Below are 57,671 nucleotides of genomic sequence, written 5' to 3'. Positions count from 1 at the left end.
CCTGCGGATTGATGGAGGTCGACATCGCCAGGTCGTCGGTCCACACCGCCCGTACCAGCCCCTGCGCCAGGGTCGTCGGCGTACCGCCCGCCGGGTCGGGGACGATCAGCGAGACCCGGGCGGCCAGCATCTCCTGCCCGATCGCGGCCTGCGGGACCCGCACGGACACGTGGTAGTCACGGGACTCGTCGCCCCAGGAACCGGTCGGGTAGTCCCCGGCGCGGGGCCCCGCCTCGGTGCGCCGGCCCGTCAGGTCCTCGACGGTCGGGGCGACCTGCTTCACGAAGCCGATCTCCACGCCGACCGGGGTCCACAGGCGCAGCGCGACGTCCGCGACCTCCTTGCCCATGGCCTTCTCCATCATCGTGGTGAAGTCCTCGGCGAGACCGGCCGGGTCGGCGACGATGTCGGCCGTGCCGAGCAGCGCCGAGGCGATGCCCCGCACCTCGTCGACCTCCCAGTCGGTGCCCACCCCGCGCGCGTCGCAGGTGAACCGGCCGGAACAGTGGTCCAGGGCGGCCCGCAGCGCCTCGGGCGTCTCGTGCTCGTTGCGGCCGTCGGTGAGCAGGATGCCGTGCCGGATGGCGGCGTCGGCGGAGGACAGCAGCCGGTCGGCCAGGCGCAGCCAGGTCCCGATGGCGGTGCCGCCCCCCGCGCTCAGGCGGCGCAGCGCGGTCTTCGCCTCGGCGCGGGTGCGCGCGTCGGCGACGGCGAGACGGCCGTCACCGGGGTAGACCTCCTTCGCCACGTGGGTGCCGGCCACGACCGCGAAGGAGGTGCCGTCGCGCAGCACGTCGATGGCGGCGGCCGTCGCGTCGCGCGCGCCGCGCATCTTGGACGAGGGGTAGTCCATCGACCCGGAGCAGTCGAGCATCAGGACCACCGCGGCGGAGCCGGCGGCGGCCGGCAGGGCCGTACCGGCGGTGCCGCCGCCGGTGGAGGTCACGGTGACGATCGCGCTGACGTCCCGACCGCCCTCCGGCAGGTACTCGTTCTGGTACACGTCCACCGAGAACTGCGGCCCGGTCGGCTTGGAGAAGTTGGCCATGGGTGATTCGGCTCCTCGGCTCACGAGGGAAGGGAAGATCGGGGGCGGGGCGTCCGTCCGTGGGCGGCGACAGCGACGGTGACAGCGACGGCGACGGACGGACGGCGGGGCGCGGGCTAGGCGGATCCTGCCCCGGGGGACGGGACGGCGAACGGCAGCAGCGCGACCGTGATGTTGTCGTGGCCTCCGCCGTCGAGGGCGTGGCCCACCAGGACCTGGGCGCCGTGCAGCGGACGGGCGGACGCGTCCGGCGGCACGACCCGGGCCATGTCCTCCGCGCCCTCCGCGTAGTTCCACAGACCGTCGGTGCAGACCACGACCACGCCCGCCCGGTCCGGCTTGAACGCGGCGGTGTGCGGCTCCAGTTCGTACGAGTCGGCGCCCAGCCAGCCGGTGATGGCGTGGGCGCGCTCGTCCGCGTACGCCTGTGCCTCGTTCATCAGGCCCGCGGCGACCATCTGCGCGGCCCACGAGTCGTCCTCGGTGAGCCGGGCGGGCGGCGAGGTGCGGTCGTCCGGCACCCAGTAGGCCCGGCTGTCGCCGACCCAGCCGACGACGAGCAGCCCGCCGGCCACGATCGAGCCGACGATGGTGCAGGCCGGGGCGTTCTGGTGCTCACGGTCGGCGGTGGTCGGCTCCGCGAGGGCGTTGACCGCCTCGGCGGCGGCGACGATCGCCTCGTGCATGGCCTGCTGCGGGTGGGTCCCGCGGGGCAGCGCCGCCACCAGCGCGGCGCTCGCGGCGGAGGCGGCGGCGCTGGACGCCTCGTCGGGACGGGTCGCCGAGGAGACGCCGTCACAGACGACGGCGAGCGCGGCGGGGGAGCCGTCGGGCAGCGACGCCGACGCCACGGCGAACGAGTCCTCGTTACGGTGGTGGCGCAGCCCGCGGTCGCTCACGGCGGCCACGGAGGACAGCTCCTCCTCCATGTGGTCACGCTCGCGCGGCTGCGCGTGCCCGCAGTGCTCGCAGTACCCGTCCCGGTCCACCCGCCCGGCCCGGCACGCCACGCACACCTTCCGCGCGTCCCCGGGCGCGGCGGCGGGGCCGGCCGCCGGGGCCTGGCCCCCGGCCCGGAGCGCGGCGCGCGGATCGGGCGCCGGCAGGGTGAAGTCCCCGTCCCCTTCCTCGGCGGAGACACCCGCCTCCGCCGAGGGGCCGGGCCCGGTCGGGACACCCGCCTCCGCCGCGGCGTCCGTCCCCGCCGAGGCACCGGGCCCCTCCGCAGCACCCGCCTCGGCCGACGCACCCGGCCCCGCCGGGACCTCGTCCGTGCGGACCGGGATCGTCGGGAGGTCGCGGCCGCCCGAGTCGGTGCCGGGGAGTTCGCCGGGGTGCTGGGTGGCGGTCGTGAGGGAGGCCGGGTCGCGGGGCGGGGGTTCCGGCCAGTCGACGGGGAGGGGGATCGGGACCGTCGGGCGGTCCGGGACCGGCGACGCGGCCGACAGGTCGTATCCGCACGCCCCGCAGAAGCGGTCGCCGGACTCCAGCGGCTCCGCGCATTCGGGGCAGGTCCCGAGGGGATGCGGGGCCTTGGGCTTCAGGGACATACTCACACCCACGTCCTGGGGCGGAAGCGGTTGGCCCGCTCCACCAGTTCGATCCTCTCCTCGCCGCGCTGGGCGAGCCGGGCGAGCACCCGGTACGAGCGCTCCAGGCCGAAGCGCAGTCCGCGCTCGTCCAGCGCGCTGCCCAGCAGCACCGTGCCGGCCGGGTCACCGCCGGGGCTTCCGGACAGCACCCAGTCGAGCGCCGTGCCGAGCACCTCCGTGGACAACTGCTCACGGCGCACCGCGTCCAGGCCGAAGCCCTGCAGCGCGGAGACCTGCGCCGCGGCGGCGGTCAGGTCGTCGCCCAGCGGCTCGTTCGCGGGCCGGCGGCGCAGCCGGGCCCGTACGGCGGCGACCCGGGCCGCCGTGTAGTGGATGGACGACTCCGGCACGGACTCCAGCGTGCGCACCGCGCCCGCCCGGTCGCCCGCCGCCAGCTGCACCCGCGCGAGACCGAAGGCCGCGCTGACGTAGCTCGGGTCGGTCGCCCACACCAGGCGGTAGTACTCCGCCGCGTTGTCCAGCTGCCCGAGCACCTCGGCGCACACGCCGAGCGCCAGCTTGGGCGCCGGCTCGCCGGGAAAGGCGTCGTAGATCGCGTCGAAGGAGAGCGCCGCGCTCTCCCGGTCGCCACCGATCAGGGAGGTGACGCCCCGGTACCAGACCACCCGCCAGTCGTCGCCGTACCCCTGCTCCAGGGTGGCGAGCGCCTGCCCGGCGGCGCCCAGATCGCCCATCTCCAGGCGGGCCCGCAGCTCGCGCAGCCGCAGTTCGAGCGAGGCGACCGGCGCCGCGTGCAGGGCGGTGATCAGCTCGGCCGGAGCCGCCGCCAGCAGACCGGCGAGGAAACCGGCGTTGGGGTCGCCCGGGTCGACCCTCGGCACCGGCAGCGCGAGCGCGGTGGCGGGCACGTCGAGCATCCGCAGGAAGCTGCCGGCCCGCCCGCTCACCGACGCGGGCAGCGCCGTGCGCCGCCCGCGGCGGACCTCGCGCGCCCCCAGGACCGACACGTCGTCGCTGAGCTCCGCGAACAGCTCCGTGTCCGTGACCCGCACCTCGGCGCCGAAGAGCGTCGACAGGGCGGGGCGCGGGCGGCCCGACTGGAGCGCCACGACCTCCCGCAGCACACCCGTCAGCTGCTCGGCCATCTCCTGCGCGGAGGCGAACCGGCGCGCCGGGTCCGGGTCGGTGGCCCGCACCAGGAAGCGGTAGAACGACTCGTACGTACGGAAGACCTCGATGCCGTCCGGCGCCGGCAGCGAGTCCACGAACACGTTCGTGTAGCCCTGGAAGTCGAAGGTCAGCACGGCCAGGGTGCGCGCCACCGTGTACAGGTCGCTCGCCACCGAGGGACCGACCTCGGCCACCTCCGGCGCCTGGTAGCCGACCGTGCCGTAGATCGCCGACTCGTCGTCGTCCATGCGCCGGACCGCGCCCATGTCGATCAGCTTCAGCTGGTCCTCGGTCTGGATGGCGTTGTCGACCTTGAAGTCGCAGTACAGCAGGTTGCGGCTGTGCAGATGGGCCAGCGCCTCCAGGGCCTCGATGCCGTACGCGCAGGCCTGCTCGACCGGCAGCGGATCGCGCCGGCCGTCCGGGGTGCGGCGCTCGTTGGCGATCTCCTTGAGGGACTTGCCGCCCACGTACTCCATGACGATGTAGCCGTCCAGGGAGCCGGTGCGCTGGTCCAGGTGCTCGACGAAGTTGTAGATGCGGACGATGTTGGCGTGCTCGATCTCCGCGAGGAAGCGGCGCTCGGAGATCGCCGCGGCCATGGCGTCCTGGTCACCGGTGTCGAGCAGGCCCTTGAGGACCACCCAGCGGTCCGAGACCGCCTTGTCGACGGCGAGGTAGATCCAGCCGAGACCGCCGTGGGCGAGACAGCCCACCACCTCGTACTGGCCGTGCACCACGTCCCCGCCGCGCAGCTTGGGCACGAACGAGTACGGGTGGCCGCACTTGGTGCAGAAGCCCTCCGTGCGGCCCGGCCGGTCGTCGCGCGAACGGCCCACCGGGGCGCCGCAGTCGGAACGCGAGCAGAATCGCTTCCTCTCGGGCACCTCCGGGTTCGCCATCACCGCCGCCCGCGGGTCCGGCCGCGGTACCTCCGGCACCGTCACCAGACCCGCGCCGAGCCGGCCCCGCCCCGACTGGCCACTGCTCGAACCCGAGCTGCGCACCGACACCGAACGGGCCGTGCTCTGCCCCGACAGCGCGCGCGAGAGCCGCCCCGAGACGGAACGCCGGGACGCCGAGGACCGCGCCGAGCGCGAGGACGTACGCGACGAGGCGGCCGAGCCGGCCGAGACGGAACGGGCCGACTCCGACCCGCCCCCGGCCGCGCCGGTGCCGGGCACCGCCACCCCCGTACGCGTCGACCGCAGCATGCCGCCGGGCGCCACCACCGGGGCGAGCCCGCAGGTGTCGCAGTACAGCTCGCCGCCTCCCATGTCCTCGTACGAGCCCTCGCACGACGGACGCTGACAGCTGCCCACTCGGGACTCCCCGCTCACCACTGACTCCCCCTGCCGTCCCTCGGCCCGGACAGCGTCTCCGCCGCCGCCTGCTGGTAGCGCAGCACCGCCTGCTCGGCGGCCCGCAGATCGCACGGGGCGCTCCACAGCATCCGGCGGGCCGTGTCGTACCGCTCGATCAGCAGCGGGTCCTCCGCCGCGCCGAGCCGGGCCACCTTCGCCTTGTACGCGTCGAGCCGGCCGCGCAGCTCGGCGCGGACCGCCAGCGGCGCGGTCACCGCCGTCAACGACTCGCGGGCCCGCAGCAGTTCGTCCTCCGCCTCCCGCTCCAGGGCGTCCAGGAGCGGCGAGAGCCGGTGCCACTGGGCGTGCCTGCGGTACTCCGCGGCCGTCGCGAGCCGTTCATGGAGCGCCGTCGGCGGTCCGCTGACGGCCGGCACCTCGGAGGCGGCGATCTTCGCGAGGACCTCGCCCCGGGCCGCCCGCGCCTCGGCGAGCGTGCGGTCCGCCCGCGACAGCACGTCCCGCAGCCGCAGCAGCCGGTCCTCCGCGTCCTGCCGGACCTGGAGCACCGCCTCGATCTCCCGCCGGACGTCCTCCAGGGCGCGGGCCGCCGTGTCGTAGCGCGTGGTGTCCGGGCGGCCGCCACCGGGGGCCGAACTGCCCTCGGCGGGCCGCCAGAAGGCCAGCGGATCGGACACGACCTGGGCGCGCAGCGCGGCCAGCTCGGCCGTGATGGCCTCCAGCTCGTCCCCGGCCGGATGCTCCCCGGGCCGCACGCCGACCGAGTGCGCGAGCGACCGCGTCCGGCCCAGCTCGGCGGCGAGCAGGTCTATCCGCGCGGGCAGCGCCGACCACACGGCGTCGGCGGTGACGACCACGTCGAGCGAGGCCGCGTACAGCTCGTTCATCCGCCGCACGAGCCCGTCCAGGGTGAACCGCTCGGCGAGCCGGGCCTGCTCGCTCGCCCCGCCCGACACGTGCACGCTCTCGCCGCGCAGCCGGTCGGTCAGCTCCGCCAGCTCCTCGCGGCCCGGCCAGCGCCGCCGGGACCGCACCTCACGGGCGTCGTGCAGCGCGGCCGTGTAGGCGTCGAAGTACGTCCACAGCAGGGTGATCGTCCGCTCGGTGGCCTGCCAGCGGTCCCGGGTCGTGCCGGTCAGCTCGGCGCCTTCGAGCAGCCTTCGGCCCGCGTGGTCCTGGAGCGCGAGGAGCGAGTCCTCGACCGCCTTGTGCTCCGCGCCGAGCCGCGCCAGCGCACGGTCCACCTCGTCCCGGTCCATCACCGGCCCGGGGGGTCCCGCGACGCCCATCGATCACCTCTTTCGTCACTGCTTGTACTTGGGGGCGGGCGGCCCGGCGATGCCGGGCAGGTCCGCCTTCAGCCACTTCGCGTACGCCGCCTGCCAGGGGCCCTGCCGGTACTGCACGAGGACCTGGTTGACCCGGCGCACCAGGTCCTCGTTGCCGAGCTTCACCGCCACGCCGTAGTACTCGGTGGTGAACCGGCTGCCCTTGAGCTCGACGGCCGGGTCCTGGGCGGCCTGCCCGGCGGCCAGCGCGTTGTCGGTGACGACCGCGTCGACCTCGCCCATCTGGAGCCGGGCCAGACAGTCCAGCTGGTTGGGCACGGTCAGCAGGTCCGGGTCGTCCTTGGTGCCGTCGCCCGCCTCCTTGAAGACGGCGCCGAAGGACTTCTCCTCCAGGGCCTCGTACGCCGTCGAGCCCTCGGCCGTGCACACCCGCTTGCCGCTCAGCGAGGCGTCGTAGCCGGTGACGGGCGAGGACTTGGGGGCGAGGACCTGCTGCCCGACCTCGAAGTAGGCGGTGGAGAAGGCGACCTGCTGGATGCGCTTGCAGTTGATCGTCATCGTCCGCACGACGAGGTCGACCTTGCCGCTCTCCAGCGCGGCGATGCGCTGGTTGGTCGGGATCGTGCGGAAGATGACGGCGTCCTCCGAGCCCAGGATCGCCTTGGCGATGGCCTTCGCCAGGTCGATGTCGAAGCCCTCCAGACGTCCCGGCTCCTCCTTCACCGTGCCGTCGGGCAGCCGGGTGACGGTGGGCGGGGTGCGAAAGCCCCACTTGTAGCTGGACTGGTCCACGCCCACCACGAGCTTGCCGCGGTTCTTGATCCGGGTCACCGCGGGGCCGTCGGCGCTCGACGGGCGCAGCGAGGCCTCGGGGTCGCGGCAGGTCTCGGCGCTGTCCGCGCTGATCTGCACGCCCCGGCCCACACCGGGGCCCGAGCCGCCGCTCCCGCCCTCGTCGGCGGCGGTGCGCGGCAGCGCGACCAGGGCGAGCGAGGCCGTCAGGGCGCAGGCCACGGCCATGGCGCCCACACCGCCCCAGCCCCGCAGCCGTCCGGCGAGCCGCCGGGTGCGGGGCCCGCCGGGCGTCACAGGGTCTGGCACCGGGCCCGGCATCCGGCCCGTACCGTTCGTCCGCTCGACGCCGTCCGGCATCCCGCCCCCTCTCACCGGTACTCCGACAGTCTGCGGTTGATGCCCGTCACGGCGCCCGCCGCGGCGAGCACGCCCAGCGCGGCCGCTCCGAGCGGCAGGCCGGACAGCGCGTCCCGGCCCTTCTCGGCGGCGCGGGTGAACTCGTCCTGCTCGTGGTCCAGGGCCCGGCCGAGGGCCGCGTCGACCTGGTCGAAGGACTGGCCGGTCGACTGCGAGCTGCCGATGATCCGGTTCATGGCGCCGGTGAAGTCGCCCGCGTCGTCCAGCTCCCGGGCCTGCCGGTGGCGCTGGCGCCATTCGCCGGTGCGGGCCGCGGCCTCGGTGAGCGGGGCGCGCCCCGCCTCGTCGTCGGCGAGCCGCCGTGCCTTGTCGAGGGCGGCGGTCAGGGCGGCCGCGCTGCTCGCGTAGTCGGCCTCGTACTTGTCCTGCTTGCCGTCCTCGGTGAGGACGGCGCCACGCGCGACCACGGTCAAGTTCTCGTTGGCGCGGGCCTTCAGGGAGCTGATCCGGGCCTCGTTGAGCACCTGGAGGGACTCCTGGCCGTGCGCCCTGGCGTCGTTCAGACCGGCCCTGGCCAGGCCGTGTCCGGCGAGCAGCCACAGCAGGGCGGTCGCACAGGCCGCGGTCGCGGCGAGCAGTCCGCGGTTGAACACCCGGTTGGTCATCGCGTAGTTGCGGCGCTGGGCCCACACCAGGACGGCCAGGGCCAGCACTCCGAGGGCGAGCGACAGGAACGGCCAGGCGCGGGCCTCGTCCTCGTCCTGGCGCAGCCGCTCGGTCTCCGCCGCGTACAGCCGCTCGGCGGCCGGCAGCAGCGCCTGCGTCATCGTCTGGTTCGCGTAGCGCAGGTAGGCGCCACCGAGCGGCAGGCCCTGCCGGTTGGCGGCGCGGGCCCGCTCGATCAGGCCCGTGTAGCGCGGCAGGTGCTCGCTCAGCGTGGCGATCTCGCGGGCCGACTCGCCGTCGGCGTCCGTGCTGGCGGCGGCCCTGACGAGCAGTCGGGAGGCGGTGGTGATGTCGTCCGTGTACCGCTTGCGGATCTGAGCGGACTCCTGCGGCCCGGCGAGGAAGCCGCTCGCGGCGGTGGCGTCCGCGTCGGCGAGGGAGCGGTAGATGTCGGCGGCGTCGGCGCTCAGCGGCTGGCTGCGGCCCACCACGTCGTCCGCGAACGCGGCACGGTCGGCGACCTCGAAGGCCGTGACGGCCCCGAAGGCGACCACGAGGAGGGCCAGGACGGCCCCCAGGATCCGCAGCCGGCCGGGCTCGGTCGTGGCGGCGCGGCGCAGGATCTCCCGGCCCTCCGCCCAGGCGCCGGGCGCCGCGGGCGGTGGAACGGCCCCGGGCGCCGACGGCTGCGCGGGCACGCCGGAAACCGGCCGCGCGGGCGCGCCGGTGGTGCCCTGCGCCGCCGAGGCGGCGGGCGCGTTCGGCGGGTATGTCACGTGACCTCCCCCTCGGTCTGAGACGTCGACCCGTCCTCGCGGTGGGACGGCGGACGACTACCCGGCCAGCAGTATGGCCGCAGTGCCCGTCCCGTACACCGGAAATGACGCGATCTTGTTCCTATCGTGCCCCATGCCTCCGTCGCTTCCGCAGGCGAACCCCCCATCAACCCCTTCACTCTGAATACGTCGCGCGGCCGAAATCGGTTCCACCTTCGAACCTCCTCGATCGGGTGAACATGCGTGCGGGGCGCCCCGTGAGGGACGCCCCGCACCCAGCCCGTCCGACGACTCAGGCCGCCTCGTAGTGCTCCCGCAGCCGGGCCGCCGCCTCCGGGCCGGGCTCGCCCCACGCGTCGAGCGCGAGCAGCCCGGCGCCCAGCACCGGCGGCGCGGTCACCACCCGGACCTGCGCCTTCGGCGCCTTCACGGCGAGCAGTTCGGCGATCTTGCCGTCGAGAAGCGGGTGCCGCGCGGCCAGCACGCTGCCGCCGAGGACCACCGGCGCCGCCTCGTCGAGCAGCCCGAGCCGCCCGAGGGCGACCGAGGCCATCGCCACGACCTCCTCGGCCTGCCGGTCGACCAGCGCCCGGGCCACCGGGTCACCCTCCGCGGCCGTACGGAACAGCACCGGCGCCAGTTCGTGCCTGCGCACCGCCGGGATCCGCCCCAGGTGCAGCGCCTCGATCAGCGCGTACATGGTGGGAAGGCCGAAGTGTCCGGGCAGGGTGCGGGCGAGCGCGGTCGGCTCGCCCCGGCCGTCCTCGGCGCGCGCGGCCCACCACAGCGCCTCCTCGGCCAGGCCCCCGCCGCCGCCCCAGTCGCCGGAGATCTTCCCGATCGCCGGGAAACGCGCGGTCCGCCCGTCCGGCGTCATGCCGACGCAGTTGATCCCGGCCCCGCACACCACGGCCACACCCCGCGGCTCGTCGATCCCGGCCCGCAGGAGGGCGAAGGTGTCGTTGCGGACCTGCACCGAACGGCTCCAGGCGCGCGCCTCCAGGGCGGCCTTCAACCTCTCCTCCTCCACGGCCAGATCGGCGTTGGCGAGACAGGCCACGACATAGGCGAACCGGGGCGGCAGCCCGCCGCCGCCGGCCGCCTCCCACGCCCGGCCGACGATCTCCGCGAGCCGGTCGACCGCCGTCTCCACCCCCACCACCGGCGGCTGGAACCCGCCGCCGCGCGCCTCGCCCAGGACACGGCCGTCCCGGGCGAGGACCGCGACGTCGGTCTTGCTGTTCCCCGCGTCGACCGCCAGCAGCGCTCCGTTCACGCCCACGCCAGGTGCTCCCGGTTGTGCGCGATCAGCCGGTCGGTGAGCCCGTCCGCGTACCCGTACTGCCCCACCAGCGGGTGCGCGAGCAGCGCCTTGAACACCCGGTCGCGCCCGCCGCGCAGCGCCGCCTCCAGGGCCAGGTCCTCGTACGCGGTGACATTGGCGATCAGCCCGGCGTACAGCGGGTCGAGCGGCGCGACCGGCAGTGGCGAGGCACCGCCGCGGCCGACCGCCGCCTGCACCTCGATCACGGCGTCGTCGGGGAGGAACGGCAGCGTGCCGTTGTTGTACGTGTTCACCACCTGGTACGGCGAGCCGCCCCCGCCGAGCAGCGAGGCCGCCAGGTCCACGGCCGCCTCCGAGTAGAAGGCGCCGCCGCGCTTCGCGAGCAGCGCCGGCTTCTCGTCGAGCGCCGGATCCCCGTACATCTCCAGGAGCTCCTTCTCCATCGCGGCGACCTCGGCCGCCCGCGACGGCTTGGTGCGCAGCTCGTCCACGACGGCGTCGTGGACGTAGAAGTAGCGCAGGTAGTACGAGGGGACGACACCGAGCCGGTCCACCAGGGAGCGCGGCAGGCGCAGGTCGTCGGCGAGGGCGTCGCCGTGCTCGGCGAGCAGCCGCGGCAGCACGTTCTCGCCCTCCGGGCCGCCGAGCCGTACGCCCGTCTCCCACGTCAGGTGGTTGAGCCCGACGTGGTCGAGGTGGACGTCGGCCGGGGCCACGCCGAGCAGGGCGGCGAACTTCCGCTGGAAGCCGATGGCCACGTTGCACAGGCCGACGGCCTTGTGGCCGGCCTGGAGCAGCGCCCGGGTGACGATGCCGACGGGGTTGGTGAAGTCGATGATCCAGGCGTCCGGGTTGGCGCGGCGGACCCGCTCGGCGATGTCGAGGACCACCGGGACCGTGCGCAGCGCCTTGGCGAGGCCGCCCGCGCCGGTGGTCTCCTGGCCGACGCAGCCGCACTCCAGCGGCCAGGTCTCGTCCCGCTCGCGGGCGGCCTGACCGCCGACGCGCAGCTGGAGCAGGACGGCGTCGGCGCCGTCGACGGCCGCGTCGAGGTCGGAGGTGGTGACGATCCTTCCGTCGTGGCCCTGCTTGGCGAAGATCCGCCGGGCGAGGCCGCCGACCAGGTCGAGCCGTTCGGCGGCCGGGTCGACGAGGACGAGTTCGGTGAGGGGCAGGGTCGCGCGCAGCCGCGCGAATCCGTCGATCAGTTCGGGGGTGTAGGTGGAGCCGCCCCCCACGACAGCGAGCTTCATACGATCAGTCAGCCCTTCACTCCGGTCAGTGTGACGCCCTCGACGAATGCCTTCTGGGCGAAGAAGAAGACGAGGATCACGGGGGCCATGACCAGGACGGTCGCGGCCATGGTCAGATTCCAGTCGGTGTGGTGCGCGCCCTTGAAGGACTCCAGGCCGTAGCTCAGGGTCCAGGCGGCCGGGTTCTCGGAGGCGTAGATCTGCGGCCCGAAGTAGTCGTTCCACGCGGCGAAGAACTGGAAGAGCGCGACGGCCGCGATGCCCGGCTTCGCCATCGGCAGGACGACCCTGACGAGGGTGCGCAGTTCGCCGCAGCCGTCGACGCGGGCCGCGTCGAGGTACTCGTTCGGGATGGTCAGCAGGAACTGGCGCAGCAGGAAGATGGAGAACGCGTCGCCGAAGGCCATCGGGACGATCAGCGGCCACAGCGTGCCGGACAGGTCCAGCTGCTTGGCCCAGAACAGGTACATCGGGATGATCACGACCTGCGGCGGCAGCATCATCATGGAGACGACCAGCATCAGCGCGAGCCGGCTGCCGCGGAAGCGGAACCTGGCCAGCGCGTACGCCACCGGTATCGAGGACAGCACGGTCAGGACCGTGCCGAGCCCCGCGTACAGCAGGGTGTTGCGCCACCAGGTGAGGAAGCCCGGCGTCTCGAAGACGCGGACGTAGTTGCCCCACTCCCAGGTGTCCGGGGTGAGGTCGCGGGTGAGGGCCTGCTGGTCGCTCATCAGCGAGGTGAGCAGCACGAAGACGAACGGCAGCACGAAGAACAGCGCGGCGGCGACGCCGAGCGAGTGCACCGCGATCCAGTGCAGGACCGCCTTGCGGCGGGCGGTCCGGGCGGCCGGCGTACCCCCGGGGGCGGGGGCGGCGGCCGGGACCTTCGGGGTGTCGAGGAGCTGGCTCAAGGTCGGTCACCCGCCTGGACGAGACCGCCGCGGCGGCGCATGAGCAGCCCGGTGAAGAGCATGGCCAGGGCGAAGAGGACGAGGGCGGTGGCGCAGGCCGCGCCGTAGTCGAAGCGCTGGAAGCCGAGGTTGTAGACGAGCTGCGGCAGGGTCAGCGTGGACTTGTCCGGGTATCCGGGCTCGAACTGCTGCCCCGAGCCGCCGATCACACCGGAGGCGACCTTTCCGGCCACCAGCGGCTGCGTGTAGTACTGCATGGCCTGGATGACGCCGGTGACCACGGCGAACAGCACGATCGGCGAGATGTTCGGCAGGGTCACGTAGCGAAAGCGCTGGAGTGCCGAGGCCCCGTCCAGCTCGGCGGCCTCGTACTGCTCCTTCGGCACGTCGAGCAGCGCGGCCATGAAGATGACCATGAGGTCGCCGACGCCCCACACCGCGAGCATGGTGAGCGCGGGCTTGGACCAGGCGGCGTCGGTGAACCAGGCGGGGGCGGGGACGCCGAGCCCTTCGAGGACCGAGTTGACCGGGCCGGTGCCGGGGTTGAGCAGGAAGACGAAGGCGAGGGTCGCCGCCACCGGCGGCGCCAGGTAGGGCAGGTAGAACAGCGTGCGGAAGATTCCCGCGCCCGTCTTGATCTTCGTGATGAGCAGGCCGACGCCGAGTCCGAAGACGACCCGGCAGGTCACCATCACGACCACCAGCCACAGGGTGTTGCGCAGCGCGGGCCAGAACATGGGGTAGTCGGAGAAGACGTACGTCCAGTTGTCCAGGCCGTTGAAGGAGGGGGCGCCGAAGCCGTCGTAGTGCGTGAAGGAGAAGTAGACGGTCGAGGCCATCGGGTAGGCGAAGAAGACGCCGAAGCCGATCAGCCACGGCGACAGGAAGGCCGCCGTCCGCAGCGCCGCGCGGCGGCGCTTCGACCGGAGGGTGATCGCGCCCATGCCGTCACTTCGCCTTGGCGATGTCGGTGTCGATCTGCCGAGCGGTCTTCTCCAGACCGGCCTTGAGGTCGGTGACCGCGCCCTTCTCGTACTGGAGGGCGAAGTCCTGGATCGTGTTGAGGTAGGCCGCGCCGTTGACCGCGCCGGCCGGGGTGTTGGACTTCGGGTGCTGGGCGATGTCGAGGAAGGTCTTGAAGCGGGGGTCGACCTTCAGGTCCGGCGACTTCAGCGCCTCGAAGGTGGAGGGCACGTTGCGGATGCCGTTGGCGAAGGCGACGACGGCCTCGGTGTCCGTGGTCATGAACTTGACCAGTTCCCAGGCGGCGTTCTGCTTCCGGCTCTGCGGGGCGATGCCCATGATCGTGCCGGACAGGAAGCCCTTGCCGTACTCGGCGGCCCGGCCGTCCGGTACGGGCATCGGGGCGACGCCGATCTCGAAGGGCACCTTGGCGTCGGTGGCCATGCCGAGCCGCCACTCGCCGTCCAGCTGCATGGCGACCTGGCCGGTGTGGAAGGGATGCTTGGCGCCCCACTCGTCGCCGAAGGTGGTGCGGTACTTCTCCAGCTTCGCGTAGCCGCCGAGCTCGTCGACCATCTTCTTCTGGACGGTCATCATCTCGGCGAACGCCGGGTCGGAGGCGACGGCGGACTTCCCGTTCGCGTCGAAGTACGTGGGGCCCCAACTGCCCAGGTAGTGCTCGGTGGTGGTCTCGTAGCCGTGGTAGTTCGGCATGAAACCGAGCTGCTCGTAGCCGTCGCCCTTGGCCCGGGTGAGCTTCTTGGCGGTGGCGAGGAGCTCGGAGTAGGTCCTCGGGGGCTTCTCGGGGTCGAGTCCGGCCTTCTTGAAGGCGTCCTTGTTGTAGTAGAGGCCGTAGGCGTCGGTGAGCAGCGGCATCGCGCACCGCTTGCCCTCGAACTGGGTGTAGTCGAGCAGGGTCTTCGGGATGATCTTTCCGAGGTCCAGCTTCGACTTCTCGATGAACGGGCCGAGGTCGGCGAAGGCGCCCGAGGAGCAGAACTTGCCGACGTTGGACGTGGTGAAGGACGACACCACGTCGGGGCCCTTGGAACCGCCGGTGCGCAGCGCCTGGTTGAGTTTGTCGTCGTTGATGTTGCCGACGACGTCGACCTTGATGTTGGGGTGCGCCTTCTCGAAGCGTTTGACGCTGTCGTTGATGGCCTTCACCTCGGAGGGGGCGGACCAGCCGTGCCAGAAGGTGATCCGGGTGTCGGCCTTGGGGTCGTCGGTCGCGCCGTTGTTGGCGGAGCCGGTACAGGCGGAGGTGAACAGGGCGAGGGAGGCGGTCGCGGCGACGGCGGCGGCGAGCCTGCGGTGGCGTGCGGACATGACGGGTTCTCCCTGGGACGGGTGGGGTGGGGGAGGAAGACGGGGTGGGGGAGGAAGACGGGGCGGGGCGGGGCGGGTGGGTTCCGGCTTATCGGGAGGTGTCGAAGACCTCGTCGCGGGTGGCGGCGAGGGCGGATTCGAGCGCGCCGCGCAGCACGGGGTGCCGGTCGACGGCGGCGAGCACGAGCCGGGGCCGGGAGGCGGCGAGATCGGCGAGCTGGGCCTGGACGCGGGCGCGCAGCGGCTCCCCGCCGGAGGTGATCGCGGAGCCGGACAGCACGATCAGTTCCGGATCGAGTACGGCGACGAGGGCCGCGAGCCCGGTGGCGAGCCGTTCCGCGTAGACGTCGAGGAGGCGGGCGTGGCGCTCGTCCTCGGCGTGGCGTTCGGCGGCCTCGGTGAGCAGCCGGGCCGCGACCTCCACGTACGGCTGCTCGGCCGTGCGGATCCCGACGGCCTTGGCGATCCGGGGGACGGACTGCACCCCGGCGAGCTCCTGGAAGCCGCCGGAGTTGGCCTTGGCGACCTGCCGGACGAGCGGGGTGCCGGGCACGGGCAGGAAGCCGACCTCGCCGGCGCCGCCGGTGAAACCGCGGTGCAGCCGGCCGCCGAGGACGAGGGCGGCGCCGAGGCCGGACTCGTTCCACAGCAGGACGAAGTCCTCGTGGCCGCTCGCGGCGCCGAGGCGCTGTTCGGCGAGGGCGACGAGGTTGACGTCGTTCTCGTACTCGAACGGCATGGGCAGGGCGAAGGCCAGCTCCTCCAGGAGGGTGGGGGAGTGCCAGCCGGGCAGGTGGGAGGCGTAGCGCAGCCGCCCGGTCGCCGGGTCGAAGGCGCCGGGGGTGCCGATGACGAGGCGGTGTACGTCTCCGAGGGCGAGCCCGGCGTCCTTGACGGCCCCGTCGAGGGCGTCGACCACCTGCCGCACCACGTCGTCGGCGCCCCGCCCGGGCGTCGGCAGCCGGAACTCGCCGACCACCTCGCCGGTGATGTCGGCGACGGCCGCGTGGATCCGCTCGGGGCTGACGTCGAGCCCGGCGGCGTGGGCGGCCCGGGGATTCACCCCGTACAACTGCGCGTTGGGCCCCGGCCGCCCCTCGGTGGTGCCGGTGGCGACGACGAGCCCGGCCGCCTCCAACCGGGCGAGCAGCTGCGAGGCGGTCGGCTTGGAGAGCCCGGTGAGCTTCCCGATCCGGGTCCGCGACAGCGGCCCGTGCGCCAGCAGCAGATCGAGCGCGGCCCGGTCGTTCATGGCCCGCAGCACGCGGGGGGTACCGGGGGTCGCCGGAGTTCCAGGGGTCCCGGGGGTTCCCGGGGTCGTACCGGCCATGGACGCGCCACCTGCCTCGCTGCCGAGCTGCACTGTTAGGAAAGTTTCCTATTGGGCTGGGAGGAAGGTAAGACGGAGGTCAGCGGGCCGTCAATACCCAGGAGGGCGGCGGCTACGCGGCTCACGTCCCCGCGCGGCGCCCGGGTCCCGGACTCGCGGGGCCGTCGCGCGTGACGAGCAGGTCCGCCGGGCCCGTGCCCGTGCCCGCGCAGCGGTCAGGCGTGCCGGGCCACCTTCGCCGCCGAGGCCAGGAGAATCAGGGCCAGGGCCGGGACCAGCACCGCGTCCGGGACGGCGCCGACGAGGAGGCCGCCCAGCAGCGCGCCGGTGATCGAGCCGGCCGTCAGCACGGCGGCGAAGCGGCGGTGGGCGGACAGGACCGCGAAGCTGCCGTCGCGGCTGTAGCGGGCGAAGGCCACCAGCATGGTCGGCAGGGAGACCAGCAGGGAGAGGCTGCCCGCCGTCTTCACGTCGACCGCGAACAGCAGCACGATCGTGGGGATCAGCAGTTCGCCCCCGGCCACGCCCATGATCGCCGCGACCACCCCGATGCCGAAGCCGGCCGTGACCCCGCACGTCACCTGCGCCCACGCGGGCAGCGCGAGCGCCGCCACCGTCGTGCTGTGCGTGAAGACCAGGGCGCCCGCCATCAGCACCATCAGCGCGGCCAGCACCTTGTACAGGGTCGCGCCCCGCATCCGTACCGCCCAGGAGGCCCCCGCCCAGGCGCCCGCCAGGCTGCCCGCGAGCAGGTTGACCGCGACGGGCCAGTGCGCGGCGAGCTCGGAGGCGGGCACCGCCGCCATGCGGGCGGGCAGCGCGACCAGGACCACGACCAGGCTCATCGCCTTGTTGAGGATCACGGCGGACAGGGCGGCGAAGCCGAAGACGCCGATCAGCAGCGGGAGGCGGAACTCCGCCCCGCCGAGGCCGATCATCCCGCCGAGCACGCCGACGGCCGCCCCCGCGCAGAAGGCCCGCGGGCCCGCCTGCGCGGCACGTGCGGGAAGAAGGTCCTTGTCGACGGCCATGACCGGCATCCTCCCGGCCGGGCACCCCCGGCCGCCACGATCCCGGCCCCTCTTCGGCCGAAGACACCGGGACGCCGCCCCCGATTCGGCGGCCCGTACGACGAAGGGACGGCGGCCGTACGACGAAGGGCGCCCCGCCGCTCACCGGCGGGGCGCCCCTCACACGTAACGGGAGGACCTACTTGTTCAGGTCCGGCTTCGGCAGCGGCGTGGCCGCCGCCGACTGCGGGGAGGCCGGAGAGGCGAAGGCCGACGGTGCGGCCATGCCGGCCGTCGGGTCGGCGGACGAGGCGTCCTCCGTCTGCGGCGGGACGCCGCCGACGATACGGATGCCCGCCGCGTCCAGGGCGCGCTTGATCCGCCAGCGCAGCTCGCGCTCCACACCCAGCTTCTTGCCCGGCATCGTCTTCGCCGAGACCCGGACCGTCATCGAGTCGAGCAGCACCTCGGTCAGGCCCAGGACCTCCACCGGGCCCCACAACCGCTCGTTCCACGGCTCTTCCTTGGACATCGCCTCGGCCGCCTCGAGGATGACCTCGCGCACCCGGTCCAGGTCCTCCGTCGGGCGGACCGTCACGTCCACCGCAGCCGTCGCCCAGCCCTGGCTGAGGTTGCCGATCCGCTTGATCTCGCCGTTGCGGACGTACCAGATCTCGCCGTCGACCCCGCGCAGCTTCGTCACCCGCAGACCGACCTCGATCACCTCGCCGGACGCCACGCCCGCGTCGACCGAGTCACCCACGCCGTACTGGTCCTCAAGGATCATGAAGACGCCCGAGAGGAAGTCCGTGACGAGGTTGCGCGCGCCGAAACCGATCGCCACGCCCGCCACACCGGCGGAGGCGAGCAGCGGCGCCAGGTCGATCTTGAAGGCGCCCAGGATCATCAGCCCGGCCGTGCCCAGGATCAGGAACGAGGCCACCGAGCGCAGCACCGAGCCGATCGCCTCCGAGCGCTGCCGGCGCCGCTCGGCGTTGACCAGCAGACCGCCCAGGGCGGTGCCCTCCACCGCCTGCGCCGACCGGTTCATCCGGTCGATCAGCTTGGTCAGCGCCTTCCTGACCAGCATCCGCAGGGTGAAGGCCACGACCAGGATGAGCAGGATCTTCAGACCGGTGTTCAGCCAGGTGGACCAGTTCTGTTCCACCCAGCCGGCCGCGTTCGTGGCCTTCTCGGCCGCCTCGTCGAGCGTCACCGGTACTTGCGTCGGGTCGTCGGCTGCGCGCGGGGCGGCGGACCAGGACACGGGGAGCACGGGGGACCTCCAGGAAGGCGTTCGCAATTCATCCACACTAACGGGGGACGGGCGGTCCCCCGGACGACGTGTGCAGAGGGGAAGACGGAGCGCGGCCGGGGAAGACTCCCGGTTGCGTGCCGATGTGGTCGAGAACACCCCGGGGCCATGACCCTCACGTGGTGGCGCAGCGGCCAGGCATGAGGAGAGACTGAGAGCAGTTTCGTCCCGGCGCGAGCCACGCGCCGCCGGCGTCATAGGAGGCATCCGTGCCGCACGTCCTGGTCCTCAACGCGTCGTACGAGCCGCTCGGCGTCGTACCGCTCCGCCGCGCGCTCGTCCTCGTCCTGGAGAACAAGGCCCTGTGCCTCGAGGAGTCCGGCGCCTTCCTGCACAGCGAGAGCCGTGTCATCGCCGCGCCCAGTGTGGTGCGGCTCAAACGGTTCGTGCGGGTCCCCTACCGGGGGCCCGTTCCTCTGACCCGCAGAGCCCTGTTCGCCCGTGACGGCGGACGCTGCGTGTACTGCGGTGGCGTCGCAACCAGCGTCGACCACGTCATTCCGCGCAGCCGCGGGGGGACGCACGCCTGGGAGAACGTGGTGGCGGCCTGCCGCCGCTGCAACCACGTCAAGGCCGACCGGCACCTGCGCGAGCTGGGCTGGCGGCTGCGGCACCAACCCGCCCCGCCGACCGGTCTGGCCTGGCGGATCATCGGAACCGGCCACCGCGACCCGCGGTGGCTGCCCTACCTCCAGCCGTACGGCGCGGACGACGTCCTGGCCCGGATCGACTCGGTCGCCACCGCCCCCCACCCGCAGGGGGCCGTGACGACGGGGTGAGCCGGGCCTTTCGCGTTGGGGCCTTCGCCGTTCCCGGACGCGCTACGGGGAGTCGGGCGCCGTCCCGCCCGGCTCCCCCTCGGGCGCGGCGCCGTGCGCGTCCCGGGGCTCGTCCCCGGGGTCGTCCTGCGACCGCTCCCGGGGTGACTCCGGCGGCGGCTCCGCCACCGCGTACGTCTCCACCGACCACAGCGAGTAGCCGTACTCCGTCGCCCGCTCCTCGCCCTGCACCCGCAGGAAGCGGGTGTCCGGCGCGTCCATGCGGACCGTCTCGCGCCCGCCCCGGCCGTCCCGGACCGTGGCGGCCGTGCGCCAGACGCGGCCGTCGGCGGAGACCTGGACGCGGTAGCGGGAGGCGTAGGCGTCCTGCCAGTGCAGGACCACGCGCCCTATCCGGGCCGGCTCGGCCAGCTCCATCTGCCACCAGGCGCCGTCCTCCAGCGGCGAGGACCAGCGGGTCTCCGGGTCGCCGTCGAGGGCGTGGGCGGCCGGGAAGTCGGGCGTCTCGTCGCCGGAGGACGAGGCCGTGGCCGTACGGGCCAGGTCGGGGCCCGCGGTGCGCGGGAAGGCCCGCACCGTCAGGACCCGCTCCTCGCCCGCGAACGACACCGGGACCGCGTACGAGCCGGCCGGCGCGTCCGCCGCCACCGACACCTCCATCGGCACCGTCGTGCGGGCGCCGCGCGGCACCACGGCCTCCTTCGGCAGCCGCACCGTGATCCCCTTCGGCGGCCGGGCGGCGAGCGGCCCGCGCACCTCGGTGGCGCGCCGGCCCTCCAGGGTGACGTCGACCCGCTGGGCCGCGCCGCCGATCTCGGCGTCCGTCTCCGAGCGGGCGAGCTCCAGGCCCGCGCGCGGCTCGTCGGCGAACCACGGCACGAGGGACCGCACGCGCTGCGGGGTGCCGCCGCTCCACACGATCCGCAGCGCGTCCGCCCGCAGCCCCTTCAGGTCGGTCTGCGTCCAGCCGGAGGCGGCGAGCGGGCCGAGCCGCCGCCAGCCCTCGCCCGGCACGTACGCCTCCAGGACGCCCTCGGAGCCCGGCTCGGTCATCACCGTCACGGTCTCCACCGGGCGCGGGCGTTCCAGACGGACGGTGTACGCGTCCTCCGCCACGTCCGCCCGCTCGCCGGGGGGCCGGCCGCGGTCGGCGCCCGTCCAGGCGGCCGCCTCGGCGGCCGCCCGCGCGAGGAAGCCGTCGAGGACGTCCTTGCCGACCGTCACGTCCTTCGGCCGCAGCTCCGCGCGCCGCCGCTCCAGGTCGAGCTGGGCCCGCCAGGCGGCGGCGCCGTCCCCGCGCGCCTGGGCGAGCAGCATGTCGACGGCCGTCTCGCCGGCCGCGCCGTACCGGGAGAGCCGGTCGAGCCACGGCCCGGCCTCCTCGCCGAGCGCGCCGCCCGCCGTGCCCTTCAGGCGGTCGGGCGCCTGGCGCATCACGGTGAACGCGGCCCGCAGCTCGCGCGCCGCCTTCTCCCGTACGGCCGGGTCGGCGCCGGTGCGGCTCGCCCAGAAGGCGGCCGCGAGCGGCTTCAGATAGGCCGACTCGGCCTTCGGGTCGAGGATCGAGGAGGCGTCGTTCCCGGCGAGCGCCCGCAGCGCCTCGCGGGCCTTCGGGTCCGGTCCGGCCAGCTCGTCGACGGCGGCACGCCAGGACTCCGCGGGCCGGTAGCCCTTCGGGTTCCAGGCGAAGTCGGCGGCGGTGAACAGCGGGATGCGGGAGGCCGCGGCCTGCTCCATGCCGTTGGCGAGGAACGCGGCCGAACCGGCGGCCACGGCCGGTTCGCGGCCGGTCGCGGGCCCGAGGAAGAGCCTGTCCTGGGCGTAGTCGTTGACCGGGTAGTTGTCCATGGTGACCAGCGGGTGGCGCAGCGCCTCGCGCGCCCCGGCCAGTTCGCGTCCGGTGATGGTGCGCGGCACCACGCCGACGCCCGTCCAGGCGACCTCCACGCGCGCGTCGAGCGCGCCGGCGAGCGCCGTGCGGTAGTCGGTGGCGCCCTCCTGGTAGTACTCCGTCGGCATCAGCGACAGCGGCGCCGCACCCGGGTGGCGCCGGGCGAGGTGGTCGGCGACGGCGTTCGCCACGCGCGCGTGGGCGCGGGCGGCGGCCTCGGGGCCGCGCCCGAAGGCGTCGGCGTCGGCGGAGCCGTCGCAGCCCCACTCGCTGTAGCTGACGTCCTGGAACTGGAGCTGGAAGGCGCGCACGCCGAGCTCCCACATGGCGTCGATCTTCGCCTGGAGCGCCTTCACGTCGGCGTCCGAGGACAGGCACATGGCCTGGGCGGGGGCCACGGCCCAGGCGAGCGTCACGTGGTTGGCGGCGGCCCGTGCGGCGAGCTCCCTGAACGCGGCCCGCTCGGCCGCCGGGTAGGGCTCGCGCCACAGGGCCTGCCGGTAGGGGTCGTCACCGGGCGCGTAGAGGTAGCGGTTCTGCTTGGTGCGGCCGAGGAAGTCGATCTGGGCGAGCCGGTCGGCGGGCGACCAGGGACGCCCGTAGAAGCCCTCGGTCACTCCGCGTACGGCGGTGGACGGCCAGTCGCGCACCACCACGCCCGGCAGGGTCCCGTGCGTGCCCGCGAGTTGACGGAGTGTCTGGACGGCGTGGAAGAGGCCGTCGGTACCGGCGCCGTCGAGGACGACGGTGTCCCGGCCGTGGAGCCGGCCGGTGGCGAGCCGGTAGCCGCCGTCCGGCAGATCACCGCGTTCGGCCGCCCCGAGGGCGCGCAGCGCCGCTTCCGTTTCGACGGTGTCGCCCAGGCGGATCAGCGGGCCGCGGCCGGGCAGCGCCGTGTGCACCGTCCGCACCCCGGCCGTCTCCAGGACCTGGCGGAGGGCGGTCAGCGCGTACGGATCGGCGTCGGGGGCGGCCCGCAGGGTCACCTCGGAGCCGAGCGGCACTGCCTGGCCCGTGCGGGTCAGGGACTGCGGACGGGGCCACACGGAGGGGTCGGCGGCGCCCTGCCGGTCGGGCGAGGAGGCGGGGGCGACCGGCGTGCCGGGTGCCGCGTGCGCGACGCCGGGTACGGCGCCGCCGAGGAGTCCGCCGATGACCGCCGCGGCGACGGCCGTCGCGGTCCGCTTTCTGCGCGCGAGGTGCCCGAGAGGCAACGCGGAACTCCTCTCCCCTGGGGTCACGTGGGTCACGACTGGGTTACGAGCCCACCACCCGGGCCGACGGAGTGTCAATGCGGCTGGTCGAAGTGTCTGGTTTGCCCGGTGGCCTTTCGGCGAGGTGGCACCGTTTCACCAAAATCCACCGGTAAAACGGGGACCGATGGGTAGGGCTCCCCCGACTGTTCCGCTGTCTTACCTGTCGAGACGAACCGGGAGATCCCGTGACCGCCACCGACCACGCCTGCAAACGGGCAGGCCATCCGCTACGGAATCCGATACGGGTTCCGGCGCAGGGGACGCCGCTCACCAGCGAGCCGCCCCTCGCCCATGCCGCGCCCCTCACCAGCGAGCCGCCCCTCACGGAGGCGGCGCCCTTGACCAGCGAACCCACCGCCCGCGCCACCGCGGGCGGTTCGGAGTCCCCAGGAGTGTGACGTGACCCTGGCCCGTCTCGCCGCCCTGCACGGCGTCGCCACCGAGTACGCCCCCTCCGAGGGCGTCACGGTCAGCGTGCCCGACGCCACCGTCGTGGCGGTCCTGCGCGCCCTGGACGTGGACGCGTCCACGCCGGAAGCGCTCGCCGCGGCGCTCGACGCCGCCGAACGGGCCGCCGCGGAGCGCCTGCTGCCGCCCACGGTCGTCCACTGGCGCGACGAGGGTCAGGACGGGACGAAGGACCGGACCCGGGACCGCAGCCGGGACCGGGCGCGCGGCCAGGCGGCGTCGCCGGCGTCCCAGACCGCCCAGGCCGCGTCTCCGGCGGCCGCGGCGGCGTCCCCCGCGTCCCCGGTGGCCCCGGCGGCGGCGTCCCTCGCGGCCCAGGCGACGTCCTCCGCGTCCCCGGAGGCCCAGGAGGCGCACAGCGGGCCCCCGGGGCTCCCGCGCGGTCTGCCGCCCGGCACCCGGCTCACGGTCACCACCGAGGACGGGCGGACCGTCACGGGCCCCGACTGGAGCGCCCTCCCGCTCGGCGTGCACCGGCTCGCCGCCCACGCCCCCGACGGGCGCGGCGGCACCAGCACCCTGATCGTGGCCCCCGCGCGCGTGCCGGGCCTCGCCGGCCGGGCGTACGGACTGCTCGTCCAGCTCTACTCGCTGCTGTCCGCCCGCTCCTGGGGCATGGGCGACCTCGGTGACCTGCGCGAGCTCGCCGACTGGGCGGGCCGCACGCACGGCGCCGGATTCGTGCAGGTCAACCCGCTGCACGCGGCCGTGCCCGGGGCGCCCACCGACCCCTCCCCGTACCGCCCCTCCTCGCGCCGCTTCTCCGACCCCGTCCATCTGCGGGTCGAGGACGTCCCCGAGTACCCGTACGTCGACCCGGCCCGCCGCGAGGAGCTCGACCGGATCCTCGCGGACGCGACCGAGCTGCGCGAACGGGTCCTCCGCAAGGGCGCGCTGATCGACCGGGACGCGGTGTGGGACGCCAAGCGGCGCGCCCTGGAGCTGGTCCACGCGGTCGAGCTCGGCCCCGGCCGCCGGGCCGCCTACCGGGACTTCCTGGCCGAGCGCGGCCGGGCGCTCGAGGACCACGCCACCTACCAGGCCCTCGCCGAGCGGTACGGCCACCGCTGGCGGGAGTGGCCGGAGCGGCTGCGCCACCCGCGTACCGCCGAGGCGGTGGTCCGGGCCGACGCGGAACTGGCCGCCCGGGTCGACTTCCACTGCCGGCTCGCCTGGCTGACGGACCGGCAGCTGGCCGAGGCGGCCGACACCGCCCGGCAGGCCGGGATGACGATCGGCCTCGTGCACGACCTCGCCGTGGGCGTCCACCCGGACGGCTCCGACGCGTGGGCGCAGCAGCACGTCTTCGCGGCCGGCATGTCGGTGGGCGCCCCGCCCGACGCCTTCAACTCCCGTGGCCAGGACTGGGGCCTGCCGCCCTGGCGCCCCGACGTCCTGGCCGCCGAGGGCTACGCCCCGTACCGCGGTCTGCTGCGCGAGCTGCTGCGGCACGCGGGCGCGCTGCGGATCGACCACGTCATGGGCCTGTTCCGGCTCTGGTGGGTGCCCGAGGGCGGGGAGCCGACCGCGGGCACGTACGTCCGTTACGACTCCGAGGCGATGCTCGCGGTGCTCGTCCTGGAGGCGCACCGGGCCGGGGCCGCGGTCGTCGGCGAGGACCTGGGGACCGTCGAGCCGGGGGTGCGGGAGGCGCTGGCGCGGCGCGGGGTGCTGGGCACGTCCGTGCTGTGGTTCGAGCGCGACTGGACCGGTACGGGCCGCCCGCTGCCGCCGGAGGAGTGGCGGGCCGACTGCGTGGCCACCGCCACCACCCACGACCTGCCGTCCACCGCGGCCCGGCTCTCCGGCGACCACGTGACGCTGCGCCACCGGCTCGGCCTGCTCTCGGGCGACCTGGAGCGGGAGCGGAGCCGGGACACGGCCGAGACCGCCGAGTGGCTGGGCCTGCTCCAGCGGCTCGGCTACCTGCCGGAGGGGCCGGGCGACGAGGCGACCGAGATCCGGGCCTTCCACCGCTTCCTGGCCGCGACGCCGGCCCGGATGGTGGGGGTGTGGCTGCCGGACGCCGTCGGGGACCGCCGGCCGCAGAACCTGCCGGGGACCTGGGACCAGTACCCGAACTGGCGGCTGCCGGTCGCGGGCCCGGACGGTCAGCCGCTCGCCCTGGAGGCACTGGCCGCCTCGCCCCGCGCGCACGACCTGCTGCGGCTGCTCGCGGAGCGGGTCGGGGCCCGTACGGCACCCCCGGGCGCGCGGGCGGTTTAGGTGTTCGCTACTTTTGCACCGTGGACAAGAAGAACGCCCTGCGCGCCGGCGCCGTCGCGGCCGGTACGACGCTGATGATGCTGCTCATGTCGTCCCCCGCGCTCGCGCTCACCCGCGACGACGGTGACGACCCGGCCCCGAAGCTGGAGGTCGTCGAGACCCTCGGCCTGTTCGTGGCCGCTCCGCTGGTGCTGTTCCTGGTGATCACCGGCCTGGTGATGGTGCTCGACAAGTCCAAGAAGAAGGCGTAAGCCCGCTCGTACCCGACGAGGGCGCCGCACGGTACGTCGTCATGACGTGCCGTGCGGCGCCCTCGTGCGTCTTCAGGCGGTGGTGGCCAGCAGCTTCCGCAGCAGGCCGGCCAGCTGCTCCGCCTCCTCCGGGCTGAGCGCCGCCTCCAGGGCCGCGCGCTGCTGGGCGAGCCCGGCGCCGACGGCCTGGTCCACGAGGACGCGGCCCTCCTCGGTGAGGGTGACCCGCAGGCCGCGCCGGTCGTTCGGGTCGGGGCTGCGGGTGAGCAGACCGGCGCGCTCCAGCTTGTCGAGCCGTCCCGTCATCCCGCCGGTCGTGATCATCAGCGTGGCGGTCAGCTCGCGCGGCGAGAGGGTGTAGGGCTCGCCGGAGCGGCGCAGGGTCGCCAGCACGTCGAACTCGCCCAGCGACATCCCGCCGTAGGGGGCGTAGGCCTTGTCGACCTTGGCGCGCATGGCGTTCGCCAGGCGGTAGATCCGGCCGAAGACGGCCATCGGCAGCGTGTCCAGGTCCGGGCGGACGACGGCCCACTGGTCGGTGATGGCATCGACGGCGTCGTGGTTCTCCATGCCCGCAGTCTCTCTCCTCACTGACTCGGTGGCAAGAAAGCCACTTACAAGAAAGCCACTTGCAAGCAAGTAGCTTAGCGCTAAGTTAATTACCGCCAAGTCAACCGGCCCGGCCCGTCACCGCCGGTCCGGCCCGTCACCGCAGGGGGGAACCGTCATGTCCCGCAAGGCCGCCACCATCGCCCTGACCGCGCTCGCCCCGATCTCCTGGGGCTCCACCTACTTCGTCACCACGGAGTTCCTGCCCCCCGACCGGCCGCTGTTCACCGGTCTGATGCGGGCCCTGCCCGCCGGGCTGCTGCTGCTCGCGCTCACCCGCAAGCTGCCACAAGGGGCCTGGTGGTGGAAGTCGACCGTCCTGGGAGCCCTCAACATCGGCGCGTTCTTCCCGCTGCTCTTCCTCGCCGCCTATCGCCTGCCCGGCGGTGTCGCCGCCGTCGTGGCCTCCGTCGGACCGCTCTTCGTCGTCGGCCTCGCGGCCCTCCTCCTCGGCGACAAGCCGACCGTGAAGGCGCTGCTCACCGCCATCGCCGCCGCCTTCGGCGTCAGTCTCGTGGTGCTCAAGGCGGGTGCCGCGCTCGACGCGGTCGGCGTGACCGCCGGACTGCTCTCCGCCCTGTCGATGTCCGCGGGCACCGTCTTCACCAAGCGCTGGGGGCGCCCCGAGGGCGTCGGCGCCCTCGCCCTCACCGGCTGGCAGCTCACCGCGGGCGGCCTGATCATCCTGCCGATCGCCTTCCTGCTCGAAGGCGCCCCGCCGGCCCTCACCGGCGACAACCTGGCCGGCTACGCCTACCTCGCCTTCGGCAACACCGCCGTCTCCTACTTCCTCTGGTTCCGCGGCATCGAGCGCCTCAGCGCCTCCTCCGTCACCCTCCTCGGCCCGCTCTCGCCGATCACCGCCGCCGTCATCGGGTGGGCCGCGCTCGGCCAGGCGCTCGGCCCGGTGCAGCTGCTCGGCATGGTGATCGCCTTCGGCGCCACCCTGGCGGGCCAGCTGAACCCGCCCGCCAAGAAGCAAACGTTCAGCGGAACTGAAAAGAACGGTCAGGAAGTTTCGATGGACCTGGAGAGTCCGGCGGTGCGACGGTAGGCGGCATGACCCTCACCACCGCCCGTCACCCCACCGCCGCGGAGACCACCTCCGGCGAAGTCACCCCCGCCGAGGTCGCCCCCGCCGAAACCGAATCCACCGTCACCACCGCCACCGAGAGGCCGGCGCCCGCGAGGAAGCTCGCGCGGGGCGCCGGCCTCGGCGTGCTGCTCGCCCTGCTCGCGACCGTCGTCTGGTCCGGCAGCTTCGTCGCCACCCGCGACATGGCCGACACCGTTCCGCCCGTCCAGGCCGTCTTCTGGCGCTGGATCATCGCGCTCCTCGCCGTCGCCCCCTTCGCCGCCCGCCCGTTCTGGCGGCAGCGCGCGCTGATCCGCCGTCACCTCGGCTTCGTCGCCCTCGCCTCGCTGTTCGGCGTCGCGCTCTACAACACCCTGGTCCACCAGGCCGGACTGACCACCTCCGCCTCCAACATGGGCATGATCATGGCCGCCTCCCCGGTGCTCATGACCCTCTACGCCCGCCTCGGCGGCGAACGGCTCGGCGCCCGCCGCCTCCTCGGCCTCCTCGTCGCCGTCCTCGGGGTGCTGCTCCTCGTCGGCAAGGGCTCCCTCGCCGTCGACCTCGCCGCGGGCGACCTGTGGATGTTCGCCGCGGCCCTGTCCTTCGCCTCGTACAGCGCCCTCCTCAAGCGCAAGCCCGCCGGGATCGACGGCCTCGCCTTCCTCTTCACCACCTTCGTCCTCGGCGCCCTGATGCTCGCCCCGGCGTACGCCGTCTCCCTCACCGTCCAGGGCGGCTTCCCGGTCACCGCCGGGACCGCAGGCCCGCTCCTCTACGTCGGCGTCTTCTCCTCCGCCGTCGCCTTCTTCGCCTGGAACAGGGCCATCGCCCTGATCGGCGCCGCCCGCGCCGGGGTCGTCTACTACCTCCAGCCGGTGTGCGTGGCGCTGCTCTCGTACGTCCTGCTCGGCGAGGAACTGGGGGTGCTGGGCGTGGCCTGCATGGCGCTCATCCTCGGCGGGGTGGCACTCGCCTCGGCGACGGGCCGGCGCGACTAGGAGGTGTCTCGACGCCAGGGCCCATTCCCGACAATGGCCCGTTCGGGGGGAGGTGCGGACCCGTGCCTCTCGCTAGCCTGGCGCCAGGTCCCCAAGGGAGGGAGAGCAACCATGCACGCAGCAGGGGGGCACCAAGGCGCCGGGGCGGTGCGGCGCCTCTTCTCGGCGCTGAGGCGGCCCGCCGCCAAGGGGGCGGCCACCGTCGTCTCCCTCGCCCTCGCGTCGATCCCGCTCGCCGGCTTCGGGTCACCCGCCTACGCGGCGAGTTCCTGCGGCGGTCAGGTCGCCAAGCGGACGACGGCCTCCATGGAGGGCGGCCCCACGTTCGCCGTCACCCATGTCCAGTACTGCCCGATCTGGAAGTCGAACACGCCGGTCTACAACCGCCCCTTCGACTCCAGGCAGACGGTCGGGCACCTGGTGAACGCCGGCAGCGGCAACTGGTTCGTCTGCCGGAGCAACTCGCTCAAGGACACGTACTCGGCGTACGGATACAGCTCGAACGACTGGGCGATCACGATGGCCGACAACGGCAAGTGGGGATGGGTCCCGGCCGTCTACTTCGCCGGCTCGGAGAACTACTGGGCCGGATTGCGCCAGTGCACGATCTACGAGGACCCGTGATCCGAGCGGAGGAACGGCGCCCGTACGGGGGCGGGCCCGGGGCCGCCCGGTAGGTTGCGCCCCATGACCGAGTGGGACATCAAGAAGCTCCAGATCCTGCGCACCCTGCGCGACCGCGGCACCGTCACCGCGACCGCCGAGGCGCTGCTCATGACCCCCTCGGCCGTCTCGCAGCAGCTCACCAACCTCTCCCGGCAGCTCGGCGTGCCGGTCCTGGAAGCACACGGGCGGCGGGTGCGGCTCACCGACGCCGCCCACCTGGTGCTGCGGCACGCCGAGGCCGTCTTCGCCCAGCTGGAGCGGGCCGAGGCCGAACTCGACGGCTATCTGCGGGGCGAGGCGGGCCGGGTGCGGGTCGCCGCCTTCTCCACCGCCGTGCCCGCGCTCGTCGTCCCCGCCGTCCAGGCGCTGCGCTCCGCCCACCCCGGCCTCGACCTCCGGGTCCGCGAGGCCGAGGCGGCGGAGGCGTACGAACTGCTCACCGCCGGAGACGTCGACCTGGCGCTCTCGCTCGCCGCCCACGCGCCCACCGCCCGCGACCCCAAGTTCAGCCGGGTGCCGCTGCTCGCCGACCCCCTCGACGTCGCCCTGCCCGCCGGGCACCCGCTCGCCGACGCCCCCGGGCTCCGGCTCGCCGACCTGTCCGCCGAGCCCTGGATCTTCGGCGGCTCCGGGCCCTGGTCCGAGATCACCACCGCCGCCTGCGAGGCCGCCGGGTTCGTGCCCGAGCAGGCGCACAGCGCGGCCGGCTGGACCGCGATCCTCGCCATGGTCGAGGCCGGGATGGGCGTCGCCCTGGTGCCCCGGATGGCCGCGGCCGAGCGCCGCGCCGGAGTCGTCATGCGGGTCCTGTCCGCCGACCAGCCGCGCCGCCATGTCGTCGCGGCGGTACGGCGCGGGGCGGAGGAGGCCCCGGCCGTGGCCCGCGTTCTCGCGGCGCTGCGCCAGGTCGCCGTCCAGCGCCACACCGCCCAGCGCGAATCCGCGCACCGCGAAACCGTTCAGCGCAGCTGAAAAGCACCCTCGAAAACATTCGATGGACCTGTGCCGGGGCGTGCGGGCACAGTCGAGGACATGAGCCTCGACACCTCCGCAGCAGACCCGCACGCCGCCGCCGCCCACGCCGACGACCCGCACGCCAACGACGCCGCCCCCTACGCCGGAGGCGACCCGTACGCCGACTACCGCGCCGGGGACTTCCCCTTCACCGAGCTGGTCGACCTGGCCGACCGCCGCCTCGGTGCCGGAGTCGTCGCCGCCAACGACGAGTTCTTCGCCGAGCGCGAGAACCTCCTCGTCCGCGAGCGCGCCGTCTTCGACCCCGAGCACTTCGGGCACAAGGGCAAGATCATGGACGGCTGGGAGACCCGCCGCCGGCGCGGCGCCGACGCCGGCCACCCCTTCCCGGCGCCCGGGGACCACGACTGGGCGATCGTCCGCCTCGGCGCCCCCGGCGTCATCCGCGGCATCGTCGTCGACACCGCCCACTTCCGCGGCAACTACCCGCAGCGGGTGAGCGTCCAGGCCGCCGCCGTCGACGGCACGCCGAGCCCCGAGGAACTCCTCGACGCGAAGTGGGAGGAGCTCCTCCCGCCCACCCCCGTGCGCGGCCACGCCGCCAACGGCTTCGAGATCACCGCCGAGCGCCGCTACACCCACGTACGGCTCTGCCAGCACCCCGACGGCGGCATCGCCCGCCTCCGCGTGCACGGCGAGGTCGTCCCCGACCCCGAGTGGCTGGAGGTCCTCGGCACCCTCGACCTGATCGCCGTCGTCAACGGCGGCGTATACGAGGACGCCTCGGACCGCTTCTACTCCTCACCCACGCAGATCATCCTGCCCGGCACCTCCCGCAAGATGGACGACGGCTGGGAGAACCGCCGCCGCCGGGTCCGCGGCACCAACGACTGGGTCCGCTTCCGGCTCGCCGCCCAGGGCGCGGTCCGCGCGGTCGAGATCGACACCGCCTACCTCAAGGGCAACTCGGCCGGCTGGATCGCCCTCCAGGGCTGCAACGGCGACCCCGCGGCAGGCGCCGAGTGGTTCGAGATCATCCCGCGCACCCGCCTCCAGCCCGACACCCTCCACCGCTTCACCCTCCCCGCGCAGGCCGTCGTCACCCACGTCCGCCTCGACGCCTTCCCCGACGGCGGCATCGCCCGCATGCGCCTGCACGGCAGCCTCACCGACGAGGGCGCGGCCGACCTGCGGGCGCGGTACGCCCGCCTGACGGGTTGACGGGTTGACGGGTTGACGGGTTGACGGGCTGACGGGGACGCGCACGCGGCGGCTAGGGTGCCGGTGATCATCAACGGGGGGACCACCGACACCCTGGGGGGCGTACATGAGAACCATCCGAAGAACCCTGCGGAAGGCGGCGGCCCGCGCCGCCGCCGCCCTCGCCACCACCCTCGCCGTGCTCTGCGCGAGCGCGGCCCCGGCCGCCGCCGACACCGTCGACCCGGCCACCGCGCCGCCGGTGCGCACCCTCACGTACAACGTCTGCGGCGCGTACACCTGCCAGAGCGCCCTGGACCTTCCCACATGGACCGGGAAGATCAAGGACCAGGTGCTCACCTGGGACACCGACGCCCTCATGCTCCAAGAGCTCTGCTTCGGACAGTGGGCCGCGCTCCGGGACGCGCTGCCCGGCTACACCGGGGTGTGGACCTCGACCACGACCGCCTCCGGCTGCGCCAAGTGGTCCGGCGACACCCGATTCGGCCTGGGCGTCTTCGTCAAGGCCCCGGCCGTCGACCGGTACGCGGCGGCTCTGACCGTCCCGGCCGGCGAGGAGCCGCGCGCCGTGCTCTGCGCCCGCGGCCCGGTCGACGGACGCACCACCCTCGCCTGCACCACTCACCTCGCCCAGTACATCCTCCCGGACAACGGCTCCGCCCAGGTCCTCGCCCGGATCGACACCTGGGCGGCCGGCCTGCCCGTCGTCCTCGGCGGAGACTTCAACGCCGGCGCCGACTACCGCGCGCTCGACCCGATCCGCGCCGGACTGCCCGGCACCGGGCCGTTCGCCGAGGCCGACGAGAACGACCGCGACTGGTTCACCGACGCCTGCCTCGCCTCCGGCGCCGGCGAATGCCGCAGCGGCGAGCCCACCATCGCCTCCGGCAAGAAGTTCGACCACGTCTTCCTCACCGCCCGCGACTTCCACACCGTTCGGGCCGACGCCCTCGAACCCGAACCGGCCGGCACCGCGCCCCTCTCCGACCACGCGCTGCTGCGCGCCGCCGCCCACCCCGAGCCCCGGCCGGGCTCCGGCACCGGCGGCGACCTGACCGGAGACGGCCGACCCGACTTCGTCGCGGTGCGCGACGACGGAGCGCTCCGCCTCTACTCCGGCACCGGCTCCGGCACCCTCGGCTCCCCGCGCCAGATCGGTCACGGCGGCTGGAGCGGCGCGACGGTCAGCCACCGCGGCGACTGGACCGGCGACGGCCGCGAGGACCTCGTCGCCCGCATCGGCGACACCCTCTGGGTCTACCCGAACAAGGGCAGTGGCGAGCTCGGCGCCCGGACCGCCATGGGCGGCCGGCCCACCGGCTGGACCGACGCCACCCCGCTTGCCGCGGGCGACGTCGACGGAGACGGCCTGCCGGACGTGCTCGCCCGCAGCGCCACCGGACTGTGGCTGCACCGCGGCGGCACGCCCACCGGCGGACAGCCCACCTTCGCCGCCAAGGCCGCCGTGCGCGTCGGCGGCCCGGAGTGGGCCGGCTACGACGTGATCCTGCCCGGCGACACCGACGGGGACGGCCGGGCGGACGTATGGGGCCGGGACCGTGCCACCGGCGCGCTGCGCCAGTACGCGAGCCAGGGCGCCCAGCCGCTCGGCGCCCCCCGCGCCCTCGACGGCGGCCCGTGGACCGTCACCGAGCGGCGGCTCGCCGTCTCGGCCGGGGACGTGACCGGCGACGGGCGCCCCGACCTGTGGACCACCCGGGCCGCCGGAACCGCCGACGACCTGGACTTCCAGTCCGGTACGCCGACCGGTCTCGGCGCGCCGACGGCCGTCGGCACCGGCGGCTGGCAGTGGACCGAGTCCCTGGGCTGAGCCCCGGCGTGCCGAGGGGCCCCGGGCGCGCGCCGCGCCCGGGGCCCCTCCGCCCGGACGACCGTCAGGCCGCCGCCGCGTCCGCCGCCTGCGCCCTCAGGGCGCGCTCGACGCCCGCGCGGCACTCCGTCACCATGCGCCGCAGCGCCGGCGCCGGGTCGTGCTCGGCGATCCAGGCGTCCGTCGCGTCCAGCGTCTCCTGCGACACCTGGAGCGTCGGGTAGAGGCCCACCACGATCTGCTGCACGATCTCGTGGCTGCGGGTCTCCGCGATGCCCTTGATCGAGGCGAAGTACTTCTCCGTGTACGGGGCGAGCAGCTCACGCTGGTCGGTCTGCACGAAGCCGCCGATCACCGCCTCCTGCACCGCGTTCGCCAGCTTGTCGTCCTCGACGACCGACGCCCACGCCTGGGCCTTGGCCGCCTCGGTCGGACGGGCCGCGCGGGCGGTGGCCGCGTGGCGCTCGCCGGCCGCCGTGCGGTCGCGCTCCAGCTCGGCCGCGATCTCCGGCTCGTCGTACACGCCGGTCGCCGCGAGCCGCTGGACGAAGGCCCAGCGCAGCTCGGTGTCGACGGCCAGGCCCTCGATGCTCTCCCGGCCCTCCAGGAGCGCCGCCAGCAGGTCGAGCTGCTGCGGGGTGCGGGCGGTCGCCGCGAAGGCCCGTGCCCAGGCCAGCTGGTGGTCGCTGCCCGGCTCGGCGGCCTGGAGGTGCGCCAGGGTCGCCTCGGTCCAGCGGGTCAGCCCCGCCTCCCGCCACTCCGGCGCCGCGTACAGGTCGAGGGCCGCCTTCACCTGGCCCTGGAGCGACTGCACCATGCCGATGTCGGTCTCCTTGGAGATGCCCGAGAGCACCAGGTCCAGGTAGTCGCGGGTGGCCAGCTCGCCGTCCCGGGTCATGTCCCAGGCCGAGGCCCAGCACAGCGCCCGCGGCAGCGACTCGGTGAAGTCGCCCAGGTGGGCGGTGACGTTCTTCAGGGACACCTCGTCGAGGCGGACCTTCGCGTACGACAGGTCGTCGTCGTTGAGCAGCACGACCGCCGGACGGGCCCGGCCGGCCAGCTGCGGGACGGCGGTCCGCTCGGCCGCGTCGACGTCCAGCTCCACGCGCTCGGTGCGGACCAGCTTGCCGGCCGCGTCCAGGTCGTAGAAGCCGATCGCGATCCGGTGCGGGCGCAGCACGGCCTCGCCCTTGGCGCCGGCGGGCAGCGCCGGGGCCTCCTGGCGGACGGCGAAGGAGGTGATGGCGCCGTTCTCGTCGGTCTCGATCTCGGGCCGCAGGATGTTGATGCCCGCGGTCTCCAGCCACGCCTTGGACCAGGACTTCAGGTCGCGCCCGGAGGTCTCCTCCAGGGCGCCGAGCAGGTCGGTGAGGCGGGTGTTGCCGAACGCGTGACGCTTGAAGTACGCCTGCACGCCCGTGAAGAACTCGTCCTGGCCGACGTACGCCACCAGCTGCTTGAGGACGGAGGCGCCCTTGGCGTAGGTGATGCCGTCGAAGTTGACGAGCACGTCCTCCAGGTCGTTGATGTCCGCCATGATCGGGTGCGTCGACGGCAGCTGGTCCTGGCGGTAGGCCCAGGTCTTCTCCGCGTTGGCGAAGGTGGTCCAGGCGTTCGGCCAGCGGGTGCCCTCGACGGAGGCCTGGCAGGCGACCGAGGTGTAGGTGGCGAACGACTCGTTCAGCCACAGGTCGTTCCACCACTCCATGGTGACGAGGTCGCCGAACCACATATGGGCGAGCTCGTGCAGGATGGTCTCGGCCCGGCGCTCGTACGCCGCGTCCGTCACCTTCGACCGGAAGACGTACTGGTCGCGGATGGTGACCGCGCCCGCGTTCTCCATCGCGCCCGCGTTGAACTCCGGCACGAAGAGCTGGTCGTACTTGGCGAACGGGTAGTCGTACGCGAACTTCTCCTGGAACCAGCCGAAGCCCTGGCGCGTGACGTCGAAGATGTGGTCCGCGTCGAGGTACTCGGCCAGCGACGGGCGGCAGTAGATGCCGAGCGGCACGACCTGGCCGCCGGGGCCCTCGTACGTCGAGTGCACCGAGTGGTAGGGGCCGACGATCAGCGCGGTGATGTACGTCGAGATCCGCGGGGTCGGCTCGAACACCCAGACGTCGTCCTTGGGCTCGGGCGTCGGGGAGTTGGAGACGACCGACCAGCCGCTCGGCGCCTTCACGGTGAACTGGAAGGTGGCCTTCAGGTCGGGCTGCTCGAAGGAGGCGAAGACGCGGCGGGCGTCCGGCACCTCGAACTGCGTGTACAGATAGGCCTGTCCGTCGACCGGGTCGACGAAGCGGTGCAGGCCCTCACCGGTGTTGGTGTACGCGCAGTCCGCGACGACCTTCAGCTCGTTGCGGCCCTCCTTGAGGTGCGGCAGCTTGATCCGGGAGTCCCGGAAGACGGCGGCGACGTCGAGGGAGTGCCCGTTGAGCACCACCTCGTGCACGGCGGGGGCGACGAGATCGATGAAGGTCGTGGCCCCGGCCTCGGCGGAATCGAAGTGGACGGTGGTGACGGACCGGTAGGTGCCGCCCTCCTGCGCACCCGAGAGGTCGAGGTCGACCTCGTACGCGTCCACGGACAGCAGCTTCGCCCGCTGCTGCGCCTCTTCACGGGTCAGGTTCGTGCCAGGCACCCGGTCAACTCCTCGGTTTCGTGACGTTTGGCCCATCCTTCCACGGGGCGTGTCGGCAGCGCACGGTTCATTTCCCAGGGCGAACAGGGGAAAGGGCGGCCACCCCACGGGTGACCGCCCTCACCGGGACCGTACGGACCTCAGCCCTTGAGCTCCGCGGCGACGAGCTCCGCGATCTGCACGGCGTTGAGCGCCGCGCCCTTGCGCAGGTTGTCGTTGGAGAGGAACAGCGCGAGGCCGTGCTCGACGGTCTCGTCGACGCGGATGCGGCCCACGTAGGAGGCGTCCTTGCCGGCGGCCTGGAGCGGGGTGGGGATCTCGGAGAGCTCGACGCCCTCGGCGTCCTTCAGCAGCTCGTAGGCGCGCTCGACGCTGATCGGACGCTCGAAGCGGGCGTTGACCTGGAGGGAGTGGCCGGAGAAGACCGGGACGCGCACACAGGTGCCGGAGACCTTCAGCTCCGGGATCTCCAGGATCTTGCGGGACTCGTTGCGGAGCTTCTGCTCCTCGTCGGTCTCGAAGGAGCCGTCGTCGACGATCGAGCCGGCCAGCGGCAGCACGTTGAAGGCGATCGGACGCTTGTAGACGCCGGGCTCGGGGAAGTCGACGGCCTCGCCGTCGTACGCCAGCTGGTCGGCCTGCTCGGCGACCGCGCACGCCTGCGTGCGCAGCTCGGCGACACCGGCCAGGCCGGAGCCGGACACGGCCTGGTAGGTGGTGGCCACGAACGCGGTCAGTCCGGCCTCCTGGTGGAGCGGCTTGAGGACCGGCATGGCGGCCATCGTGGTGCAGTTCGGGTTGGCGATGATGCCCTTGGGGCGGTCCTTGATCGCGTGCGGGTTCACCTCGGACACCACCAGCGGCACCTCGGGGTCGCGGCGCCAGGCGGAGGAGTTGTCGATCACGACGGCGCCCTGCGAGGCGACCTTCTCGGCGAGGGCCTTGGAGGTGGTGCCGCCGGCCGAGAAGAGGACGATGTCCAGGCCGGTGTAGTCGGCGGTGGAGGCGTCCTCGACGGTGACGCCGTCGAGCACGGTGCCCGCGGACCGGGCGGACGCGAAGAGCCGCAGCTCGTCCACCGGGAAGTTCCGCTCGGCCAGAATCTTGCGCATGACTGTGCCGACCTGACCGGTCGCTCCGACGATTCCGACCTTCACGGGGATCCTCCGAAAGTGTGTGCAGGGTGGTGCCGCATCCATGATGCGTGTGGCCCGGGGCGCCTTGTCCAATCGATTGTCCGAGGGGCGGGACGGCGCCGGGAGACGCTAAGACGCCAAAGGGGCGGGCACCGGTTTCGGCGCCCGCCCCCGTGGTGTCCCAAGCCGGGATGTGATCCGTGTTACGGCGTGACCTTCTCGATCACGACGCTGCCGGCGCCCGCGGCGGTGCCGCGCGCGTTCAGCAGCCGGACCTCGCCGAAGAACTGCCGGCCCTCGGGGGCGGCACCGGCGACCAGGACCTGGGCGGCGACCTTGGCGGACGCGCCGTTGGCCAGCGGGTAGGTCTTGGTGTCGTCGACCTGGACGCTGCCGAGCGCGGCGGAGTAGTACACGTCCCGGTAGTCGAAGGTCGTGCCCTCGGCCGCCTGGACGGAGTAGCCGTCGATCTCGATGGTGTACGTGCCCGGCGCCGGCTTGACCAGCGTGACGGACTCCTCCGAGTCGCCGTCCGCGGACGAGCCCACGACCTTGCCGTTCAGCTTGACCGAGAGGTCGAGGTCGGCGGCCTTGTCGGAGGTGTTGCCGATCGCCACGTCGAGCCGCTCCACACCCTCACCGATGGTGACGGTCTTGGTCTGCTTCTCGTGGTGCCGGATCGTCGGGGTCTCGACCTTGGCCGAGCCCAGCGAGCCGCCCTTCAGCTTGCCGTCGAGGGCGGCGAACTCGTTGGTGACGGTCCACTCGACGGCGGCCGGGGTGCCGACCTTGGCCTCGGCGACCGCCTGGACCGCCGGGTCGAAGGAGGCGCCGAGCACCGACACGTCCAGCTTGTACGGGTTGTCCAGGTTCGGCGAGGTGCGCCGCGCCTCGACCTCGATCTCCCAGACGCCCGGGGTCGGGTTGGCGTACGAGCGCAGGTCCGGACGGCAGGTGTTCGCCGGGTTGTAGTGCGGGTAGCACACGTTGGACGCGGTCGACTCGATGGCCACGCCGTACGGGTGGATCGCGATGAACCGGGTCTGGCTCTTCTCCTTCAGGCCGCCGATGGCGACCTCGAGGGACTTGGCGCCCTTGGGCACGGTCACGAAGTACGACTTGTGGCTGTTGCGCTGGACCGTACCGGTGGCGGAGAAGCCGTAGCCGGGGGCGACCAGGTTGCTCGCGACGACCGAGGTGGCGAGGATCTGCTTGTCGACGCCCTCGGTGCGCTCGTCGTCGGCCTCCAGGATCACGCTGTGCACGCCGGCGGTCTTCGCCTGGGCCTGCAGCCTGACGGTGACCGGCTTGTTCAGCGGCAGGTCGATCTCGTCGTCGCCGAGGATCCTGAAGGTGCCGTCGTTGTACTTCAGCTCCAGCTCGTGCTCGATCGCCCGGGCCGGGCCGCTCGTGCGCGTGATGGTGACGTCGTAGACCTTCTTCTGGCCGACCTTGAGGCCGCCCTCACGGTCGTAGACACCGGTGCCGGTGTGCGGGGCCGGGAAGATCGCGGTGTCGACCGGGGCCTCGACCTTGTAGTCGTGCGCGGTGGCGCCGTCCTTGATCGACTCCCAGGCCTCCTCGATGTCGATGAGACCCGAGCCCTGCTCGTGCGCGGCGACACCCGGGATCCGCTTCGCGGTCGAGGTGAGCGCGGTGCGCAGGGTGAGCGGGGAGAGCTCGATGCCCTTCTGCTTCGCGGCCGACAGCAGCAGCGCGCTGGCGCCCGCGACCTGCGGGGAGGACATCGAGGTGCCGTTGAGCATGCCGTAACCGGCGGGCAGCGTGTAGCCGGCCTCGGGCACGCCGGAGCCGGCCTGCCAGGTCGGGATGGTGTTCACGGCCGAGCCCGGACCGGTGATGGTCGGGGTGAAGCCGCCGTCCTCACGCGGGCCGCGGGAGGAGAAGGGGAACATGGCGTACGACTTCTCGACGGCCGAGCCGTAGTTGGCGGCCCAGGTCGACTTGGAGATCGCCGCGCCGACCGAGACGACCTTGTCGGCCAGGCCGGGGTCGCCGATCGTGTTGATGCCGGGGCCCGAGTTGCCGGCCGAGATGACCAGCTGGACGCCGTACTCGTCGATCAGACGGGTGTAGAGGCGGGCGCGGACGTTGTCGCCGTCGTTCTGCGCGGGCAGGCCGCCGATCGACATGTTGACGATGTCGACGCCGCGGTTGACGACGAGGTCGACCATGCCCTCGGTGAGGGCGGTGTTGGTGCAGCCGCCGGTCCAGGTGCACGCGCGCGAGGAGACGATCTTCGCGCCGGGGGCGGCGCCGTTCATCTTCCCGCCGAAGAGGCCGTGCGCGGCGGTGATGCCGGCGACGTGGGTGCCGTGCGAGGACTCGACGAGACCGACGTTGACGAAGTCGCGCTTCTGGCCGACCCAGCTGCCGCCCAGCGGGTCCATCGGGACGTCCTTGCGGATCTCCACGACGAACGGGGTGCGCTCGACGACCTCGGTGGCCGGGTTGTCGGTACCGAAGTAGCCGATCTGGTACCCGTCCTTGTACGGCTTCATCGGCTCGTTGTCCGTGAAGTCGTTGTCCTGGTCGGAGTCGACGCGGACGGTGCCGGCGGCCGGGTCGTAGAGGAGGCCGAAGACGTCGGTGGTGTCGCCGTCGCGGTTGATGTCACCGGCCGGGTCGCCGCCCGCGGTGATCGACTCGCTGAAGCGGCTCCACTGGTAGGAGCCCTCCGGGGCCTTCCAGCTCTGGGTGGCCGCGGTGAAGACGGGGCCGGTGACCGGGGTGATCTGGGCGCGCCAGGTGGCGTCGCCCTCGGTCAGCGGGTCGGTGGCGGTGACCCAGTCGACGATCTTGCGCTCGCCGGTGGTGGTCTTCTGCAGGGCCGGGTGGCCGAGGTCCACACCGGAGTCCAGGACGCCGATGGTCACGCCGCGGCCGTCGGCCTTGCGGTGGTCCTCGACGAAGTCGACGGCGCCCGTCTCGTGGGACGGGTTGTACGGGTTCTTCGCCGGGGTGCCGCTGCCCGGGGCCGGGTAGGTCCGCGTGACGGTGGTGCCCTCGACGGCGCCGGCGGTGCCCGCGTCCGGGGTCGGGTCGTCGAGCGGGATCTCGGCCTGGAGGTCGATCGACTGGACCGAGGAGAGCTTGGTGGCGGCCTTGATGGCGGCCTCGGCCTTGCCGGTCGGCAGGGTGGCGCGGACGTAGCCGAGCTTGTCGTCCCGCTTGCCGACGGAGGCGCCGGGGACGGCGTCGAGCTGGCCCGCGACCTGCTCGGTGGCGCCGGGGGCGGTGGCGACGAGGACGGTGACGTTCTTCTCGCCGGCCGCCTCGGCCTCGTTGAGGCGCTGGGCGTCGGTGGCGCCGAGCTTGTCGGCGGTGTCCGCGGTCTTCACCGGGGAGGCGGCCGCCGGGTCCTCGGCGGCCAGAACCGGGGCGGCACCGGTCGCGACCAGCGCGGTCACGAGTCCGGCGGCGGCGGCGATGCGGGCCGCGCGTCTGGTCCCGGGGGTCGAGCGCCCGGGTATGGAGCTCTGGGTTTCGGGGGTGGTCATTTACATCCCTGTTTGTGAAAGAGAGGGTCCGGATTTCGGTACCGGATGACCGCTCAGCCTTTCGCAAGAGACAGGGGTTTGGGGAGAGTTACCGGGCGGCGGAATGTGTCCATGGCACACATCCGCCACCGTGGGACATGCGCCACGGGGGACGAAACGCCCTCAAGGGGGACGATGTGACGAGGTGTTCGGGCGGCGGCTGTCGGGACTAGTTGTCCTTTGTACGGGCATAGTGGCGCGAGGCCTTGGCCCGGTTGCCGCAGGCCGCCATCGAGCACCAGCGGCGGGTGCCGTTCCGCGAGGTGTCGAAGAAGTGGAGGATGCACGCCTCGTGGGCGCAGGCGCGGATCCGGTCGGGGTGGGTGCGCAGCAGATCGAGGTAGTCGCGCGCCGCGGTCCAGCCCGGGCCCCAGGCCGGATCGGCGAACTCCGGCTCCTCGCCGGGGCCCTCGGGGGTGAGGGTGGCCCGGATGCGGCCGTGGTCGAGCACCGCGTCGACCCGGGCGGTGGCCTCGGGGTCGCCGGGCCGGTCGACGAGGGCGGCGAGGGCGTCCCGGGCGGTGAGGGTGTGGCGCAGGGTGGTGGCGTCGGCGGTGAAGCGGTCGTCGAGCCCGTTGGCGGCCAGCCAGACGGCGAGCCCCTCGGTGCCGTCGAGCAGGTCCTGCCGGACGCCGTCCTGGTTCCAGCGGGTGTTGAGCAGGTCCAGGGAGACGGGTTCGCCGGTGAGCGGCCGCGGGTCGGTGACGGTCATGGCGGGCGCGCCTCCTCGATGACGTGAACCCTGACTAACCCCTCAAGGGTACGTGACCGGTTGCGTGCGCTCGCCTCTAACCCTTAAAGTCCAATTGAACGGTTAGCCCCGGCTGTGGGGCGACCGCCACGAGAGGGGAACCGCCATGCCGTCCGTCGGAACGCTCACCACCGGCCACATCGGCCTCAACGTCACCGACCTGGAGCGCTCGCTCGGCTTCTACGCCGACGTCCTCGGCTTCCAGGTGCTGCGCGAGGGCAAGGAGGAGGGCCGCCGCTACGCCTTCCTCGGCCAGGAGGGCCGGCTCGTGCTCACGCTCTGGCAGCAGGCCGAGGGCGCGTACGACTCCGGCCGCGCGGGTCTGCACCACCTCGCCTTCCAGGCCGAGTCCATCGACCACGTGCGCGCCGCCGAGGCCGCACTGAAGGCCCGCGGCACCGACTTCGCGTACGAGGGCGTCGTCGCCCACGCGGAGGGCGCGGCCTCGGGCGGCATCTTCTTCCACGACCCGGACGGCACCCGCCTGGAGATCTCGGTCCCCAGCGGCGCGGAGGGTGCCGAGGCCCCCACGGAGGCTGCGCCGACCTGCGGCTTCTTCTAGAACCAGCCCCTCGCTCCCACCCGCCCGCACCCCCGGAGGCCCCGTGTCCGTGACCGCCTACCACCCCGGCTCCCTCGCCGTGCAGGACCGCGTCGGCGTCCGGCGGCTCGCCGAGCACGTGGGCCGCTCCATCGGCCCCGGCATCCGCCCGATCGCCGCCGCCTTCCTGGAGGCGCAGCCCATGCTGGTGCTCGGCGCCGCCGACGCCGGCGGGCGGATGGGAGCGCACCTGCTCACCGGCCGCCCGGGCTTCGTCCGCGCGACCGGCCCCCACACCGTCTCCGTGGCGGCCGCCCTCCCCGAGGGCACGCCCGACGGCGCCCCCGTCGGCACGATCGCCCTCGACCCGCGCACCCGCCGCCGCATGCGGCTCAACGGCACCGCCCGCCGCAGCGCCCGCGGCTTCACCGTCGAGGCCGAGCAGGTCTTCTCCAACTGCCCCAAGTACCTCCAGAAGCGGGAGCTGTACGGCTTCGCCGACGCCCCCGGCCCCGAGGACGGTGCCGTGCGGCACGGCACGGCGCTCACCCCCGGCCAGCAGCGCCTGATCCGTGCCGCCGACACCTTCTTCGTGGCGACCGGCGCGCCCGACGGCGTCGACGCGAGCCACCGCGGCGGCAACCCCGGCTTCGTCGCCCTCGCCTCGCCCACCGAGCTGAGCTGGCCCGACTATCCGGGCAACGCCATGTTCCTCACCCTCGGCAACCTGGAGGCGGACGGCCGCGCCGGACTGCTCTTCCTGGACTGGGAAACCGGCACCACCCTGCGGCTCTCGGGCCGCGCCCGCACCGAGTACGGCACCGACGGCTCCCGGGTCGTCCGCTTCCGCCTCGACCACGTGACCGAGACCCCGGGGGCGAGCCCGCTGCGCTGGTCGGCGCCCGACTACTCCCCGGCGAACCCGCCGCTCTTCTGAGCCGGTTGCCCATCGCCGTACCCGACGCCCGTTCCCGGGCCTCGTCCCAGGCCGGTCCCCGAGGCCCGCTCCCAGGCCCCGCCCGACGCCCGTTCCCGGGACCTTCCCTGCCGACCGGCGCCCTTTCCCGACGCCTCTCCCGAGCACCGGCCCCGTACCGGAACCGCCCCCGCCGACGCCTTCCCCCCGCCGCCCCGTCTCCCCGACGCCAAGGACCGCCCATGACCACGGCCCCGCCGGCCACCACACCCTCGAAGGCGCCCGCACCCGCGAAGGCCCCCGCGCGCCCCGTCCGCCCCGCCCCGCGCGTTCTGCTCGCCTCCACCGCCGTCAGCGTCACCGCCCTGCTCCTGCTGGTCGCCGTCGGCACCCTCCTCCACGAGCCGCTGCTCATCCCGCCGCTCGCCGCCAGCATGGCCCTCGTCGCGGGCGCGCCCGACCTGCCGCTCGCCCAGCCCCGCTCGGTTGTCGGCGGCCAGCTCCTGTCCGCCCTCACCGGCTTCGGCGTCCTCGCGGTCACCGGCCCCGGCCCCTGGGGCGCCGCCCTGGCCGGCGGCCTCGCCCTCGGCGTGATGGCCGCCGCCCGCACCCCGCACTCCCCGGCCGCGGCGACCGCCGTGATCGTCACCCTCCAGAACCCGCCGTTCTGGTCCTTCCTCGCCCTGCTCGCCCTCGCCGCCCTCCTCCTCGTCGCCACGGGCCTGGCCGGCGCCCGCGCGACGGGCCGCCGCTACCCCGCGTACTGGCTCTAATCTCCCCTCTATGCAGACCGAGTTGAGGGTGGCGGCCTACGCCGTGTGCGTGCGGGACGGCGAGATACTCCTCGCCCGCTGGGTGACGCGCGACGGGCGCAAGCTCTGGACGCTGCCCGGCGGCGGGATGGACCACGGGGAGCTGCCGGTCGAGGCCGTCGTACGGGAGGTCGAGGAGGAGACGGGGTACGTCGCCGAGCCGCTCGCGCTGCTCGGCATCGACTCCATCCGGCGGCCCGACCGGACGACCCGGCTCGGCCGGCCGCTCGACTGGCAGGGCCTGCGGATCCTCTACGAGGCACGGGTCACCGGCGGCGAACTCCGCCCCGAGCAGGGCGGATCCACCGACCTCGCCGCCTGGCACCCCCTGGACTTGGTGCCCTCCCTCGCCCGGGTCGAGCTCGTCGACGTCGGCCTCCAGCTCTGGCGCGACCGGCCGCCCCTGGGCCACTCTCCTCTCTCCGATCCGACGAACGGCTGAAAACGGCTCAACCGTTCGAAGTGTCCTCAACCCGCCGCTCGCCTCCCGTGGTCCTCTCCTGCGACCGCAGCAAACGATCAGGGGAGCCCGTATGTCAGCCGTACGCACCACCCGCACCGTCCTCGCCGCCGCGCTCGTGGCCGGTCTCGCCGCCACCGCGCTCGCCGCCCCCGCCGTCGCCGCCGCCCCGCCGAAGACGGGCCACGCCGCCACCCAGCAGGCCCTGGAGGCGGCCGTGGCGGCGGGCGTGCCCGGCGCGGTCGCGAAGGCCCGCGACGGCAAGGACCGCTGGACCGGCACCGCGGGCGAGCGCAAGGGGAACGACCGCTACCGGGTCGGCTCCATCACCAAGACCTTCGTCGCCACCGTGCTGCTCCAGCTCCAGGCCGAGGGGCGGCTCGACCTCGACGACCCGGTCGAGAAGTGGCTGCCCGGCGTGGTCAGCGGCCACGGCCACGACGGCCGGAAGATCACCGTGCGCCAGCTGCTCAACCACACCAGCGGCATCTACAGCTACACCGAGGACCCCGCCTTCCAGCAGAAGACCTTCGGCCCCGGCTTCCTCCAGCACCGCTACGACACCTGGTCGCCGCAGCGGCTCGTCGAGGTCGCCATGGCCCACGAACCGGACTTCGCGCCCGGGACCTCCTGGAACTACTCCAACACCAACTTCGTCCTGGCCGGCATGGTGATCGAGAAGGTGACCGGCCGCCCCTACGGCAAGGCGGTGGAGAACCGGATCGTCAAGCCGCTCAAGCTCCGCGCCACCAGTGTCCCCGGCACCGACGCCTCGATGCCGAAGCCGCACTCCCGCGCGTACTCGAAGCTCTCCGAGGACCCGGGCGCCACGACCGTCCACGACGTCACCGAGCTCAACCCCTCCCTCGCCCACGCGGCGGGCGAGATGATCTCGGACGGAAACGATCTCCAGACCTTCTACCGCGCCCTGCTGAAGGGCCGGCTGCTTCCGAAGGCCGAGATGCGCGAGCTGACGACCACGCTGCCGGTCTCCGCACAGCACCCGCAGTTCCGCTACGGGCTCGGGATCGCGTGGCAGAAGCTCAGCTGCGGCAAGGAGGTCTGGGGGCACGGCGGCGGCATCCACGGCTCCCTCTCGGAGGCGTACGCCACTCGTGACGGCGAGCACTCCCTCGCCGCGAACATCAACGCCGACTGGACCGGCGACACGCAGAGCGTGATCGAGGCCGAGTTCTGCGGAACGGCCCCGAAGAAGTAGGGGCGTTCGGGGGCGGGGGATTCAGCGGGGCAGGACGACGACGTAGGCGGCCGGCTGCCGGTCGGACGCGGCCATCAGGGCCGTACGGACCACGGTCGCCTGCTGGTCCATCGCCTCGCGCAGCTTGCGCGGGGTGAGGTGGACGACGGTGATGCCGAGCCGCTCCAGGTGCTCGCGCTTGCGCGTGTACTCCGACCACAGCGCGTCGTCGTCCTGCCGCGGCGCCCGGGTGTCCAGCTCCACGGCGACCGCCTGATCCGGCCAGTAGGCGTCCAGGCCGCCCAGGTGCGGGCCGCCCGGCAGCCGCAGGTCCACGTTCCACAGCGGGTCCGGCAGCCCGAACTCGCGCACCATCCGGTAGAGCCGCTCCTCGGCGATCGCCCGCCCCTCGGCGAGCAGCGAGTCCACCGCGTCCACCACGTGCGGGCGGGTGAGCAGCCGGGCGCGGCTCAACTCCCGTACCACCGCGCCGGGTTCGCAGTGGCCGCCGCTGACCGCCTCGGTCAGCAGCCGGCGTACCACGCCCGCGTCGGACAGGGCCGAGACGGCGTCGGCGAGGGCGCGGGGCACCGGGGCCACCGGCAGCGCGTCGATCTCGGTCGGCTGCGGGAGCTCGGCGGTGCGCAGCACCCGGACGCGGCCGGTGGAGCGCAGCCGCCGGGTGCGGGCCACGAGGACGTCGACCCGGTCGATCAGGCCGGGCGGGGGAGCGGAGGCGAAGCGGTGCAGGGAGAGCGCCGCGAGGCCGGTGATCATCGCCTCGCCGCGGACGTGGCGCAGGGCCTCCCGGAACCGGTCGGTGCCGGCGTGGGGGAGGGGGGAGACGGGGGCGGCGTCGGGGGTGTTGTGGTTCATGCCGACGGTCTTCCGTCGTCCGCATCGCGATTAACCGCTGTTACACGCCCGTCGACAATCCGGGACAAGCCCGCACTAAAGTACGCGCGTTCGAGTGCCGATGAACAGCGGTTTCGCCTCCGACGGCCCCGGCCGGGACCACCCTCGCCGACGGCCCCGGTCGGGACTCTCGCCGGGTTCACCGGCCCGGACCTCGGCCAGGGCCTCCCCGCCGGCGCGTACGACGGCCCCCGGCGGAGACGTCCGCCGGGGGCCGTCGTCGTACCGTCAGGTCAGGCCGCGCGCCCGTCGCACTCCTGCGCCCGCAGCGCCCGCGCCAGGTCGTCGCGCGCCTCCAGGACGAGACGGCGCAGCGCCGGGGCGGCCGAGGGGTGGCCGGCCAGCCAGGCGTCGGTCGCCTCCAGCGTCTCGGGACGGTCCTGGAGCCCCGGGAACAGGCCCCGCACCACGTCCATGCCGATCTGGATGGACCGGTCCGCCCAGATCCGCTCGATCACCGCGAAGTACTTCTCCGCGTACGGCGCGATCAGCTCGCGCTGCGAGGGCTGCACGAAGCCCGCGATCGTCGCCTCCACCAGGGCGTTGGACAGCGCGTCCGACTCCACCACCTGCGCCCAGGCCTGCGCCTTGACCGCGGCCGAGGGCCGCGCGGCCAGGCAGCGCACCTGGTGGCGCTTGCCGGTCGCCGTGTCGTCCCGGGCCAGCTCCTCGCCGATCCGCGCCTCGTCGGCGCGGCCGTGCGTGGCCAGCGGCCCCAGGAACGCCCAGCGCAGCTCCTGGTCGACCTCCAGGCCGTCGATCGCGGCCGAGCCGTCGAGCAGGTGCTCCAGGAGCTGGAGGTCGGCCTCCGAGGAGGCGACGGCGGCGAAGAAACGCGCCCAGGTCAGCTGGTGCTCGCTGCCCGGCTCGGCGAGCCGCAGCTCGCGCAGACCGCCCTCGGCGAGCAGCCGCCCGCCTTCGGCCCGCCAGTCCGGCGCCGCGTAGTGGGTGACGGCCGACTGCGCCCAGGCGTGCACCATCTGGAGCACGCCGATGTCGGTCTCGTTCCCCGCGAAGTCGAGGACGACCTTCACGAAGTCGCGGGCCGGCATGAGGCCGTCGCGGGTCAGGTTCCACAGCGCAGACCAGCACAGGGCGCGCGCCAGCGGGTCGGTGATGTCGCCGAGGTGCGCCCGCAGGGTGGCGAGCGAGGTCTCGTCGAAACGGATCTTGCAGTAGGTGAGGTCGTCGTCGTTGACCAGGACCAGGTCCGGCCGCTCGGCGCCGGCCAGTTCGGCGACCACCGTACGGACGCCGGTGATGTCCGCCTCGGCGCGCGCGTAACGGGTCAGCGTGCCGTCCGGGCCCGTCCGGTAGAGGCCGACGGCGGCGCGGTGCGGACGCAGCTCGTCGCCCTCCTGGAGCACGGCGAGCTCGGTGATCCGGCCCTCGGCGTCGTAGGTGACGACCGGGGTGAGGGTGTTGACGCCGGAGGTCTGCAGCCAGGACTTCGCCCAGACCTTCATGTCCCGGCCGGAGGTCTCCTCCAGGACGGCCAGCAGGTCCGCGAGGCGCGTGTTGCCGTACGCGTGGCGCTTGAAGTACCGCCGCGCGCCCTCCAGGAACGCGTCCCGGCCCGCGTACGCCACCAGCTGCTTCAGCACCGAGGCGCCCTTGGCGTAGGTGATGCCGTCGAAGTTGAGCTTGGCGTCCTCCAGGTCACGGATGTCGGCCGTGATCGGGTGGGTGGACGGCAGCTGGTCGGCGCGGTACGCCCAGGCCTTGCGGTTGTTGGCGAAGGTCACCCAGCTGTTGGTGAAGCGGGTCGCCTCGGCCAGCGAGAAGGAGCCCATGAAGTCGGCGAAGGACTCCTTCAGCCACAGGTCGTCCCACCACACCATGGTGACCAGGTCGCCGAACCACATGTGGGCCATCTCGTGCAGGATCACGTTGGCCCGGCGCTCGTACGCCGCCTGCGTCACCTTGCCGCGGTAGATGTACTCCTCGCGGAAGGTGACCATCCCCGGGTTCTCCATGGCGCCGAGGTTGTACTCGGGCACGAACGCCTGGTCGTACTTCCCGAAGGGGTACGGGTAGTCGAAGTTGTCGTGGAAGAAGTCCAGGCCCTGCTTGGTGATCAGGAAGACGTCGTCCGCGTCGAAGTGCTTCGCGAGCCCCTTGCGGCACATCGCGCCGAGCGGGATCTCGATGTCACCGCGCTTGTACGTGTCCGTCACGTAGTGGTACGGCCCCGCCACGACACAGGTGATGTACGTGGAGATCGGCGCCGTCTCGGCGAACCGCCACACCCCGTCGGCGCCCTGCTCGCCCACGCCGTTCGACCAGACCGTCCAGCCCTCGGGCGCGGTCACCTCGAAGCGGTACGGGGCCTTCAGGTCGGGCTGCTCGAAGTTGGCGTAGACCCGGCGGGCGTCGGCCGGCTCGTACTGCGTGTAGAGGTAGACCTCGCCGTCCTCCGGGTCGACGAAGCGGTGCATGCCCTCGCCGGTGCGGCTGTAGGCGCACTGGGCGTCCACGACCAGCACGTTCTCGTCCGCGAGGCCGTCGAGCGCGATCCGCGAGCCGTCGAAGACGGTCGCCGGGTCGAGCGCGCGGCCGTTGAGGGTGACCGCGTTCACCGAGGGGGCGATCAGGTCAGCGAAGGTGCTGTCGCCCTCGCCGGTGCGGCGGAAGCGGATCGTGGTCACCGAGCGGAAGGTGCGCACGTCCTCGGTGGACTCGCCGACCGCCGAACGCAGGTCGAGCGCGACCTCGTACCCGTCGACGGACAGCAGCGCGGCCCGCTCGTGGGCCTCGTCGCGGGACAGATTCTCACCGGGCACGGTCACTCCTTCGTGGCACGTTCGAAACAGCACCGATCCTCCCATGTGGCACTGTCACCCGGAACACGGGAATGCGGTCAGGTGGCCGGGGCGTTGCCCTGCGAGGTGTCCCGATCCACCTTCCGAGGAGTGACATGTCCGAGAGCAGGACCACCGCCGAGTTCTTCTTCGACCCGCTGTGCCCGTGGGCCTGGATGACCTCCCGCTGGATGCTGGAGGTGGAGAAGCTCCGCCCGGTCGACGTGCGGTGGAAGGTGATGAGCCTCGCGGTCCTGAACGAGCACCGGCTCGACGAGGTGTCGCCGGAGTACCGGGAGATGATGGAGACCCAGGCCTGGGGCCCGGTCCGCGTGGTGACCGCCGCCCAGCAGCTGCACGGCGACGAGGTCGTCGGCAAGCTCTACACCGCGCTCGGCACCCGCTTCCACAACAACGGCGAGGGCCCCACCCGCGAGGCCATCGCCGGTGCGCTCGCCGACGTCGGCCTGCCGGCCGAGCTCGTGGAGTACGCGGACAAGGACACCTACGACGCCGAGCTGCGCGCCTCCCACAAGGAGGGCATCGACAAGGTCGGACAGGACGTCGGCACGCCGGTGATCTCCGTCCCCGGCCCGGACGGCGCCGAGATCGCCTTCTTCGGTCCGGTCGTCACCCCGACCCCGCGCGGCGAGGCGGCGGCGCGGCTGTGGGACGGCACGCTGCTCGTGGCGTCGACGCCGGGCTTCTACGAGATCAAGCGCACCCGTACGGCGGCGCCCAGCTTCGAGTAGCCGGCGTCCCGGACCACGTACGGAAGAACCCCCGCGATTCACGTCATCGCGGGGGTTCTTCTTTCATCCGCCTGCCCGGTGAAGGTGGAGAAGACGATCACGAGCAGGAGTCCGACCGGACCCGGGGTGACCGGATCCCGGTGATCAGATGCCGATGAGCGGGGTGCGCCCCTTCGCGTCGGCGTAGCGCTTGCTCACGTCCTGCCAGTTGACGACCTGCCACATGGCGTCGATGAAGTCGACCTTCTGGTTCTTGTACTGGAGGTAGAAGGCGTGCTCCCAGGCGTCGAACACCAGGATCGGGACCGAGCCCTGGCCCACGTTGCCCTGGTGGTCGTAGACCTGCTCGACGATCAGCCGGCCGCTGATCGGCTCGTAGGCGAGGACGCCCCAGCCGGAGCCCTGGGTGGTCGCGGCGGCCTTGGTGAGCTGGGCCTTGAACTTGGCGAAGGAGCCGAAGGACTCGGTGATCGCGTCGGCGAGCTCGCCGACCCCGTCGGCGGCCAGCGGCTCGCCGCCGCCACCGTCCTTCGGGCTGTTCATGTTGTTCCAGTAGATGGAGTGCAGGATGTGGCCCGACAGGTGGAAGGCCAGGTTCTTCTCCAGGCCGTTGATCGCGCCCCACTGCTCCTTGTCGCGGGCCTCCTCCAGCTGCTCCAGCGTGTCGTTCGCGCCCTTGACGTACGCGGCGTGGTGCTTGTCGTGGTGCAGCTCGATGATCTGCGGATTGATCACCGGCTCCAGGGCCGCGTAGTCGTACGGCAGCTCCGGAAGTGTGTAGATCGCCATGTGCCGAGCCCTTCGACGGTGCTTATTGCAAGCTATATGCAAGTGCAGGCTAGCAGCAGGTGCGGGCGATGTTGATCAGTCGGCGGGTCGGTCGATGGTCCTAGGTCGCCGCCCGCCGGGCCGCCCGCCGCCTGTTGCGCCGCCGTGCCGCGCCGACCGCCGCGCCGTCGTGCCGCGTCGCCGGCCGTGTCGGCGCCCGCACCCGTACCGCCGGAAAATCGGCGAGGAATCGTTTTTCTCGGGTCAACCGCACGCCATTCCTTCGCTTTTTCGAGGGGTGCGCGGATAAAACGTGCGAATACTTTTCAGGGGTCGGCCTCCCGCGTCGAGTATGGGGGAGTCCTGTCGCCGCTCCGGAAGGTGTACCGGTTTTGTCTCACTCATTGGCGGGTGTGGAACTCCCGCCCCTCTATTGTCCGCTGGAATCGGCCGTCCACCCGCGGGTGCGGGAAGTGGAGGAACGCGCGGTCGCCTGGATCGGCGAGAGCGGCATGTGTGCCGACGCGGAGGAGCGGGCGTGGGTGGTGGCCACGCACAGCACCGACTTCTTCGGCCGTTTCGCCCCGGTGGCCGACGACGACCGGCTCCTGGCGACCTCGCTGTGGGTCTACTGGGGCTTCGCCTTCGACGACGCCCGCTGCGACAACGGGCCGCTCAGCACCCGCCCCGCCCAGTTCAACGCCCTCGCCGGGGCGGTGCAGCGCGCCGCCGAGGCGCCCACCGCCGTCGACGGCGGCGAGCGGTACATCCCCGCGCTGCAGGACATCATCGGCCGCTTCCGCTCCTTCGGGACCGCCCCTCAGGTACGCCGCTTCCTCGCGGCTCAGCGGGCCTGGCTGTCGGGTGTCGCCTGGCAGATCGGCAACCAGGCGGCGGGCCGGATGCCGGACCTGGACGAGTACCTCGCCATGCGGCTGCTGTCCAGCGGTGGCGAGCCGACCTTCGCCTTGCTGGAGCTGGCGACCGGGGCGGAGGTGCCCGACGCCGAGCTGAACCGGCCCGCGGTGCGCGCGCTGACGGAGATGGCGATCCTGGTCGCGGCCCTGGACAACGATCGCCACTCCCTGCGCAAGGAGCTCTCGCGCGGGCACGCCGACCAGAACGTCTACAGCGTCCTGACCCACCACCGGGACCTGTCCCTGGCCGACGCCGTGGTGGAGGCCGCCCGCATCCGGGACCGGGTGCTGACGCGGTTCCTCACGCTCCTCGACCGGGTCCGCCCGAGCGCCGGCGCGGAGCTCGCCCGCTATCTGGGGGGTCTGTGCCACGGCGTGCGGGGCAACGCCGAGTGGGGGCTGCGGGTGCCGCGGTACCTGAGCCTCGGCCGGGTGCCCGACGCGATGGACGAGGAGCCGCTCGAGTGGGCCGCCGAGCCGGCCGACCGCTCCACGGCGCCGCTGCCCGGCGCTCCCACGGTGGCCTGGTGGTGGGACGAGGATCTCGCCTGAGTGCCCGACTCCCGTCGTACAAAAGAAAGAAATGGGTGGGGGCCGGACGGAAAAAGGGATACGCATATTGATGTTCCAAGTGCGCCGTCCCCCGCCTCCTTCGAGCGAATCGCCCCTCATTTCATCCGGTGGCGGCCGAATCGACGGCTAAGCTCGCCGGTGTTCCCCATTCCGCTCTTTCCAGGAGGAATTTCCATGTCCGTTATTCGTCGTGCGGCTGTCGTCTCCGTGCTGGCGGCCGCACTGGTCACCGGCGCCGCGGGCACGCAGGCTCTCGCCGCCTCCGCGCCGGCCTCGATGGGTGACTTCGACGGCCCGGGCCGGGGCCACGACCGTCCCGTCATGTTCGGGCCGTTCGAGATCCCCAAGAACGGCAACTTCGGCCTGCACTGGGGAGTCTCCAACCGGAGCGGTGGCTTCGGCTTCTGAGGCGGCGGGGCCGCGAGCCGCGCCGAGACGCTGAACGGGCCACCGCCTCGCCGGTGGCCCGTTCAGCGTTTCAGCGTCTCGGTGCCTTGGTGTCTCGGTGTCTCGGCGTCTCAGCGTTTCAGCGTTTCAGCGTGGCGGCGCTGGCGACCAGGACGCCGATGACGCACAGCAGGATCAGCACGGCGTCGCGTACGAAGATCCCGGTGACGCCCTCGTGCGTGGCCGCCTCGGTGGCCGCCTGCACCGCGTACGTCATCGGCATGACCCGGGCCAGGCCGTCGAGCGCGTCGTGCATCTCGGCCCTCGGCACGAACAGCCCGCACACCAGGAACTGCGGCAGCACCCCGGCGGGCAGGAACTGCACGGCCTGGAACTCGTTGCGCGCGAAGGCGCTGACCAGCAGGCCGAGCGCGAGCCCGAGCAGCGCCCCCAGCATGGCGATGACCATGAGGAGATACGCCGGGCCCTTGATGTCGAGGCCGAGCGGGCCGATCGCGAGCAGGGTGGACAGCACGGCCTGGAGCATCGCGAGGAACGCGAAGGCCAGGCTGTAGCCGAAGACGATGTCGAGCCGCTGGACCGGCAGGGTGAGTAGGCGCTCGGCCGTGCCCGAGGTGCGCTCCCGCAGCGTCGAGACCGACGCCACCAGGTACATCACGATGACCGGGAAGATCCCGAAGACCTGCGGGCCCACCCGTTCGAAGCTCTCCTCCGCGTCGCGGAACATGAGCTTCAGCAGGACCATCAGCATGCACGGGATGAGGAGCATCAGGGCGGCGCTGCCCCGGTCCCGGGAGATCTGGAGCAGCACGCGCTGGGCCGTGGCCGCGGTGATGCCGGGGGAGAAGGGAAGGGATCGGCCCCGGAACTGGGGGATCGGCTGATGCGGTGTCACCGTCGACCTTCGGAGGCGAAGAACGGGCCGTCGTGCTGCGGCACGACGTCGCTCATCAGCGGTTGGGGGATGGACTGGGGTGCCGGCCGGGGACGGGCCTCGGCCTGGGCGGCGGTCGCGACCAGGTGCATGAAGGCGGCCTCCACGCTCGCGCGGCCCGTGTGCCGGAGCAGGTCCTCCCGCGTGGCCGCGGCCAGCAGACGCCCGTTGCGCATCAGCAGCAGCCGGTCGCAGCGGTCGGCCTCGTCCATGACGTGACTGGACACGAGCAGGGTCGTCCCGTCCTCGGCGAGCCGGGCGAAGACCTCCCACAGTTCGTGGCGCACCAGCGGGTCGAGCCCCACGGTCGGCTCGTCCATCACGAGCAGGTCCGGCGTGCCCAGCAGGGCGACGGCGAGCGAGACCCGCGAGTACTGGCCGCCGGAGAGCTGGGAGACCAGCTTGTCGGCGTACTCGGCGAGCGCCACCTCCTTGACGACCCGGACCACGGCGTTCTCCCGCCGCCAGCCCCGCATGCCGAGCGCGGCGGCGAAGTACCGGAGGTTCTCCAGGACGGTCAGGTCGGAGTAGACCGAGGGGGCCTGGGTGACGTAGCCGACCCGGCAGGCGAGCGCGGGGGACCCGGCGGGGGAGCCGAGGACCTGCACATGCCCGGCCGACAGCTGCTGGATCCCGACCAGTGAGCGCAGCAGCGTCGTCTTGCCGCAGCCGCTCGGGCCGAGGAGTCCGACGATCGAGCCCTGTGGCACGGAGAAGCTGACGTCCTGCAACAGGACCTGCTTGCCCCGCGTGACGTGCAGGCCGTACACGCTGACAGCCGGAGGGCAGCCGGACACTCCCCGCCCTTTCCTGAATGACGTCGGATCTGGTTCCAGGTCGATTCGGTCGCACCGCTCACGCCCCGGACAGGAGAGTCGGGTGGCACGGCGTCTGCATGGCAACGCCGTGGGCCTGCTGTTGGTTACGCACCCATGGGCCGGTCGGGGACGCTGACTCGGCCGGCCGGGGACGCCGCCGCCGTCGGTCAGTGGTCCCGGCCGGTGAGCAGCAGCGCGAGTTCGTGCAGCTGCCGGTACGCCTCGGCGCTCGGTTCGGCCCGCGCGAGGGCCCGCATGGCCGCCGTCGTCTGCCGCCTGACCTCCTGTTCGGTCCGCTCGCGCCCGCCGGCCCGCTCCACCAGTTCCACCGCCCGGCCGACCTGCGCCTCGGAGAGCGGGCCGGGCTGTTCGAGCAGACCGGCCAGCCGCCGGCCCGCCTCGCCCGGGTCGGCCAGGGCGGCGACCACGGGCAGCGACTTCTTGCGGGCCGCGATGTCGGCGCCGACCGGTTTCCCGCTGCGGTCGGACACGCCCCAGATCCCGAGCAGGTCGTCCACGCACTGGAAGGCCACGCCCAGGCAGCGCCCGAAGTCCCGCAGGCCGTCCACCCGCCGTTCCGGCGCGCCGGAGAGGATGCCGCCGAGCGCGCAGGCGGTGGCCATCAGGGCGCCGGTCTTGCCGGCCGCCATCGCGAGGTACTGGTCGACCTCCACCCGGCGGCGGTCCTCGAAGGCCACGTCCTGGCTCTGGCCCACCATGAGTTCGGCCAGCATCGACAGCATCTCCCGGACGGCGAGGTTCCCGGCCGGGGCGGGGAGCCGGCCGAGGGTGCGCAGGGCGCAGACCAGCAGCGCGTCCCCGGTGAGCACGGCCGCGGGCGTGCCGAACACCGTCCAGGCCGCGGGCCGGTGGCGGCGCAGCCGGTCGCCGTCGATGACGTCGTCGTGCAGCAGCGAGAAGTCGTGGACGAGTTCCACCGCGACCGCGCCGGGCACGGCGTCCTCGGCCGTACCGCCGACGGCCCGCGCCGACAGCAGGACGAGGGCGGGTCTGACGGCCTTGCCGCCGCCGGCCGGACCCGCTGGGACGGGCGTGCCGTCCGCCTCCGTCCAGCCGCGGTGGTAGCCGAGGACCCGCGCCTCGGGCGGCGGTACTTTGCTCAGTTCATCACGCAAAGCCGGAGTCACCAGATCGCGAGCCCAGGTGAGGAGGGGGCGCGCCGCGGCCGACGCGCTCCGGTGGTGCGTCACGGTGGTGTTCATGCGCGACTCCGCATCGGTGCGACGGGGGAAACATGCGTCATGGATCCACCTAATCGAGTCGGCGCCCGCCATGTCGCCTTCACAGCTGCGAAACCGGAAAGATCACCTCAGTAGGGGACCGAGGGTGATCTGCGGATTGTCCACTGGCCCTACCAGCGCGCGCCCCGGCGCACTCGGCGCACGCCGGGCAGGCGCCGGGCAGACGTCCGTCAGGCGCCGGGACGCGAGTCGACGGCCGGATGGGTGGCCGGCCAGGAGCCCTTGGACCGGCTCGTACGCGAGGGACGCCAGGGAAACGAGGTACGCGAGGTCCGCGAGGGACGCCAGGGAAGCGAGGTCCGCGAGGGACTCGAGGGACGCGAGGTCCGTAAGTACGCGAGGAACCCCCCGGACCGGCCCGGTCCGGGGGGTTCCTCGTGGTCGGTCCGGCGGAGGGCTCAGACCTCCTCGGCGACCTCCTCGGCCGTCTTCTCGCGCTTCTTCTGCAGCGCGAAGCCGATCACCGCGAGCAGCAGCGTCAGACCGCCCGTGTAGTAGAGCTGGACCCGGGTGCCCTCCTCACGGGCCATCAGGAAGAAGATGCCCGCCATTCCGGCCAGCGCCACCCAGGTGAGCACCGGGAAGCCCCACATCCTCACGACCAGCTTCTCGGGCGCCTCGCGCTCGGTGCGCCGGCGCAGCACCAGCTGCGAGACCGCGATGAAGATCCAGACGACCAGGATGATCGCGCCGATCGTGTTGAGCAGCCAGATGAAGGCCTTGTCCGGGGACCAGTAGCTGAGCAGCACGCAGCCGAAGCCGAAGACCGAGGACACGAGCACGGCCGGCCGCGGCACGCCGCCGAAGGTGCGGCCGAGCGCCTTCGGGCCCTGGTCGCGGGCCACCAGCGAGCAGGCCATGCGGGAGGCGCCGTAGATGTTGGCGTTCATCGCCGACAGCAGCGCGACCAGGACGACCACGTTCATGATCTGGCCGGCGGCCGGGATGCCCAGGTGATCGAGCGTGGCGACGTACGGGCCCTTGTCGACGACCGCCTTGTCGCCCCACGGGACCAGGGTGACGATGACCGCCATGGAGCCGATGTAGAAGAGCGCGATGCGCCACATCGCCGTACGGACCGCCTTGGCCACGCCCTGCACCGGGTGCTCCGACTCGGCCGCGGCGATCGTGACGGTCTCCAGACCGCCGTACGCGAAGACGGAGGCGAGCAGACCGACGATCAGACCCTCGGAGCCGTTCGGGAAGAACCCGCCCTCGCCCGTCAGGTTCGCCGTGCCCGGGGCGTCGCTGCCCGGCAGGACACCGGCGATGGCGAGGACGCCGACGCCGAGGAAGAGCACGATGGCGCCGACCTTGAGGGCGGCGAACCAGAACTCGAACTCGCCGAAGTTCTTCACCGCCGCCAGGTTCGTCCCGCAGAACACCAGCATGAAGAGGGCCACCCAGGCCCACTCCGGGGTGCCCGGGAACCAGCCCGTCATGATCTTGGCCGCGCCGATGCCCTCCAGGCCGACGGCCACGCACAGCAGGAACCAGAAGGCCCACCCCGCCGTGAAGCCGGCCCACGGGCCGAGCGCCCGCTCGGCGTGGACGGAGAAGGAGCCCGAGGCCGGGTTGGCCGCCGACATCTCGCCCAGCATCCGCATCACCAGCATGACGAGCACACCGGAGATCGCGTACGCGAGGACGATCGACGGGCCTGCCGCGGCGATGCCGGCGCCGGAGCCGACGAAGAGCCCGGCACCGATGACACCGCCGAGGGCGATCATCGACAGATGGCGCTGCTTGAGGCCGTGGGCCAGGCCGCCGACAGGAGCGGCGGCCGCGCCGTCCTTGCGGTCGGCCGGCGCGGGCGCGGTGGTCCGAGACATGGGCGAGCCCTGTTCGCTAGCGGAGACGGGGAGGGTGGCCCACAGTCTGGGGGGCCGTACCGCTCACGGGGAACGGATGTCCGCTATACGGGCACGACCTTCACACAAAGTGAAGATTCCGTAGCGCTTTGTCGGAAAGCCCGCCGGCTCAGCCATCGCCGCCCCGGCTCAGCCATCGCCGCCCCGGCTCGGCCCGCGCCGCCCCGACTCGGCCCGCGCCGCCCCGGCCCCTATGGTCGGCGCGGGCGCCGCGCCACCCGCCGCTCACCCCGCTCAGCCCGCTGGGGCGCCGCGCCGGTCCCGTGCCCACGCCACCGCGAGCACCGCCGCCGTCGCCGCGCCCGACCACAGCACCTGGGGCCGCGCCCCGTCGTCGAGCAGCATCAGCACCAGCACCGCCGCCATCGCGGCCAGCGCCGTCCAGGTCAGCCACGGGAAACCCCACATCCGCAGGGACAGGGTCTCCGGTGCCTCGCGTTCGATCCGGCGCCGCAGCCGCAGCTGCGAGACCGCGATCAGCGCCCACACGAACAGCAGTACCGCGCCGACCGCGTTGAGCATGTAGAGGAAGACCGAATCCGGCCACTTCAGATTGAGCAGGACGGAGACGAAGCCGAACACCACCGAGGCGAGCACCGCCCGGCGCGGCACCCCGCCGGCCGAGACCCTCAGCAGCCCCTTCGGCGCCTCGCCGCGCTCGGCCAGCGAGAACACCATCCGCGAGGAGCCGTACAGATTCGCGTTCAGCGCCGATAGCAGCGCCACGAACACCACCACGTTCATGATCTGCCCGGCCGCCGGTACGCCGATCGCGTCGAGCACCGCCACGTACGGCGACTCGCCCGGCCGCATCGCGGTCCACGGCAGCAGAGTCACGATCACCAGCATCGAACCCACGTAGAAGAAGAGGATCCGCCACACCGCGCTGCGCACCGCCCGCGCCACGTTGCGCGCCGGATCGGCCGACTCGGCCGCCGCGATCGTCACGACCTCCAGGCCGCCGAAGGCGAAGACGACGGCGAGGACCCCGGAGACCACGCCCTCCCAGC

Annotated in this window: 46 protein-coding genes (2 of these 46 running past the window's edge); 18 read left to right on the top strand and 28 right to left on the bottom strand. The window is 73.2% G+C overall.

Features of this window, described 5'->3' with window-relative positions; all coding sequences use genetic code 11:
• The 14 genes from ABTZ91_RS05780 to ABTZ91_RS05715 form a co-directional block, all read right to left on the bottom strand.
• On the bottom strand, positions 1 to 1,048 hold the 5' portion of the coding sequence (locus ABTZ91_RS05780; RefSeq protein WP_352075863.1) for a VWA domain-containing protein. Its footprint begins 278 nt before the window's first position; 1,048 of the gene's 1,326 nt are visible here — the first part of the coding sequence; it begins with the start codon at positions 1,046 to 1,048; its stop codon lies off the left edge, out of view.
• A gap of 116 nt (positions 1,049 to 1,164) precedes the next feature.
• Positions 1,165 to 2,598 (bottom strand): PP2C family serine/threonine-protein phosphatase, encoded by a 1,434-nt coding sequence (locus tag ABTZ91_RS05775; RefSeq protein ID WP_352076046.1) that lies wholly within the window; start codon positions 2,596 to 2,598, stop codon positions 1,165 to 1,167.
• Positions 2,599 to 2,600: 2 nt separating this feature from the next.
• Entirely contained in the window at positions 2,601 to 5,048 is a 2,448-nt protein-coding gene (locus ABTZ91_RS05770; RefSeq protein ID WP_352076045.1) for a tetratricopeptide repeat protein, read from the bottom strand.
• A gap of 59 nt (positions 5,049 to 5,107) precedes the next feature.
• The gene (locus ABTZ91_RS05765; protein ID WP_352075862.1) at positions 5,108 to 6,385 is read right to left on the bottom strand and encodes a hypothetical protein; all 1,278 of its coding nucleotides are present in this window, start codon (positions 6,383 to 6,385) and stop codon (positions 5,108 to 5,110) included.
• Positions 6,386 to 6,400: 15 nt separating this feature from the next.
• The gene (locus ABTZ91_RS05760) at positions 6,401 to 7,498 is read right to left on the bottom strand and encodes a glutamate ABC transporter substrate-binding protein (RefSeq protein ID WP_407077905.1); all 1,098 of its coding nucleotides are present in this window, start codon (positions 7,496 to 7,498) and stop codon (positions 6,401 to 6,403) included.
• Positions 7,499 to 7,548: 50 nt separating this feature from the next.
• Positions 7,549 to 8,979 (bottom strand): hypothetical protein, encoded by a 1,431-nt coding sequence (locus ABTZ91_RS05755; RefSeq protein ID WP_407077897.1) that lies wholly within the window; start codon positions 8,977 to 8,979, stop codon positions 7,549 to 7,551.
• Positions 8,980 to 9,271: 292 nt separating this feature from the next.
• A complete protein-coding gene (locus ABTZ91_RS05750; protein ID WP_352075860.1) occupies positions 9,272 to 10,261 on the bottom strand; it encodes a BadF/BadG/BcrA/BcrD ATPase family protein in 990 nt (329 codons plus the stop codon).
• A complete protein-coding gene (locus tag ABTZ91_RS05745; protein WP_352075859.1) occupies positions 10,252 to 11,517 on the bottom strand; it encodes a 6-phospho-beta-glucosidase in 1,266 nt (421 codons plus the stop codon). Before ABTZ91_RS05745 ends, ABTZ91_RS05750 begins: the two co-directional genes overlap by 10 nt.
• Positions 11,518 to 11,525: 8 nt before the next feature.
• Complete coding sequence (locus ABTZ91_RS05740; protein WP_352075858.1) at positions 11,526 to 12,431, bottom strand: carbohydrate ABC transporter permease; 906 nt, start codon at positions 12,429 to 12,431, stop codon at positions 11,526 to 11,528.
• Positions 12,428 to 13,375, bottom strand: a complete 948-nt coding sequence (locus ABTZ91_RS05735) for a sugar ABC transporter permease (protein ID WP_352075857.1) — start codon at positions 13,373 to 13,375, stop codon at positions 12,428 to 12,430. Before ABTZ91_RS05735 ends, ABTZ91_RS05740 begins: the two co-directional genes overlap by 4 nt.
• 4 nt (positions 13,376 to 13,379) lie before the next feature.
• Entirely contained in the window at positions 13,380 to 14,723 is a 1,344-nt protein-coding gene (locus ABTZ91_RS05730; RefSeq protein WP_352075856.1) for an ABC transporter substrate-binding protein, read from the bottom strand.
• An 88-nt stretch (positions 14,724 to 14,811) separates the two neighbouring features.
• Positions 14,812 to 16,053: an ROK family transcriptional regulator gene (locus tag ABTZ91_RS05725; RefSeq protein WP_352075855.1), complete on the bottom strand. Its 1,242-nt coding sequence runs from the start codon at positions 16,051 to 16,053 to the stop codon at positions 14,812 to 14,814.
• Positions 16,054 to 16,268: 215 nt separating this feature from the next.
• Positions 16,269 to 17,084 carry a sulfite exporter TauE/SafE family protein gene (locus ABTZ91_RS05720; protein WP_352075854.1) on the bottom strand — a complete coding sequence of 272 codons (816 nt, stop codon included), beginning with the start codon at positions 17,082 to 17,084 and terminating at the stop codon, positions 16,269 to 16,271.
• A gap of 178 nt (positions 17,085 to 17,262) precedes the next feature.
• A complete protein-coding gene (locus tag ABTZ91_RS05715; RefSeq protein WP_352076043.1) occupies positions 17,263 to 18,330 on the bottom strand; it encodes a mechanosensitive ion channel family protein in 1,068 nt (355 codons plus the stop codon).
• 257 nt (positions 18,331 to 18,587) lie between these two features.
• On the opposite strand from ABTZ91_RS05715, the gene ABTZ91_RS05710 reads away from it, so the two are divergent.
• Complete coding sequence (locus ABTZ91_RS05710) at positions 18,588 to 19,157, top strand: HNH endonuclease (protein ID WP_352075853.1); 570 nt, start codon at positions 18,588 to 18,590, stop codon at positions 19,155 to 19,157.
• A gap of 42 nt (positions 19,158 to 19,199) precedes the next feature.
• Here the strand turns inward: ABTZ91_RS05710 and ABTZ91_RS05705 are convergent, their stop codons facing one another.
• Positions 19,200 to 22,262, bottom strand: a complete 3,063-nt coding sequence (locus ABTZ91_RS05705; protein ID WP_352075852.1) for a beta-N-acetylglucosaminidase domain-containing protein — start codon at positions 22,260 to 22,262, stop codon at positions 19,200 to 19,202.
• 185 nt (positions 22,263 to 22,447) lie between these two features.
• Here ABTZ91_RS05705 and ABTZ91_RS34130 point away from each other — a divergent pair, with 185 nt between their 5' ends.
• The 3 genes from ABTZ91_RS34130 to ABTZ91_RS05695 are packed head-to-tail and all read left to right on the top strand — an operon-like array spanning position 22,448 to position 25,249.
• Positions 22,448 to 22,702, top strand: coding sequence for a hypothetical protein (locus ABTZ91_RS34130; protein WP_407077904.1), 255 nt, complete (start codon positions 22,448 to 22,450; stop codon positions 22,700 to 22,702).
• A gap of 1 nt (position 22,703) precedes the next feature.
• The gene (gene malQ / locus ABTZ91_RS05700; protein WP_352075851.1) at positions 22,704 to 24,998 is read left to right on the top strand and encodes a 4-alpha-glucanotransferase; all 2,295 of its coding nucleotides are present in this window, start codon (positions 22,704 to 22,706) and stop codon (positions 24,996 to 24,998) included.
• Between the two features lie 20 nt (positions 24,999 to 25,018).
• Positions 25,019 to 25,249, top strand: coding sequence for a hypothetical protein (locus ABTZ91_RS05695; protein WP_352075850.1), 231 nt, complete (start codon positions 25,019 to 25,021; stop codon positions 25,247 to 25,249).
• Positions 25,250 to 25,321: 72 nt separating this feature from the next.
• Here the strand turns inward: ABTZ91_RS05695 and ABTZ91_RS05690 are convergent, their stop codons facing one another.
• Positions 25,322 to 25,819 (bottom strand): MarR family transcriptional regulator, encoded by a 498-nt coding sequence (locus ABTZ91_RS05690; RefSeq protein ID WP_352075849.1) that lies wholly within the window; start codon positions 25,817 to 25,819, stop codon positions 25,322 to 25,324.
• 157 nt (positions 25,820 to 25,976) lie between these two features.
• Here ABTZ91_RS05690 and ABTZ91_RS05685 point away from each other — a divergent pair, with 157 nt between their 5' ends.
• From ABTZ91_RS05685 to ABTZ91_RS05660, 6 genes are all read left to right on the top strand, one after another.
• A complete protein-coding gene (locus ABTZ91_RS05685) occupies positions 25,977 to 26,912 on the top strand; it encodes an EamA family transporter (RefSeq protein WP_352075848.1) in 936 nt (311 codons plus the stop codon).
• A gap of 5 nt (positions 26,913 to 26,917) precedes the next feature.
• A complete protein-coding gene (locus tag ABTZ91_RS05680; RefSeq protein WP_352075847.1) occupies positions 26,918 to 27,934 on the top strand; it encodes a DMT family transporter in 1,017 nt (338 codons plus the stop codon).
• A 111-nt stretch (positions 27,935 to 28,045) separates the two neighbouring features.
• Positions 28,046 to 28,558: a hypothetical protein gene (locus ABTZ91_RS05675; protein WP_352075846.1), complete on the top strand. Its 513-nt coding sequence runs from the start codon at positions 28,046 to 28,048 to the stop codon at positions 28,556 to 28,558.
• A 63-nt stretch (positions 28,559 to 28,621) separates the two neighbouring features.
• Positions 28,622 to 29,572, top strand: a complete 951-nt coding sequence (locus ABTZ91_RS05670) for a LysR family transcriptional regulator (protein WP_352075845.1) — start codon at positions 28,622 to 28,624, stop codon at positions 29,570 to 29,572.
• A 60-nt stretch (positions 29,573 to 29,632) separates the two neighbouring features.
• A complete protein-coding gene (alc, locus tag ABTZ91_RS05665) occupies positions 29,633 to 30,796 on the top strand; it encodes an allantoicase (RefSeq protein WP_352075844.1) in 1,164 nt (387 codons plus the stop codon).
• 106 nt (positions 30,797 to 30,902) lie between these two features.
• Positions 30,903 to 32,627, top strand: a complete 1,725-nt coding sequence (locus ABTZ91_RS05660; protein ID WP_352075843.1) for an FG-GAP-like repeat-containing protein — start codon at positions 30,903 to 30,905, stop codon at positions 32,625 to 32,627.
• A 64-nt stretch (positions 32,628 to 32,691) separates the two neighbouring features.
• On the opposite strand, the gene pepN (ABTZ91_RS05655) is transcribed toward ABTZ91_RS05660, so the two are convergent.
• The 4 genes from pepN (ABTZ91_RS05655) to ABTZ91_RS05640 form a co-directional block, all read right to left on the bottom strand.
• Positions 32,692 to 35,268, bottom strand: coding sequence for an aminopeptidase N (gene pepN, locus ABTZ91_RS05655; protein ID WP_352075842.1), 2,577 nt, complete (start codon positions 35,266 to 35,268; stop codon positions 32,692 to 32,694).
• Positions 35,269 to 35,408: 140 nt separating this feature from the next.
• Positions 35,409 to 36,425: an aspartate-semialdehyde dehydrogenase gene (locus tag ABTZ91_RS05650; protein ID WP_352075841.1), complete on the bottom strand. Its 1,017-nt coding sequence runs from the start codon at positions 36,423 to 36,425 to the stop codon at positions 35,409 to 35,411.
• Between the two features lie 182 nt (positions 36,426 to 36,607).
• Positions 36,608 to 39,925, bottom strand: a complete 3,318-nt coding sequence (locus ABTZ91_RS05645) for a S8 family serine peptidase (protein WP_352075840.1) — start codon at positions 39,923 to 39,925, stop codon at positions 36,608 to 36,610.
• Between the two features lie 208 nt (positions 39,926 to 40,133).
• Positions 40,134 to 40,676 carry a CGNR zinc finger domain-containing protein gene (locus ABTZ91_RS05640; RefSeq protein WP_352075839.1) on the bottom strand — a complete coding sequence of 181 codons (543 nt, stop codon included), beginning with the start codon at positions 40,674 to 40,676 and terminating at the stop codon, positions 40,134 to 40,136.
• 145 nt (positions 40,677 to 40,821) lie between these two features.
• Between ABTZ91_RS05640 and ABTZ91_RS05635 the strand changes: the two genes are divergently transcribed.
• The 5 genes from ABTZ91_RS05635 to ABTZ91_RS05615 all read left to right on the top strand — a co-directional run bounded on the left by ABTZ91_RS05635 (position 40,822) and on the right by ABTZ91_RS05615 (position 44,663).
• Entirely contained in the window at positions 40,822 to 41,277 is a 456-nt protein-coding gene (locus ABTZ91_RS05635) for a VOC family protein (protein WP_352075838.1), read from the top strand.
• A gap of 49 nt (positions 41,278 to 41,326) precedes the next feature.
• Entirely contained in the window at positions 41,327 to 42,193 is an 867-nt protein-coding gene (locus ABTZ91_RS05630) for a pyridoxamine 5'-phosphate oxidase family protein (protein WP_352076042.1), read from the top strand.
• Between the two features lie 221 nt (positions 42,194 to 42,414).
• A complete protein-coding gene (locus tag ABTZ91_RS05625; protein ID WP_352075837.1) occupies positions 42,415 to 42,945 on the top strand; it encodes an HPP family protein in 531 nt (176 codons plus the stop codon).
• Between the two features lie 10 nt (positions 42,946 to 42,955).
• The gene (locus ABTZ91_RS05620; RefSeq protein ID WP_352075836.1) at positions 42,956 to 43,426 is read left to right on the top strand and encodes an NUDIX domain-containing protein; all 471 of its coding nucleotides are present in this window, start codon (positions 42,956 to 42,958) and stop codon (positions 43,424 to 43,426) included.
• A 91-nt stretch (positions 43,427 to 43,517) separates the two neighbouring features.
• Positions 43,518 to 44,663, top strand: coding sequence for a serine hydrolase domain-containing protein (locus ABTZ91_RS05615; RefSeq protein ID WP_352075835.1), 1,146 nt, complete (start codon positions 43,518 to 43,520; stop codon positions 44,661 to 44,663).
• Positions 44,664 to 44,684: 21 nt separating this feature from the next.
• Here the strand turns inward: ABTZ91_RS05615 and ABTZ91_RS05610 are convergent, their stop codons facing one another.
• Both ABTZ91_RS05610 and pepN (ABTZ91_RS05605) read right to left on the bottom strand, forming a co-directional pair.
• The gene (locus tag ABTZ91_RS05610) at positions 44,685 to 45,518 is read right to left on the bottom strand and encodes a hypothetical protein (protein WP_352075834.1); all 834 of its coding nucleotides are present in this window, start codon (positions 45,516 to 45,518) and stop codon (positions 44,685 to 44,687) included.
• 272 nt (positions 45,519 to 45,790) lie between these two features.
• A complete protein-coding gene (pepN, locus tag ABTZ91_RS05605) occupies positions 45,791 to 48,340 on the bottom strand; it encodes an aminopeptidase N (RefSeq protein WP_352075833.1) in 2,550 nt (849 codons plus the stop codon).
• A gap of 134 nt (positions 48,341 to 48,474) precedes the next feature.
• Between pepN (ABTZ91_RS05605) and ABTZ91_RS05600 the strand changes: the two genes are divergently transcribed.
• Positions 48,475 to 49,110, top strand: a complete 636-nt coding sequence (locus ABTZ91_RS05600; protein ID WP_352075832.1) for a DsbA family protein — start codon at positions 48,475 to 48,477, stop codon at positions 49,108 to 49,110.
• Between the two features lie 144 nt (positions 49,111 to 49,254).
• Here the strand turns inward: ABTZ91_RS05600 and ABTZ91_RS05595 are convergent, their stop codons facing one another.
• Positions 49,255 to 49,899 carry a superoxide dismutase gene (locus ABTZ91_RS05595; RefSeq protein ID WP_352075831.1) on the bottom strand — a complete coding sequence of 215 codons (645 nt, stop codon included), beginning with the start codon at positions 49,897 to 49,899 and terminating at the stop codon, positions 49,255 to 49,257.
• 392 nt (positions 49,900 to 50,291) lie between these two features.
• On the opposite strand from ABTZ91_RS05595, the gene ABTZ91_RS05590 reads away from it, so the two are divergent.
• Positions 50,292 to 51,347, top strand: coding sequence for a terpene synthase family protein (locus ABTZ91_RS05590; RefSeq protein ID WP_352075830.1), 1,056 nt, complete (start codon positions 50,292 to 50,294; stop codon positions 51,345 to 51,347).
• A gap of 195 nt (positions 51,348 to 51,542) precedes the next feature.
• Entirely contained in the window at positions 51,543 to 51,776 is a 234-nt protein-coding gene (locus tag ABTZ91_RS05585; RefSeq protein ID WP_352075829.1) for a hypothetical protein, read from the top strand.
• Between the two features lie 118 nt (positions 51,777 to 51,894).
• Here ABTZ91_RS05585 and ABTZ91_RS05580 read toward each other — a convergent pair whose 3' ends face one another.
• The 5 genes from ABTZ91_RS05580 to ABTZ91_RS05560 form a co-directional block, all read right to left on the bottom strand.
• Positions 51,895 to 52,671, bottom strand: coding sequence for an ABC transporter permease (locus ABTZ91_RS05580; protein ID WP_352075828.1), 777 nt, complete (start codon positions 52,669 to 52,671; stop codon positions 51,895 to 51,897).
• Complete coding sequence (locus ABTZ91_RS05575) at positions 52,668 to 53,480, bottom strand: ABC transporter ATP-binding protein (protein ID WP_352075827.1); 813 nt, start codon at positions 53,478 to 53,480, stop codon at positions 52,668 to 52,670. Before ABTZ91_RS05575 ends, ABTZ91_RS05580 begins: the two co-directional genes overlap by 4 nt.
• Positions 53,481 to 53,695: 215 nt before the next feature.
• A complete protein-coding gene (locus tag ABTZ91_RS05570) occupies positions 53,696 to 54,751 on the bottom strand; it encodes a polyprenyl synthetase family protein (RefSeq protein WP_352075826.1) in 1,056 nt (351 codons plus the stop codon).
• Between the two features lie 437 nt (positions 54,752 to 55,188).
• Positions 55,189 to 56,622 (bottom strand): amino acid permease, encoded by a 1,434-nt coding sequence (locus ABTZ91_RS05565; protein WP_352075825.1) that lies wholly within the window; start codon positions 56,620 to 56,622, stop codon positions 55,189 to 55,191.
• A 273-nt stretch (positions 56,623 to 56,895) separates the two neighbouring features.
• Positions 56,896 to 57,671, bottom strand: the 3' portion of a protein-coding gene (locus ABTZ91_RS05560; RefSeq protein WP_352075824.1) for an amino acid permease. 601 nt of this gene lie beyond the right edge of the window; 776 of the gene's 1,377 nt are visible here — the last part of the coding sequence; its start codon lies beyond the right edge, outside the window; the stop codon is at positions 56,896 to 56,898.

It is taken from the genome of Streptomyces sp. NPDC126499 (assembly GCF_040302485.1).
GTDB lineage: Bacteria > Actinomycetota > Actinomycetes > Streptomycetales > Streptomycetaceae > Streptomyces.
The sequence above is the reverse complement of the archived record's forward strand: the minus strand, read 5'-3'. Positions and strand labels throughout refer to the sequence as shown.

What these genes read in the sequence shown, in the direction of transcription:
- ABTZ91_RS05775 (WP_352076046.1), bottom strand. Translation starts at nt 2,598, where the DNA reads ATGTCCCTGAAGCCCAAGGCCCCGCATCCCCTCGGGACCTGCCCCGAA.
- ABTZ91_RS05770 (WP_352076045.1), bottom strand. Translation starts at nt 5,048, where the DNA reads ATGGGAGGCGGCGAGCTGTACTGCGACACCTGCGGGCTCGCCCCGGTG.
- ABTZ91_RS05765 (WP_352075862.1), bottom strand. Translation starts at nt 6,385, where the DNA reads ATGGGCGTCGCGGGACCCCCCGGGCCGGTGATGGACCGGGACGAGGTG.
- ABTZ91_RS05760 (WP_407077905.1), bottom strand. Translation starts at nt 7,498, where the DNA reads ATGCCGGGCCCGGTGCCAGACCCTGTGACGCCCGGCGGGCCCCGCACC.
- ABTZ91_RS05745 (WP_352075859.1), bottom strand. Translation starts at nt 11,517, where the DNA reads ATGAAGCTCGCTGTCGTGGGGGGCGGCTCCACCTACACCCCCGAACTG.
- ABTZ91_RS05735 (WP_352075857.1), bottom strand. Translation starts at nt 13,375, where the DNA reads ATGGGCGCGATCACCCTCCGGTCGAAGCGCCGCCGCGCGGCGCTGCGG.
- ABTZ91_RS05730 (WP_352075856.1), bottom strand. Translation starts at nt 14,723, where the DNA reads ATGTCCGCACGCCACCGCAGGCTCGCCGCCGCCGTCGCCGCGACCGCC.
- ABTZ91_RS05725 (WP_352075855.1), bottom strand. Translation starts at nt 16,053, where the DNA reads ATGGCCGGTACGACCCCGGGAACCCCCGGGACCCCTGGAACTCCGGCG.
- ABTZ91_RS05720 (WP_352075854.1), bottom strand. Translation starts at nt 17,084, where the DNA reads ATGGCCGTCGACAAGGACCTTCTTCCCGCACGTGCCGCGCAGGCGGGC.
- ABTZ91_RS05690 (WP_352075849.1), bottom strand. Translation starts at nt 25,819, where the DNA reads ATGGAGAACCACGACGCCGTCGATGCCATCACCGACCAGTGGGCCGTC.
- ABTZ91_RS05685 (WP_352075848.1), top strand. Translation starts at nt 25,977, where the DNA reads ATGTCCCGCAAGGCCGCCACCATCGCCCTGACCGCGCTCGCCCCGATC.
- ABTZ91_RS05680 (WP_352075847.1), top strand. Translation starts at nt 26,918, where the DNA reads ATGACCCTCACCACCGCCCGTCACCCCACCGCCGCGGAGACCACCTCC.
- ABTZ91_RS05675 (WP_352075846.1), top strand. Translation starts at nt 28,046, where the DNA reads ATGCACGCAGCAGGGGGGCACCAAGGCGCCGGGGCGGTGCGGCGCCTC.
- ABTZ91_RS05670 (WP_352075845.1), top strand. Translation starts at nt 28,622, where the DNA reads ATGACCGAGTGGGACATCAAGAAGCTCCAGATCCTGCGCACCCTGCGC.
- alc (WP_352075844.1), top strand. Translation starts at nt 29,633, where the DNA reads ATGAGCCTCGACACCTCCGCAGCAGACCCGCACGCCGCCGCCGCCCAC.
- ABTZ91_RS05660 (WP_352075843.1), top strand. Translation starts at nt 30,903, where the DNA reads ATGAGAACCATCCGAAGAACCCTGCGGAAGGCGGCGGCCCGCGCCGCC.
- ABTZ91_RS05645 (WP_352075840.1), bottom strand. Translation starts at nt 39,925, where the DNA reads ATGACCACCCCCGAAACCCAGAGCTCCATACCCGGGCGCTCGACCCCC.
- ABTZ91_RS05640 (WP_352075839.1), bottom strand. Translation starts at nt 40,676, where the DNA reads ATGACCGTCACCGACCCGCGGCCGCTCACCGGCGAACCCGTCTCCCTG.
- ABTZ91_RS05635 (WP_352075838.1), top strand. Translation starts at nt 40,822, where the DNA reads ATGCCGTCCGTCGGAACGCTCACCACCGGCCACATCGGCCTCAACGTC.
- ABTZ91_RS05625 (WP_352075837.1), top strand. Translation starts at nt 42,415, where the DNA reads ATGACCACGGCCCCGCCGGCCACCACACCCTCGAAGGCGCCCGCACCC.
- ABTZ91_RS05620 (WP_352075836.1), top strand. Translation starts at nt 42,956, where the DNA reads ATGCAGACCGAGTTGAGGGTGGCGGCCTACGCCGTGTGCGTGCGGGAC.
- ABTZ91_RS05615 (WP_352075835.1), top strand. Translation starts at nt 43,518, where the DNA reads ATGTCAGCCGTACGCACCACCCGCACCGTCCTCGCCGCCGCGCTCGTG.
- ABTZ91_RS05610 (WP_352075834.1), bottom strand. Translation starts at nt 45,518, where the DNA reads ATGAACCACAACACCCCCGACGCCGCCCCCGTCTCCCCCCTCCCCCAC.
- ABTZ91_RS05600 (WP_352075832.1), top strand. Translation starts at nt 48,475, where the DNA reads ATGTCCGAGAGCAGGACCACCGCCGAGTTCTTCTTCGACCCGCTGTGC.
- ABTZ91_RS05595 (WP_352075831.1), bottom strand. Translation starts at nt 49,899, where the DNA reads ATGGCGATCTACACACTTCCGGAGCTGCCGTACGACTACGCGGCCCTG.
- ABTZ91_RS05585 (WP_352075829.1), top strand. Translation starts at nt 51,543, where the DNA reads ATGTCCGTTATTCGTCGTGCGGCTGTCGTCTCCGTGCTGGCGGCCGCA.
- ABTZ91_RS05570 (WP_352075826.1), bottom strand. Translation starts at nt 54,751, where the DNA reads ATGAACACCACCGTGACGCACCACCGGAGCGCGTCGGCCGCGGCGCGC.
- ABTZ91_RS05565 (WP_352075825.1), bottom strand. Translation starts at nt 56,622, where the DNA reads ATGTCTCGGACCACCGCGCCCGCGCCGGCCGACCGCAAGGACGGCGCG.